This is a genomic window from Thiofaba sp. EF100, assembly GCF_039822285.1.
In the GTDB taxonomy this organism is placed as follows: Bacteria; Pseudomonadota; Gammaproteobacteria; order Halothiobacillales; family Halothiobacillaceae; genus Thiofaba.
Genome location: NZ_JBAJEY010000005.1, coordinates 1 through 55,002, shown reverse-complemented (window position 1 = coordinate 55,002; position 55,002 = coordinate 1). Strand labels below are relative to the sequence as shown.

The window sequence follows — 55,002 nt, the reverse complement described above, 5'->3', positions numbered from 1 at the left end:
TTCCTCATGCTATTCGTCCTGCTGAACAAGGCCTTCTGCGGCTGGATCTGCCCGCTCGGCTTCTTCCAGGAGGTGACCCACCTGCTGGGGCAGAAGCTCGGGTTCAGGCAGGTGGAATCGCTGTCCGACAAGGCGGTGGACCGCCTCCGGCCCTGGAAGTGGGCGCTGCTCGGCGGCCTCGTGTTCGGCCTGCCGGTGCTGGCGGGGATGGGGGTGGTGGCGCACGAGCTGGGCAACCCGTTCTGCGACATCTGCCCGAGCCGCATCCTCACCACCCTGGCCACCGGCGACACCGGGCAACTGGTTGTCGACACGACCAGCACCACCACCGTCGTCCTGTCCATGCTCGGAACCTTCCTCTTCGGCCTGATGGTGGCCCTGGGCATGACCCTGCGCCAGCCCTTTTGCCGCATCTGCCCCATGCTTGCCCTGCATGCGGTGTTCCGCAAGATCGGTCTTGCCCGGCTGGTGAAGCACGCCACCCCGCGCTGCGACCGCTGCGGCCTGTGCGCAAAGGCCTGCCCGATGGACATCCGCGAGATCCACACCGACATGACGCGCAAGGACGTCACTTTCGCGGACTGCACGCTGTGCGGGCGCTGCGTGGAATTCTGCCCGGACAAGGACGTGCTGCAGATCCGTTACCTCGGCCTGCCGCTGTTCCGCTCGAGCCCAGCCTACTTCAAGGCGCGCAAGAAGGCCCAGACCGAGTGGGAGGCGGTGCGACTTCACGCCTTCAAGGGCATCCCCATCGTCCCGGCACGGGATGAGACCACCACGGGTGAGGAGCGTCCATGAATGAGTTGGCGCCGCTGGGGTTCCTGTCCGCCCTCCTGCTCGGGCTCTCCTACGGGGCGACGGCATGCAGCATCGCCTGCGTGCCGCTGGTCGGCCCGGCCCTGCTTGGACGCGGGGGCGGTGCGCGCGAGTCGTGGTGGATGGTGGCCGCCTTCTCGCTGGGAAGGGTCAGCGGCTACATGGGCATGGCCTCGGCCTCCGCCCTGCTGGGGCACTGGATGGCGGGGCTGGACGTGCAGTGGGTCATGCGGCTGTTCGTCGGCGGCGGCACGATGGTGCTGGGCGCGCTCGTGATCCTGCGCGCGGGGCGGGGGAGGACCTGTGGGGCGAGCCGGCCTGCCGCGAGGGGCGATGTGCCTCTTCCCATGCCTGCGACGCGTCCCAAGACCACGCGCCGGGGCCTGCATCTGCTCGGGGCCTACGCCACGGGCCTCGGCATGGCCTTCAGCCCCTGCGCGCCGCTGGCGACGATCCTGCTCGCTGCCGCCGCCGCGGGCAGCCTCGCCGGGGGCATGTTGCTGGGCGCGGGTTTTGGCCTGGGCGCAGCCCTGCTTCCGGCCCTGCTGCTTGGTTTCGGTGCCTCCATGCTGGCGCACGAGCTGCGCCTGCGGGTGGGGCGCTGGCGGGGCATGCTGGAGCGCGGGGCAGGAGGCTTCCTGCTGCTGCTCGGGGCCATGGTCGCCCTCGGCCGGGTGGCGCTGTAGGGACGGTCAGCCCTGGCGTTTCCGGATCAGGCCGCGCAGGGCGAGACCGGCCAGTCCCAGGCCGGCCAACAGCCACAGCGGCCACTCGCCCCAGCGCACGAAGGGGGTGGCCCCCTGCATGGGCGTGATCTCGCCGCGCAGCACGGCCTGCTCAAACTGGGGTGTGCGCGCCACCACCCGGCCGTGAGGGTCGATCAGGGCAGAGATACCGGTGTTGGTGGCGCGGGCCATCCAACGGCCGCTCTCCAGGCTGCGCATCGCGGCGATTTGCAGGTGCTGATGCGGTGCGAGCGAGTCGCCGAACCAGGCGTCGTTGCTGGCGTTAATGAGGAAGCTCGCTTGCGGCAGGGCGAGGCGGATCTCGCGCGAGAGCGCGGCCTCGTAGCAGATCGAGGCGCCCGCAGGGTGGCCGGCCAGCTGGAGGAGGGGCTGCTCATCCGCCCCGGAGGTGAGGTCGGACATCGGCACCTGGATGAAGGCCTTGAAGGGCTCGATCAAAAAGCGCAGCGGCAGGAACTCGCCAAAGGCGACCAGGTGGCGCTTGTGGTAGCGCCCTCCGTCCACGGGCAGGGTGATCAGGGCGTTGTAGTAGTGGCCGAAGCGGTCTTCGTCGAACACCCCGGCGACGATCTGGACACCGTGCTCGCGGGCCCTGTCCTGCATCTCGATCAGGAAGGGGGCGGCCTGTGACACAAGGTCCGGCACCGCCGTCTCCGGCCACAGGATCAGCCTGGCATCCTTGTTCGCCTCGGTGAGCGAGCGGTAGGTCGCCAGGGTGGCCTCGAAGCGCTCGGGGTCGAACTTGCGCGCCTGTTCCACATTGCCCTGCACGATCGCCACCGACACCGGCTCGCCGGCAGGCTGAACCCAGGCGATCTGTCCAAGCGCGAATCCCAGGCCCCACACCCCGGTCAGCAGCGGCAGGGCGATGCGGGCCGTGCGGCGCTTAAGCAAGCCGACGAGTGCGGCCGCGCTCAGCACCACGGCAAGGCCCATGCTGTACTCGCCCAGCAGCGGGCCGTAGCCTGCGAGGGGCGTGGCCAGCATGCTCGCGCCGAGGTTCAGCCAGGGGAAGCCGCCGAGGAAGATGCCGCGCACAAGCTCCAGCAGCACCCAGGCCAGCGGCAGGGCGAGGAACAGGCGCCTGGCCGTGCCGGGCGCGCTCAGCCGTGCGGCGAGCTCGCCCGCAAGGGCCGGGAAGGCCGCCGCCACGGCGACGAAGAGGAAGGTGATGAGGCCCGCGACCGGGGCGATGGCGTCGCCGAACAGGTGGAGGCTGTTGTAGACCCAGCTCACCCCCACGCCGAACTGACCGAGGCCGAAGGCGTAGCCCATCCAGCGCGCCTCGCGTGGCGTGGCCCCCTGCCAGAGCCAGAGCAGTCCTGCGGAGGCGAGGATGGCGATAGGCCACAGATCGAAGGGGGAGAAGGCCAGCGGCAGGACTGCGCCGAGCAGGAGGGCGAGGAGGCGGGCGGTCCAGGGGGAGAGGCGTGGCATGATGGGAGATGGGGTGAGGTGGCCGGGGGCTCAATGATTCGGGGGGATCACAGCGGCACGTGGGCTTTCAGTAGGAGGCCCGCCCTCGGGCCGATGGGCCTTTCGGCCCTTCATCGCGGCGAGGGCGCCGCTCCCACGGGGATGCGATGGGGCTGTAGGAGCCGCGTGTCGCGGAGATGATTTTGGCGCATCAACGCAACTCAGCGCCTTATCCCTCTTCCTGCCCCTCCGCGGGCTGGATGCGCGTCACCCGCAGGCGGTGCAGGCGGCGGCTGTCGGCGCTGACCACGCGGAACTCGAAGCCGTCCAACTCGATGCGTTCGTCCTTCTGCGGCAGATGACCGAGGGTGTGGGTGACCAGCCCGCCGACGGTGTCGAAGTCCGTATCGGGCAGGTGGGCGCCCACGGTCTCGTTGAACTCCTCGATCGGGGTGAGGGCATGGATGATGTAACGGTCTTGCCCCGCGGCGCGGATGTGGACATCCTCCTCCACGTCGTATTCGTCTTCGATGTTGCCGACGATCTGCTCGAGGATGTCCTCGATGGTGATCAGGCCGGCCACGCCGCCGTACTCGTCAATGACCACGGTCATATGGTTGCGTGAGGCCCGAAGCTCGGCCAGCAGGGCATCCACGCGCTTGCTCTCCGGCACGAAAAGCACCGGGCGCAGGTGAGGCGTGATGTCGAAGGGGGCGTCATGCTCGGCTTCATCCTGACCGTTGCCCTTCAGCGGGAGAGCGCGTAGCAGGTCCTTGACCAGCAGGATGCCGACGACCTCGTCACGGTCTTCGCCGATCACCGGATAACGGGAGTGGCCCGAAGCCAGGACCTGGCGCAGGATGTCCTCGAAGGGGGCGTCCAGCTCGATCACGTCCATCTGGCCGCGGGGGATCATGATGTCGCGCGCACGCAGATCGTGCAGTTCGAGCACGCCCTCCATCATGGCCAGGGCGGTCGAATCGAATAGGCCGCGCTCCTGCGCGGTCTCGAGGGTTTCGATCAGGTCTTCCCGATTGCGGGGTTCGCCGCCAAGCAGCTGGGCAATCCGGTCAAGCCAACTTCGAGGTTGGCCTGCGTTTTCACTGGGTGAGGAATCGTCCATTAGTCGTCAATGGGTTGGTAGGGGTCGGGGTAGCCGAGTCTGGCGAGGATGTGTGTCTCCAGCGTTTCCATCTCCACCGCCTCCTCCTCGGTCTCATGATCGTAGCCCAAGAGATGCAGCACGCCATGCACGGTAAGGTGGGCGTAATGGGCCTCCAGCGGCTTGCCCTGCTCCGCGGCCTCGCGCGCGACCACCTCGGGGCAGATCACGATGTCGCCGATGTACGGGATGCCGCTCTCCAGCGGGAATTCGAGCGGGAAGGACAGCACGTTGGTGGCGTAAGCCTTGCCGCAGTACTGCTGGTTCAGGGCGGCCATTTCGGAGGCATCGGTCAGGCGCAGGGTCAGGCCGGTGGCGCGCTCGCCCAGGGCCTCGCGCACCCAGCGGGTGAAGGTGGTCTCGTCGGGCAGGCCGGCGGGGCCGGTCTCGGGGTACTGGATTTCGAGATCAAGCATGGATGTCAGCCTTCTCATAAGCCGCGACGATGCGCTTGACCAAGGGGTGACGGACCACGTCGCGGGCCTGGAAGAAGGTGAAGCTCACCCCGTCCACGTCCTTGAGGATCTCGATCACGTGACGCAGGCCGGAGGTCTGTGCGCGCGGCAGGTCGATCTGGGTCACATCCCCGGTCACCACCGCACGCGAGCCGAAGCCGATGCGGGTGAGGAACATCTTCATCTGCTCGACCGTGGTGTTCTGCGCCTCGTCGAGGATGATGAACGCCTCGTTCAGGGTGCGGCCGCGCATGAAGGCCAGCGGCGCGACCTCGATCACGTTGCGCTCGATGTATTTCGCCACGCGTTCGAAACCAAACATCTCGTACAGGGCGTCGTACATCGGCCGCAGGTAGGGGTCGATCTTCTGTGCCATGTCGCCGGGCAGAAAGCCCAGCCGCTCGCCGGCCTCGACTGCCGGGCGCACCAGCACGATGCGGCGCACCTCTTCCTTCTCCAGCGCCTCGACTGCGGAGGCCACCGCAAGATAGGTCTTGCCGGTGCCGGCGGGGCCGATGCCGAAGGACAGGTCGTGGGTGCGGATGTCGCGCAGGTAGCGCACCTGGTTGGCGCCGCGCCCGCGGATAAGGCTGCGCGGGGTGCGGATGGAAAACTCCTCGGGCAGGGCCTCCTCCGGCGCGCTCTCGGCCTCATCACCAAACCCGCTCTCGACCAGGGCGAGATGCACGGCGCTGCTGTTGAGCACGGCGTGCTCGGTCTGGGTGTACAGGTCGTGCAGGAGCTTGACGGCCGTGGCAGCGGCATCCTCCGGGCCGATGACCTGGAACTGGAAGCCGCGGTTGTTGATCTCGACGCCCAGGCGGCGTTCGATCATGCGCAGGTGACCATCGAGCTGGCCGCAGAGGTTGGCAAGGCGGGTGTTGTCCTCGGGGGTGAGGAGAAAGGCGCGGGTTTGCAGCAAGGGGCTCAAATTCGGCGTGACATGGAAGGGATGGTCACGATCATGGGCTGGGGAAGGGGAAATTTCAACCGGGGGCTGGGGTCGGAGACCATCCAGCCGATGTAACACTTGATCACCTTGAATCAGGCACCTTCCCTCCCCCTGGCGGGGGAGGGTTAGGGAGAGGGGGATTGGCTACGCCTCATCCCCCCCCTCCCCCTGCGAGGGGGAGGGGGGGGATTTCAGATGACTTCCCCGCGCAGCGAGTTGGGCAGCACCTCGGTAATGCGCACGTCGACGAACTGGCCGATCAGCCGCGCGCCGCCCTTGAAGTTCACCACACGGTTGTTCTCGGTACGACCCATCAGCTCCTGCTCGTCCTTGCGCGAGGGGCCTTCGACCAGGATGCGCTGGGTGGTGCCGAGCATGGCCTCGCTGATCGCGCGGGCCTGGCTGTTGATCAGCTCCTGCAGGCGGTAGAGGCGCTCCTTCTTCACTTCGAGCGGGGTGTCGTCCGGCAGGCTCGCCGCCGGGGTGCCGGGGCGGGCGCTGTAAATGAAGCTGAAGGACTGGTCGAAGCCGACCTCGCGGATCAGTTTCATCGTCGCCTCGAAGTCGGCCTCCGTCTCGCCGGGGAAGCCGACGATGAAGTCGGAAGAAATGCTGATCCCCGGCCGGGCCTCCTTGAGGCGGCGGATCTTGGCCTTGTATTCGAGCGCGGTGTGGCCGCGCTTCATCGCCGCGAGGATGCGGTCGGAGCCGGACTGCACCGGCAGGTGCAGGAAGCTCGCAAGCTTGGGCACGGTGCGGTAGGCCTCGATCAGCCGGTCGGTGAACTCCACCGGGTGCGAGGTGGTGAAGCGGATGCGCTCGATGCCATCGATGGCGGCCACGTATTCGATCAAAAGGGCCAGGTCGGCGACGCCGCCGTCGTGCATCGTGCCGCGGTAGGCGTTGACGTTCTGGCCCAGCAGGTTGATCTCACGCACACCCTGGGCGGCGAGCTGGGCACATTCGGCCAGCACGTCGTCGAACGGACGGGAGACCTCCTCGCCACGGGTGTAGGGCACCACGCAGAAGGTGCAGTACTTGGAGCAGCCCTCCATGATCGAGACAAAGGCGGTCGGCCCCTCCGCGCGCGGCTCGGGCAGGCGGTCGAACTTCTCGATCTCGGGGAAGGAGATGTCCACCACCGGCTGGCCGGAGGTTCTCACCTCGCGGATCATCTCCGGCAGGCGGTGCAGGGTCTGCGGGCCGAACACCACATCCACGAACGGCGCGCGCTCACGCAGCGCCTCGCCCTCCTGGCTGGCTACACAGCCGCCCACGCCGATCACGAGCTCCGGCCTGGCGCGCTTGAGCTCCTTCCACTGGCCGAGCTGGGAGAACACCTTCTCCTGCGCCTTCTCACGGATGGAGCAGGTGTTGAGCAGGATCACGTCCGCCTCGTCCGGGGTCTGCGCCAGCTCCATGCCCTCGCAGGCATGCAGCACATCGCCCATCTTCTGGCTGTCGTACTCGTTCATCTGGCAGCCCCAGGTCTTGATGTAGACCTTCTTGGGCGCGGCGGGGGAGGCGGTTTGGTCGCGATTCATGGAGGTTAACCAGTCGCAGTGGATGAAGGGGCGGCATTCTAAGCCCTTGATCCCGCGAAGGCTATGGGGCAGGGCCATCGCATGAACGTGCGCCATCGGTCTGGGGGGCTGCGTAGCAGCGGCGCCCTCGCCGCGACTTGGCCATTGAGCATGGGTTTATCGGCCCGCGGGCGGGCCTCCTACAGCCCAAGGCAGATCCGCAGTCCGGATTCCGCCGCGCAAGAACCTTAGTTCAAATGGGCAGGGCGAGGCCTGTGTCCTCGTAGATGTCCTCCAGCGAAAGGGCGGCCTGGATGGGGGGGCAGTCGATGATCAGCACCTCGCCGCCCTCGAGCATGGCCACCTGCCAGCCGCCATCCTCCGCGCGGCTGTACACCTCCACCTCCGCCTGGTCCGAGTTCACCACCAGGTAGTACTTGAGGGAAGACATGTCGCGGTAGGTGCGCCATTTCTCCCGCCGGTCGATGGTGGCAGTCGAGGGCGAGAGCACCTCGACGATCAGGCAGGGGCGCTCCTTGTAGTAGGGATGGTCGTCGCTCGGGTCGCAGACCAGCATCACGTCCGGGTAGTAGAAGATATTGGAGCTGCGCTCGCGCACCTTCATGTCGGCCATGAACACGCCGCAGGGCTTGCCGCGCGTGACACTGCGAAGATGAAAGGCAATGTTGAGGGTGATGCGGTTATGCCGCTCACTCGCCCCGGCCATGGCATAGATGCGGCCATCGAGGTACTCGTGCTTGACCTTGGCGAGCTCTTCTTCGCGCAGGTACTCGTCGGGGCTAAGGCGTTCGACGCGGAGTGGATGACCCATGAGGTGCCTCCTTCAAATGCGATGAGCCAACCATACCATGCCAAAGGGCGGCCGGAGCCGCCCTCGCATGAGCCTCCCTTGCTAGGTTATCGCTTGGCCGGCGTCGTGGGTGTGGCCGCAGCGGCCGGGGCCTTGACCGTGACCATGGGCTTGAGCTTTTCCACCATCTTCGGGCCGATGCCGTCGACCTTCTCCAGGTCCTCGACCTTCTGGAAGGGGCCGTGCTTGGTGCGGTAGTCGATGATGGCCTGCGCCTTGGCGGGGCCGATGCCATTGAGGCTCTCCAGCTGGGCGGCGGTGGCGTTATTGATATCGAGCGGGTCGGCAGCCAAGGCGGTCAGGGGGCTGAGGGCCAAGGCGAGGACAAAGGGACGAAAAAGCGACTTGATCATCCTGAAGCTCCTTGTGCGTTGCATGGCTGGGCGAGATTGCCGAGCCATGCTCCTTATTAGCGCATGCCAAGCGGTTGATCTATAGGAAAAATCCAAGAAAACGCATTTTTGTCGCTCGCAAGGGGATCGCTTATTTGGCGATGCCCAGAAACACGGCCAAGGCGCGTTCGACTTCGATCATCGTGCCTTCATCAATACTTCCGAAGGGGGCGTCAACCTTGGTTCGGGCCAGTGTGAACGGCTTGTCGACCATCACCTGCGAGGGCTTGTGGAGTCCATTGCCATCGGAGGGGGGCAGGTTGATTCTGAAGAGCGGGGTGTCGCGCAGTTCGCTGGTGATGGGGAGAACCACCACCGAAGGGTGTAGGCTGAATAGATCGGACTGGATGAGCAAGGCCGGCCGCGGTTTACCGTAATCCCCTGGGAGTGACACGGTGACCAGGTCGCCACGTTTCATGTCCAGCCTTCCGTGTCCGTGCCCAACTCGATCCAGCCGAGGATGTCCGATTCATTGGAGTCGCCATGCAGCATGCGCGACTGACGGAGGCACTCTTCAGCAAAGCCCGGCCGGCGCGTATCGGGCACCCAAATCTGAATGGGGCGCAATCCCGCCTGGCGAAGGATCTGGCGGCGCTTCTGTACGCGTTCGTTGACGGGGATGGCCATGAGTGACTCCAGAAGGGTTGCATGTAACGCACAATCTAGCAGAGGGAGAGTAACATGCAACGTCTGGGGTATGACTCTTACTCCACCGTCACCGACTTGGCCAGGTTGCGCGGCTTGTCCACATCCGTGCCGCGCAGCACGGCCACGTGGTAGGCGAGCAGCTGGAGCGGGATGTTGAAGATGATCGGTGCGCTGATGCGTCCGACATTGGAGGTGACCGGCACCACGTGGATGCCCTCCGAGGGCTCCACGTCCGCCGTCTCGTCCTCGAACACGAACAGCTCGCCGCCGCGCGCGCGCACCTCCTCGAGGTTGGACTTGAGCTTGGCCAGAAGGTCGTCCTTCGGGGCGATGGCGATCACCGGCATGGACTCGTCCACCAGCGCCAGCGGGCCATGCTTGAGCTCTCCTGCGGGGTAGGCCTCGGCGTGGATGTAGGAGATTTCTTTGAGCTTGAGCGCCCCCTCCATGGCGATGGGGTACATGGCCCCGCGGCCAAGGAACAGGGCGTGCTGCTTGTGTACCAGCCGCTCCGCAAGGGCGAGGATGCGTCCCTCCTGCGCCAGGGCCTCGGCGATCTTGCCCGGGATGCGGGAGAGCCCCTGCACGATGCGTGCCTCCTGGGGCTCGCCCAGCCGCCCCTGCGCCTTGCCGATGGACACCAGCAACAACGCCAGGGCAATCAGCTGGGTGGTGAAGGCCTTGGTCGAGGCCACGCCGATCTCCGGCCCGGCCTGGGTCATGAACACCAGACCGGATTCACGGACCAGCGAAGATTCAGGCACATTGCAGATCGTCAACGTGGCCATGTCAGGGCGACGTGCCTTGACGTTCATCAACGCGGCCAGGGTGTCGGCCGTCTCGCCGGACTGCGAGAGCGTCACGAAGAGCGAATCGTCCTCGAGCACCGGATTGCGGTAACGAAACTCGCTTGCCACCTCCACATGACAGGGCAGGCCAAGGATGTCCTCGAACCAGTAGCGAGCCGTGAGTCCGGCATGGAAGCTCGTGCCGCAGGCGATGATCTGCACGCGCCGAATCCGCTGGAAGATGGCCGTCGAACCGGCGCCAAAAATGCCCTCGAGCACACGCTCCCCGGCAATCCGCCCCTCAAGGGTGTCGGCCACCGCACGCGGCTGCTCGAAGATCTCCTTCTGCATGAAATGCCGGTAGGGCCCCTTCTCGGCGGCATCGGGGCTTTGGCTGGAGAGTTTCACCGGGCGCTCGACCCGTTGGCCCTGCGCATCGAAGATCGTAACCGCGCCGCGGTGCAACTCGGCCACATCCCCATCTTCGAGAAAGATGAAACGTTGGGTCACCGGCAGCAAGGCCGCCACGTCCGAGGCAATGAAGTTCTCGCCAATGCCGAGGCCGATCACCAGCGGGCTGCCCTTGCGCGCGGCGATCAGGCGGTCCGGTTCATCCACAGCGATCACCCCCAGGGCATAGGCTCCCTCGAAGTCCGCCACGGCCTGCTGCACGGCTTCAAGCAGATCGCCCGTCTCGCGCAGGCGATGCTCGATCCAGTGCGCCGCCACTTCGGTGTCAGTCTCGGAGGTGAAGGTGTAACCGAGCTCCGTTAGCTTTGCACGCAGCTTCGCATGGTTCTCGATGATGCCGTTGTGGACGATGGCCACCCGGTCGCAGGAGATATGCGGGTGGGCATTGCGCTCCGCCGGCGCCCCGTGGGTAGCCCAGCGGGTGTGGGCGATGCCGAGGGGGCCGCTGACGGGCCGCTGGTCGATGCCGGCCGCCAGGTGCTCCACCTTGCCGAGTGCCCGTCGCCGATCGAGGCGGCCGTTGCTTCCGAGTACCACCAGACCCGCCGAGTCATAGCCGCGGTACTCCAGTCGCCGCAGCCCCTCCAGCAGGATGGGGGTGACATTACGTTCCGCGATGGCGCCGACAATTCCGCACATGATGGGCAATCAGGAGAGATTAAAGGGACATGATAGCTGAATGCGAAGAGGGGGATGTCTCGAGACGCCCTCGACGTTTAGCTGAAGACTTCGGCTTCCATCAGTGAAATCCCCAATCGGTCTTTAGCCGAAAGAAGGGGCGGGGCGTCCAGCGGCCACTCGATGCCGATGGTCGGATCATCCCAGGCGATGCAGCGTTCGTGTTCGGGAGCGTAGTAGTCGGTGGTCTTGTAGAGGAAGTCGGCGTTCTCGCTCAGGACGAGAAAGCCATGCGCAAACCCCGCCGGTATCCAAAGCTGACGGTGGTTGTCTTCGGAGAGCTCGATCCCAACCCACCGGCCGAAGGTCGGGGAGGACTTGCGTACATCGACGGCCACGTCAAAAACCATGCCGCGCACGACGCGCACGAGCTTCCCCTGCGGTTGCTGTAGCTGGTAGTGCAGTCCGCGCAGTACGCCTTTGACGGAGCGCGAGTGGTTGTCCTGAACGAACTGGATATCAAGGCCTGTCGCCTCGCCGAAGGTCCTTGCGTTGTAGCTCTCCATGAAGAAACCGCGAGAGTCGCCGAAGACCTTCGGCTCCAGGATGAGCACCTCGGGGATGGCGGTTGGAATCACCTTCATCAGAATACCCGCTCGGTCAAAAGGCGCAGCAGGTACTGGCCGTAACCACTTTTAGCCAGCGGCTGGGCCAGCTGCTCCAGGTCCTCATCGGTAATCCACTTATGCCGCCAGGCGATCTCTTCCGGGCAAGCGATCTTGAGCCCTTGCCGTTTCTCCAAGGTCTGGATGAACAGGCTAGCCTCAAGGAGCGAGTCATGGGTGCCGGTGTCGAGCCAGGCATCCCCGCGCCCCATGAGCTGCACATCTAGCCGGCCCTGCTCGAGGTAGAGGCGATTGATGTCGGTGATCTCGAGCTCGCCCCGCGGGGAGGGTTTGAGCTCGCGTGCCATGTCAACAACCGCCTGATCGTAGAAGTACAGGCCGGTGACCGCATAGCGGCTCTTCGGCCTCGCGGGTTTTTCCTCGAGGCTGATGGCCCTCCCCTCGGTATCGAATTCCACGACGCCATAGCGCTCCGGGTCGTGCACCGGGTAGGCGAAGACGGTGGCGCCATTGCGATGTTGGTTGGCGGCCTTGAGACGACTCTGAAGATCATGGCCATAAAAGATGTTGTCACCGAGAACCAGCGTCGAGGGCGCACTGCCGAGGAAATCTGCGCCGATGACGAAGGCCTGGGCCAGGCCGTCCGGCGACGGCTGGACGGCGTACTCGAGATGGATGCCCCACTGGCTGCCATCGCCGAGCAGCTGCGCGAAGCGCGGTGTGTCCTGCGGAGTGGAGATGATCAGGATGTCGCGGATACCGGCAAGCAGCAGGGTGCTCAGCGGGTAGTAGATCATGGGTTTATCGTACACCGGCATGAGTTGCTTGCTCACCGCGAGGGTGACGGGATGCAGGCGGGTGCCGGAGCCGCCGGCAAGGATGATGCCTTTCCTTTGGGTCATGTCAGGGTTCCAGGATTTCATGCAGCATGCGTTCCACGCCGACCGTCCAGTGGGGCAGGGTCAGGTCGAAGGTGGCGGTTAGCTTGGACGTGTCCAGACGGGAGTTGTGTGGCCGTGTCGCCGGGGTAGGGTAGTCTCGGGTCAGAATCGGGTTGATTTCCCCTACCTTGAGTGACTGCCCGAGGGCGCGTGCCTGCTCGATCACGTAGGTGGCGTAGCCGTGCCAAGTCGTCTCCCCTCTGGCGGCCAGATGGTAGAGGCCCTCAAGCTCAGGTCGCATGAGCGTGGCACGGAGGGCATGGGCGGTGACATCCGCGATCAGTTCCGCCCCAGTCGGGGCACCATGCTGGTCGTCGATCACCGTCAGACGCTCGCGCTCGGCTGCAAGGCGCAGCATGGTTCGGGCGAAATTATGGCCGCGCGCGGCGTACACCCAACTGGTGCGGAAGACCAGGTGCCGGCAACCACTTGCAAGGATCGCTTGTTCGCCCTCGAGCTTGGTCCGTCCGTAGACGGAGAGCGGGGCAGGGGTGTCGTATTCACGCCATGGCCTGCTGCCCGAGCCGTCGAAGACATAGTCGGTGGAGTAGTGCACAAGCAGGGCATTGATTTTGAAGGCCTCGGTTGCCAACACGCCAACTGTCTTTGCGTTAATTAGTCGTGCCCGCTCTGCATCGTTTTCGGCCCTGTCTACTGCGGTGTAAGCGGCCGCATTGACGATCACATCAGGGGCCAGTTCCCGCACCGTAAGGGCAAGATCATCTGGCCGGCTCAGATCACCGCATCGTCCGTCTGCGCCCTCGCGGCCCAGCGGGATGAGCTCGCCGAGCGGTGCCAGCGCGCGCTGGAGTTCCCAGCCGACCTGGCCGTTCTTGCCCAAAAGCAGGATTTTCATGCGCCGTACTGCATCAACGCCCAGTCACGGTAGGTGCCGCTGGTGATGTGCCGCACCCATTCCTGATGCTCAAGGTACCAGCGCACGGTCTTGCGGATGCCGGTCTCGAAGGTCTCAGCCGGCCTCCAGCCGAGCTCGCGCTCAATCTTCCGGGCGTCGATGGCATAGCGGCGGTCATGACCGGGGCGATCCCGCACGAAGGTAATCTGCTCAGTATACGAGCGGCCATCGGCACGGGGCTGCTCCTCATCCAGGATGACGCACAGGGTTTTCACCACATCCAGGTTGGTTTGCTCGTTCCAGCCGCCGATGTTGTAGACCTCCCCCACCGTGCCAGCCTCCAGTACACGGCGGATGGCGCTGCAGTGATCCTTCACATACAGCCAATCGCGGATCTGCTGCCCATCCCCATAGATGGGCAGAGGCTTGCCGGCCAGCGCGTTGTGGATGCAGAGCGGGATGAGCTTCTCCGGGAACTGGTAGGGGCCGTAATTGTTGGAGCAGTTGGTGGTCAGCACCGGCAGACCGTAGGTATGGTGGTAGGCCCGCACCAGGTGATCAGATGCCGCCTTGCTCGCCGAATACGGGCTATTGGGCGCGTAACGGCTCGCCTCAGTGAAAGGGGGATCATCCTTCTCAAGTGAGCCATACACCTCGTCCGTAGAGACGTGAAGAAAGCGGAACGCGGCCTTGTCCTCGTCGGCAAGCCCACTCCAGTAATGACGCGCGGCCTCCAGCAAGCGGAAGGTACCGACGATGTTGGTCTGGATGAAGTCCTCCGGTCCCGTAATGGAGCGGTCGACATGGCTCTCGGCTGCAAAGTTCACAATCGCGCGCGGGCAGTGCTCGGCCAGCAGCTGACTCACCAGGCCCTGGTCACCGATGTCCCCCTGCACGAAGTGATGGCGTGGGTCTTCCATCACCTCCTGCAGGGTTTCGAGATTGCCCGCGTAGGTCAGGCGGTCGAGGTTCACCACGGGCTCATCGCCAAGCGCAAGCAAGTCGAGCACATAGTTGCCGCCAATGAAGCCGGCTCCGCCGGTCACAAGGATGGACATGAGAGGCTGTGTTCTATCGAATGAATCAGGAAAGCCATCCTATGGCGTCAGGCACGGCATCACAAATGTGGAGTACGCCGTGGCTCAATAGGCATTTTTGTGCATGAAGCCCTTAATGATCGTGAGGGCGATGATCCGAAGGTCAAGCAGAAGCGACCAGTGCTCGATGTAATAAAGATCGTATTCAACCCGCTTCTGCATCTTCTCGAGGGTATCCGTTTCCCCACGGTAACCGTTGACCTGCGCCCAACCCGTGATGCCCGGCTTCACCTTATGGCGTTTCATGTAGTCGTCCACTAGATCCTTGAACTGCTCATTGTGCTCAATGGCATGAGGCCGGGGTCCAACGATCGACATGCGCCCCTGCAGGACATTGATGAACTGAGGTAGTTCGTCGAGGCTGGTGCGGCGCAGAAAGGCCCCGATCCGGGTGATGCGTGGATCATCCTTGCGCGCCTGGGTGAGCTGCCCCTGGGGCTCTTGATGGACGATCATGGTGCGGAATTTGTAAATGGTGATCTCCTGCCCATCCCAACCGTGACGCCGTTGCTTGAACAGCACCGGGCCGGGGGAGGATAGCTTCACCGTAAGGGCAATGGCGAGCATCAGGGGGCTGATCAGCAGGAGGATGATCAGTGCGAGCAGCCGATCCTCGATGGCCTTGACCAGCCGATTCATGCCCGTCATGGGGGTGGCCGACAGATCCAACATGGGCATGCCGACGATCTCGCTCACCCCGTGGTTGAGGAGGCGGAAGGTGAACATTCCCGGTACATAGCGGATATTGACCGTGCTGTGGCGAAGCCTGAACAGGAGCTCACGCACGCGATCTTCGTCCTTCAAAGGGAGCGTGATCCAGACCTCGTCAACACGATGGGCCTCCAAGTAAGGCTCGAGAGCTCCCATGTCGTGAAGAAATTGCAAACCTTCATAGGCGGGCACACCGGAAGCCCGGTCATCGAACAGGGCGATGGCATGGAAACCGGTCCAACTCGCGGACCGCACGCGCCGAATCAACTCCTGGGCAACCTCGGACTGCCCCACGAGCACCACGCGCTTGTGGTTTCTGCCATGCAGGCGCATCCAGCGCAGCACGAGGTACAGGGCCAGGCGTGCAATCAAGAGAAGCACGGACGTGGAGGCCGCCCAGGCCATGAGCCAGCTCCGGGAGAAGCTGTCCGATGCCTTCAGCAAGAAAAGCAGGCTCAACAGGGTCAGGAGAGTGATTGTCCAGCCCATCAACACCCGGCTGAACATCGATGCAAGATTGCCTCCACGCCAAGAGCGGTACACGCCGAGTCCGCTTAGGATGAAGATCAATAGCAGGGCGCCCGTGCTCATCAGCATCGAGTAGCCGGGGGGAGGGGGGAAGCCCTCTGTGCCAAAGCGCCACCCATAAGCAAGCCCTCCCCCGAGGAGAACCATCAAGAGATCCCCACCCTTGATGATTAATGAGAGGCTATCATGAGAAATTTTAAGGGTATGGCTAGGCATGGATGATGCACATGGCAATGAAGGTAAATTCCCGGGCATCCTGGGAGATCAGGATGCCCGTTTCCCGTTCGCACTAACACCCCGCCTGGTTTGCTGCTTCTGAGCTAGGCGGTCGCTCATCATAATCAGCAGTGCTATCCGTCAGCATCCCTAACACAAGCGCCATGCAGAACACGCCAAGACCTCGAACCCGCCGCATTGCCATTGTGCATGACTGGCTGATCACCTACGGAGGTGCGGAGCGTACGCTGAAGTCCATGCTGGAGTGTCTGCCAGAGGCAGACATTTTCACCATGGCTGACTTCCTGCCACCCCAGGATCGCGGTTTTCTCTCCGGGCGGAAAATCATCACCTCCCCCTTGCAGAACATGCCGGGGGCCAGGCGTCACTATCGGGCTTACCTGCCTCTGATGCCGCTTTGGGTCGAACAGTTCGACCTGTCTGGTTATGACCTGGTGATATCCAGCAGCCACGCTGTTGCGAAGGGGGTGTTGACCGGTCCGGATCAACTCCATCTCTGCTACATCTACTCCCCCATGCGCTATGCCTGGGATCTTCAGCATCAATACCTGCGAGAAACAGGCAAGGGGCGTGGGCTCAGGGGCTGGGTGGTCCGCTACATGCTTCATCGGCTGCGGCTTTGGGATGCTCGAACCGCAGCGGGTGTGGACCGTTTTGTTGCCATTTCGCATTTTGTGGGACGGAGGGTCGCCAAGGCCTACCGGCGAGAGAGCGAAGTGATCTATCCACCGGTGGATGTCGAGGCGTTCCGTCTGTGGGAAGGCAAGGAGGACTTCTACCTCACGGCCTCCCGGATGGTGCCCTACAAGCGCATCGACCTCATCGTCGATGCCTTCCGCCAGTTGCCGGATAAACGTCTGGTCGTCATCGGCGATGGTCCTGAAATGAAAAAAATTCGGGCCCTGGCGGGACCGAATGTGACGCTCTTGGGGTATCAACCGAGCCATGTATTGGTTGACTACCTGCAGCGGGCCAAGGCCTTCATCTTTGCTGCCGAGGAAGATTTTGGCATTGCCCCTCTGGAGGCGCAGGCCAGCGGCACGCCTGTCATCGCCTATGGCAAAGGGGGGGCGCTGGAAACCATCCACGGGCAAGGCGATGCACAGCCTACAGGGGTGTTTTTCCAAGAGCAGAGCGTGGAGAGCCTTCGCTCGGCCATTCGCTATTTTGAGACGCTGGAGATCCGTCCCGGCGCATGCCGGGAAAACGCGCTTCGTTTTAATGAGGATCGCTTCAAAGCGGAGTTTCTGGCACTTGTCGAACGTGAGTGGAGTGCCTTTCACGCGGGTTGGTGATGCTCATACCGGCCCTGACGTGCAGTCGTAATCTAACTGGCCACCTTCCGGTAAACACTCAAGGTTTGGCTGGCGCACCGCTCCCAGGTGAACGTCTTGGCCCGTTCAAATCCCCGCTGGGCCAAACTGCGAGCCATCGAGGCATCTTCGGCGATGCGTTCCATGGCATCGGCGATATCGTCGGCCGACGCGGGGTCAACGAGCAGGGCGGCATCACCAGCGACTTCAGGAATAGCGGTGGTATTGGAACTGATGACAGGGATGTTTGAGGCAAAGCCCTCGAGCACAGGAAGCCCAAAGCCTTCATAGAGTGACGGATAAACTAGCGCAGTGGCCGATTGCAGCAAGGGCCGCAGATCGGTATCCGGGACATCCTGGAGCCAGAGGCCACGACCATCGTCCCTGAGCTTGGAGAGCTCTTGACGAAGCGCTTCATCACCCCAGCCGTATTTCCCAATGACCAGCAACGGGTGTTCCTCCCGAATGGAAGGAGGAAGGCTCCGGTGTGCCTCGATGATGCGGCGCACGTTCTTTCTTGGCTGAAGCGTGCCGACAAAAACAAAGCTTCCACGTCTTGTCTCGTATTTCTGAAGAGTCTGGGTGATGTGATCGTCAGACGCGCGCTCGAAGAAGGTTTGATCTACCCCTAGCGGAATGGCCTCAATCCGTTCAGGAGGGATGCCAAAGTGTTCGGCGATGTCGTGTTTGCTGTATTCGGAAATAGTGATAATCCGCTCGCACCAACGCGCTGAGCGCTTGAACGCAAAGTTCTTCAAACCTCTCAGATGGCTGGAGGCCCACTCGGGATGGGCGATCGGAATGGCGTCCATGATGGTCCCAATCACCGGAGTCCGCCGCAACTTGGGAATATGGTGATCCGTCGCGTGGAACAAGTCGATTGAGCTCTCAAAGTTGCCGGTATTGAAAAAGGGCCGCCCGGTGACGGAAGAGAAGGCGGCCTGGACTTTGAAGTTGGACCGCAAGCAGGTATGGCGTGGTGGTAATTCCAGGCTTCCTTGCGCGCAATTGCCGAACCGCAGTCCTTGAAGATCACACCCTAATGCCTCCAAGCTGCGCCACAGGTTGCGTGTATAAACGCCTATGCCATCCAAGTGGCGCCGATTCAGGCCTTGAGCCCATGCGGTGATGCCGAAGCCAATCCGCATGCCTATGCAGCCGCCTCGTACATCTTCGCAAGGGTCGTGTTCAGCGGTGTTTGCGGCGCGCAGTGGATGAGCGTTCGCAACAAGCGGTTATCTCCGCGCAGTGTCGGAATTTCATTGGCCCGTACAAAGGCGGGGTTGACCCTCACCTCGATCTCATAGCCTGCAATCTTGCCCATCATGGCCATCACCTCGCGCAGCGAGGTTGCGTGACCCGAGCATACGTTGACTGTGATGGCTGTGGCCTCAGACTCGAGCAGGGCCGCATAGGCGGCCACCACATCGGCCACATCCGAGAAGTCACGGCTCACCTCGAGGTTCCCAAGCTCGATGACACGCTCACCCCGCTTGAAATGGCCCACGATCTTGGGAATCAGAAACCGTTCATCCTGCCCCGGCCCTGTGTAGTTGAACGGACGGGTGATGATGATGGGCAGGCGACCGAACCAGGTGCGCACCATGTGCTCCATCGCTAGTTTGCTGCAGGCGTAATGGTTCACCGGGGTGGGGCATACGGACTCATCGATGACCTCGACAGCTGGTGTGCCATAGACATTGGCAGAGCTTGCAATCAGGACCTTCTGCGGGGCAGGGTGCTGGGTTCCAAGGGCCTCGAGCAGATTCAGGGTGCCGAGCACATTGACCCGGTAGAAGCCCTCCGTATCCCCGTGGCCCACAAAGGACAAGGCCGCAAGGTGAACCACATAGTCCGCCTTGGCCGCCGCCACCGCCTCGCGCACCGCGGCGGCATCGGTCAGATCACAGGAAATCGTGACATCCGCTGGGGCAGGAGCGTTTCCGATGCCAACGACGCGATACCCGCGTTCCTTGAGCGCGGCGATCAAGTGGCGTCCGGTGAAGCCGGAGGCCCCGGTCACCAGGACGGTCATCACGTTGGGACTGCCGTTCATCAGAAGGAAAAGCCGCGCTCGTTCCGGCGCAGGTCGGCCTCCACCATCATGCGGCAAAGCTCCTCCAACGTGGTCTTCGGCTCCCAACCCAGCTCCTGCTTGGCCTTGGCCGGATTACCGATGAGAAGGTCGACCTCGGCCGGACGGTAGAACTTCGGGTTGATGGCCACGATGGTCTTGCCCGTCGCAGCGTCGATGCCGCGCTCCTGCTCGTGCGAACCTTCCCAGACGATGTCGATGTCGGCCGCCTTGCAGGCCATGTTCACAAAGTCACGCACGGTTTCGGTGCGGTTGGTGGCCAGCACATAGGTCTCCGGCCTGTCCGCCTGAAGCATGCGCCACATGCCCTCGACATACTCCTTGGCATAGCCCCAGTCGCGTTTCGCATCCAGGTTGCCCAGCTCCAGCAGGTCCAGCTTGCCGAGCTTGATCTTGGCGATGCTGTCGGTGATCTTGCGGGTCACGAACTCGCGGCCGCGCAGGGGGGACTCGTGATTAAAGAGGATGCCGCTGCTGGCGAAGATGTCGTAGCTCTCGCGATAATTCACCGTGATCCAGTGCGCATACAGCTTGGCCACGCCATACGGGCTGCGGGGATAGAAGGGGGTGCTCTCAACCTGCGGGATCGCCTGCACCTTGCCGAACATCTCGGAGGTGGAGGCCTGGTAGAAGCGAATCTTCGGGTTCACGATGCGAATCGCTTCCAAAAGGTTTAGCGGGCCAATACCGGTGATCTCCGCCGTGGTTACCGGCTGGTCGAACGACACCCCCACAAAGCTCTGGGCCGCAAGGTTGTACACCTCCGTCGCTTCACTCCTCTCAAGCAGGCGGATCGCCGCACTCATGTCGGTCAGGTCGAATTCGACCCGATGGAGATGGGGGTGTTGCTCGATCCCCAGCTCCTCGATGCGCCAGAAATTGACCGAGCTGGTGCGGCGGTACGTGCCGTAAACCGTGTAGCCCTTATCCAAGAGGAGCTGTGCCAGGTAGGCACCGTCCTGGCCGGTGATGCCGGTGATGATTGCAGTTTTTTGAGACATGGATGTGCTATGGACTGATGGCGAATCAACGCTCCCGCATGGCCATGAACATATGGCTCACGAGCGGGCGCAACAGGTACTCGAGCAGGCTGCGCTCGCCGGTCTTGATCACGACATCCACCGGCATCCCAGGATTGATGCGCTCATATTTCAGCTTGAGCATCTCCTCCTGGGGGACGCTGATCCGTGCCGCATAGTAGGGCTGGCCGGTGCTCTTGTCGGTGAGGATATCCGCCGAGACGCCCACGACCTTCCCCTCGACCACGGGGTTGAGATTGTCCAAGGCCACAAAACGCACCAGGGTGGGCAGACCTACGGCCACCTTCTCGATCAGGTGGGGCAGGATGCGTGCCTCGATGATCAGCGGATCGCCCTCGGGAACCAGATCGAGGATGGGCTCACCCGGGCGGATCACCCCGCCGATGGTATGGACGTTGAGCCCCACCACGATCCCATCCGCCGGAGAGCGGATCTCCACCCGGGACAGCTCATCATCCAAGGCGATCAGCCGCTCGCCAAGACTCGCGACCTCACGCTGCACGTCCGCGAGCTGGGTTTCTACCTCCTTGTGGAATTCCTGCTCCAGCTGAAGTTTCTTGAGGCGTAGCTCATTGAGCGAGGACTGCGCCCGGCCGATGTCGGCCATATCGCTGCTGCGGCGGGAGGAGATATCCGCGATGGCGCGCTCGAGCTCGAAGATCCGATTGCGGGGCACATAGCCCTTCTCGAACAGCGTGCGCAGCGAGTCCAGCTCATCCTGCAACAGTTTGGCCTGTTCGGCCTTGCCCTTTTCCAGCGCCTGAAGGCCTTCGATCTGCTGCTGCAGGCCGCGGATAGTGGTGTCCAGGATGGACAGCTGGCCATGGATCGCCTGACGGCGGGTCTTGAAGAGCGCCATCTGGGTCGTGAGGGCCTCGCGCACGACGGGGTCGTCCTTGTCGGCGAGGATGGGGGCATCGAACGAGGGGGCATCGGCCCCTGTCCGCTCCGCAAGCAGCCGGGCCTGGATGGCCGTGGCGCTCACCAACTGGTTGCGCGTGATCAACCGCTGCGCCTCGATCTGCGTACGATCCAGTCGAATCAGGACCTGGTCCTTGCTCACCTTGTCGCCGTCCTTGACCAGGATGTCCTGCACGATACCGCCATTGAGGTGCTGGATGGTCTTGCGCTTGCTTTCCACCACCACGGTACCGGCCGCCGTGACGCCGGCATCCAGGGGGGCGAGGGCGGCCCAGGCCATAAACCCGAGAAACCCAAGAAGAATGACAAGGAGCCCCAGGCGCATGACGGGCAAGGGGTTGGATTTGAGCACGCCCTCGCCTTGCGGGGCCGTTGAAGAAGAATGCTCAGGCTGCGAATTCATGAAATAGCCAGTCTTGAAAAAAGGATGGGAAGCGGCTTAGGCCGGCGCGTTGGGCGCGGGCTGGGGGGGCGCCAGGGCGGCCAGGACCTGATCGCGCGGCCCAAAGGCGGCCACCGTCCCCTCCTTGAGGATGAGGATGGCCTCGGTCGAGGCGAGGATACTTGGGCGATGCGTGATCAGCACGATCGTTGAACCCTGCTGTTTCATACTCAGAATGGCCTGGAGGAGGGCGCGCTCGCCCACGTCATCCAGGTTCGAGTTGGGCTCATCCAGCACGAGGAAGGCCGGATCGCCGTACAGGGCGCGGGCCAGGGCGATGCGCTGCCGTTGTCCCCCGGAGAGCATCTGCCCCCCCACCCCGATGGGGGTATCGTAGCCCTTGGGCAGGCGCAGGATCATCTCATGCACGCCCGCGAGCATGGCGGCCTTGAGCAGCTTGTCATTGTCCACCTCACCAAAGCGGGCGATGTTCTCCGCAATGGTGCCATCGAACAATTCGATGTCCTGAGGCAGGTAGCCGATGTGGGGGCCGAGCTGCTCCTTGTCCCAGTCATGAATGTCCGCGCCATCCAGGCGCACCTTGCCGGCCTGGGCCGGCCAGATGCCCACCAGCAGCCTTGCGAGGGTGGACTTGCCCGAACCGCTGGGGCCGATCAGCCCCAGGGTGTGGCCGGCGGGCAGGGCAAAGCTGACCCCCTTGAGGACCGGTGCCGGCGCCCCGGCGGGCGTGACGAACAGCCCCTCCACCTGGAGGGCCCCCTTGGGGCGGGGCAGCGCCGTCCGCGGCGGCTGTTCGGGGTGGCGCTCCAAAAGCTCGGAAAGCCGACGGTAGGCGCCCTGGGCGGAGATCCACCCCTTCCAGACGGCAATCAGTTGTTCGACCGGCGCCAGGGCCCGGCCCATCAGGATCGAACCGGCGATCATCATGCCCGCCGTCATCTCGTTCTCGATGACCAGCAGGGCCCCCAGCCCGAGGATGAGAGACTGGAGGGCGATGCGCACGAATTTCGTGGCGGCGGAAATGCCTCCCGCCCGCTCGCTGGCCTCCGTCTGCAGGGCAAGCACCTTGTGATTGAGACGGTTCCAGCGCTCGCGCACGGCGCTGAGCATGCCCATGGCCTCGACCACCTCGGCGTTGCGCAGGCTGCCCTGGGCCTGGCCGGAGGCCTGGATGGCCAGCTTGTTGGCCTCGGCCAGCCGATGGCGGGTGAGCCACTCGTTGGCCAGGGCCAGGGCGATGAGGATGACTGCACCCACCAAGGCGAGCACCCCCATCTTCCAGTGGAACAGGAAGATCACCGCAATGTAGATCGGCGCCCACGGGGCATCGAAAAAGGCGAACACTCCCGAGCCGGTGATGAACTGGCGCAGGTTGGCGAGGTCGGACAAGGGCTGTTGCGGACTCGACTTGCCATCCCGCAGCTGCTCCTCGAAGGCGGCCTCGAAGACCCGGGGGGAGAGCTGCTGATCCAGCTGGTTGCCCAAGCGGACCAGGGTCATGCTGCGCACCCACTCCAGCGCCCCCATCAGCAGGTAGAGGCCCAGGGTGATCACGGTCAGCATGATGAGCGTGCTGACGTTCATGCTGGTCAGCACCCGGTCATACACCTGCAGCATGTAGATGGAGGGTACGAGCAGCAGCACATTCACCACGGCGCTGAACATGCCAACGGCATAGAACACACGCCTGTGCTCGAGCAAGGCCTTGCGCAGGGCGTCTTTGGAATTCTTGGGGGTCATTTGTTCAGCCATTGATCCACGGTTTCAAGGTCGGTGCGGCTCAAGGCGCCGACGGCGGCCTTGAGCTTGAGGCGTTGCTGGAGGTAGTTGTAGCGCTGCTGCAACAGGTCCCGGCGGGCGGCAAAGAGCTGCTGCTGCGCATTGAGCACATCCACGCTCGTGCGATACCCCACCTCCAGGCCGATTCGCGCGGCATCCAGGGCCACCTCGCTGGACTTCACCGCCTGTTTGAGGGCACCCACGCGGGCGACGCTGTCATTCACCCCGTGGAAAGACTCCGCCGCAGCCAGTTCCGCATCCGCTATGGCCTTGCGCAGCAGTTCGGCGGCCTGATCCTGGCGGGCCAGGGTCTCACGGGTCACCGATGAGATTCGCCCACCCGCCAGCAGGGGCACAGCCAGCTGCACCCCCACCGAAGACAGGTTATCCGAGGCATAGCCCAGGTCCGTATTGCTCTGCCACTGGTTGCTCCCCACCAGCTTGAGGGTGGGCAGGTGGTTGCTACGCGCCCGCTCCACGTCGAAGCGCGCTACCTCCAAGGCCTTTTCGGCCCCCCGAACCTCCAGCGCATAGCGGCGCGCCTCATCGCGCCAGCGATCGAGGTCGTTGGGCTCCGGCAGGGGCAGGGGGGCGTCCTCGGACAGGGGGGCGATGCGCTCGAGCCACACGCCGGTCAGTTTGTAGAGGGCCTGGCGGCGCACGCGCAGCATATTCTGCGCCTCCAGCGCCTCCGCCACGGCCAGATCAAAGCGGGCCTGGGCCTCCTGGATGTCCGTCACCGTCCCCACCCCGCCGCGATGCATCTGCTCCGCCTGCTCCCGCTGGGCGGCGATGGCGGTCTTCTTCGCCTCCGCAAGGCGCAGCGAGTCCTCGGCAAAGAGCAGCTCGGTGTAAGCCTGGATGACGCGCAGGGCTAAGTCCTGAGCAGCACGCGCGAACTCGAGCTCGGCCTGGGCCACGCGCGCATCGGCCTGATCCAGGGCGAGGAAGGCCTGGCGGTCATACAGCACCTGGCTTAAGGACAGGGCCCCGAGACGGTTGGTGTAGTTCTGGGTAAAGGTCCGCGTGGATTCCAGCTCGCGGTGAGTGCGGTTGAGCCCGGCGCTGGCGCTCAGCTGAGGCAGCAGGGCGGCGCGCGCCTGGGGCACGGCCTCGCTGGCGGCCCGGCGTGCGGCCTCGGCCGCGGCCAGGGCGGGGTCATGCTGAAGGGCAAGATCATAGACCTCGTTCAGCCCCGGCGCAGCCCAACTGGCCTGCATCAAGGAGGCTGCCAAGGCGAGCAGCATGAAACGTCGGAAGATCATGGCGGCATGGTTCGGCCAGAGAAACGCGCATTGTACACATGTGCGCGTGTGTCGTGGTGGTGGCCGAGGTGCGACCGTCAGACAGGCTTCGCGTTCACAGGTTCTGCAAGGGTACCGCACAAAAACTTGCCCACTGAAGCGCGGGTGGAGTTGCCCGGCCAGTGTTCGGTAACACTGGTCAATAGAGGCTGCTTTTGAAGGGGGTTCGATGTCGCCCTCCCCACGTTACTCGTACTGTACGAGTAACACTTGTTCGGTTTAGCGTTGTCTCACCGTGCGAGACGCTTCGTGCGGAGCCTGCCCCGAACCAACGGATGGGCTGGCTGGACGTGATGCACGGGAGACCGGCTCCAACGCACCTGTGGCACCTCACCTCCCAAACTTTTCCCGACCGCTCAGATCTCAGCCTGGGTGTCTTTACAACGCTCCAGCGACCGGTAGAGCGTCGCCCGGGGCACCCCCAGCAGGGCTGGCAACTTCAGGCACGGGACGACCCCCACGCCCTTTCTGGCAGCGATAGCGTTCACCCCCCAAACTGGCCACCCGCGCACCGCACCGCGTATCCTCTGCGGCTTTTGGCTTGGACAGAGGAACTGGGATGGGGATGGTGTTCGTCCTGCTGGCCTTGGCCGTCGGGTTCGTGCTGGGCCGCTTGAGCGTGCGTCACTACCGGCGGGATCGCATTGCGTGGGCACAGAGGCGGTTGCAGCTGCAGGTGCTGTCAATCGAGCTCAAAAGCTTGCGCAGCAAGGTGGTGTCCGCCCACGGACGGCGCACGCCCCCGGCTCAGCGGCGCTTGGTGCGCAAGCGGCCGACGCTGCAGAGGTGGCAGCGGCGGCTGATTGCCCGGCTGCGCCTGTACTTCCCCTGGCTGACGCGGTTCATGCGCTTTACGCCTGGCACCTACATCCGCTGGCTGCAAGCCAAGGCGCGGCGACGGCACGCGATGAAGATTGCCGAGGGCAAGGCGCGTGGTCGGCCACCCACCCCACAGTTCATTGTCGACGCCATCGTGGCGATCAAGCGCGACCACCCACGCTACAGCGCCGGGCACATCGCACGCATGATTTCGGGTGGGGAGTTGAGATTTCGCATCAGCAAAAAGACCGTAGCGCAGATTCTCAAGGCCCACGGCTTCAAGCCCAGCCCGAAGGGCAAGCGCCCGCCGCGAGAAGAGGAACCCGGCTGGGTGGCGACGCTCTACAACCAGCACGTCATGGCCATCGATTTCAAGAGCGCGTCCGACTTGGCTGGCAACACCCTGGCCGTGTTCAACCTGATTGACCACGGACGACGCGTACTGCACTGGTCGCGCGCCACCTACCATCCCACAGCCGAATGGGTCGCCCAGCAGCTGCGCAATGCGTTCATGGATCTCGATGAGCTGCCTGAGGCCATCGTGATGGACAGAGACAGCATCTTCTTGCCCATCGTCAAGCAGACGCTACCAGCCATGGGCATCAAAACCATCCGCATTGGCTACAAGTGCCCCTGGCAAAACGCGGTGGTCGAGCGCTTTCATCGCACGCTACAGGACGAGCTGTTGCGCTACGTGCAACCCGTCAACGACCGGCACCTGAACCGGCTGCTTGCTGAATTCCGCAAGTACTACAACACCGCCCGGCCGCACATGGCCTGCGGCGTGGAGCCGCCGATCCCGCCGGATGTGACGAACAACCCAGCTGCGAACGATCCGGACTTCTTCAAAACGCCAAGAAAGCTCGTGCGCCAGAAATGGCTAGGCGGGCTGCACTCCAGCTACCGCTGGGCGGCCTGATTCCGCACTGACGTTAGAGATCGTTGCCCGGTGATCGGTGCCGACAGCCGAGGCTCGGTCACGCCTGAAATTCGGGGCTTGCAGGCCAGCGAGGGCTGGGGGCGGTCATCGTGCATATGCCGGATGCCGTTTTAGCCTTCTCGGCGGCTCGGGGCAAGGACGGCGAAGGCGGGTTTGCGGGAAGCAAACGACGGGTTTTGTGTCGTTTTGGATTTTTTCACCAGCACAATCGACACCTCCTTGGGGGAATTTTCCGTAAAGACCCTGCACCTTCGCAAGACCCTTATGGAAAAAACCCTGCCCCTCTTGCGAAGGACAGGGTTTAGGAGCTTCCACCTCAAGCACCTACCCGAGGGCGGGTGCTTGTCTCTGGGCAAGGGAAAACCGTGGTCTGTTCCCTGTTATTCGCTTACCCCCACCGCTTCTCGAGCACAGCGCACTGGTTCGCCCAAGTGACGTTGTCCCAGCCACGCCGCCGCGCCTCATCGTCAAACCAGCGGCGGATGCTCTCGGTCAGGTTTTTGGCGTCTTTGTCACCGGTTACCTGCTTGTACAAATCCAATACCGCCTCGCGCTCCAGCAACACGTGCGGCTCGTTGGGCGAGCGGTCTCTGGGGTCGGGCCATTCGTAGCGTCTTGCCATGATGTCGCTTACCTCCTTTCTGTAAAAAACCCCGTCCCTCTTTCGAAGGACAGGGTTTCAATCACTTCAAGCACCTACTGAAAAGCGGGTGCTTGTCTCCGGGGCTTAGAACGTGAAGTTCGCGGCCACCAGACCGGAGGTCACGCCGGTGAGCTGGATGGCCATGTCGGCCGAGGTCAGCGCGGCGTCGCCGTCCACATCCACATACAGCGTAGACGTGGAAGCGTCGAGGACCGTCTCACCGACGGCGCCGGTCAGCGAGGTCAGCACCGCGCCGTAGCCGTTGGCCACGCCAAGGTACGCACCCCAACCACCGGTGACGCCACTCAAATCAATGACATCGCCACCCGTGCCCACCTGGAAGTTGGTGATGACGTCCACCTTGGTACCTTGCGAGTCGGTCGCAAGCGAGTACACGTAGGTGTCCACGCCGGTGCCGCCGGTCATCGTATCCTTGCCGCCGCCGCCGGTGATGGAGTTGGTGCCGTTGCCGGCGTTGATCACATCATCACCTGCGCCACCGGTGATGGTGTCGTCGCCGCTGCCGGTGGTGATGGTGGCAACCTTGGTGTTGTCAGTGATCGAGCTGGCATCGAAGGTGGTGTCGGTGTTGCCGCCGGTCATGGTCACGCTCTTGTTCGTCGCCACGGTGGTTACGGAAACTGCACCCTTGGTCACGCCGCTGGTGTCGATGGTCTCCAAAGCGGTACTACCCGTCAGCGTCAGGGTCGCACCCGCATCGCCCGTGACATTCAAGGTCTTGGCAGCAGCAGCCGTCAGGGTCATGGTGTGGGCAAACGAACCACCAGGCGAAGCAGCCGTGTCGTCAGCATTCAGGTTGATGGTCTCAACGTTCGCGACGGTAACCGTACCCGCTACAACAGCAGCAGAACCTGTCACAACCAGGTTCAGCACATCACTGGTGCCAGTGGCAGCGTCTTTAACGTTGATAGCCGTTGCAGTGCTGGCATCAGTGAAGACAAAGGTGCCGTTGTTGGCGAAGTTGTTGAGGGTCAGTGTATTGCCAGTACCGGCCTCGCTCACGTAATTAATATTGTTGAGCTTGGACATATCAATGGTCTGGCTGGTTGCCGAGCTCAGTGCGATGCGCTCAAAGCTGGTCAACTTGGCTCCCAGAGCCGTGGCCGCAGCAGCAGCATCGGCAGCGGTCAGACCGAGGGTGTCGGTGCCATCACCACCGTCGATGGTGCCACCGGTCCCCAGGTCGCCAGAAGACAGAGTGACATTGACGGTGTCGTCGCCCGCACCCATGGCAATGGCCTTGGTGGTCGCGCCAACCGTCACCGAGTCCTTACCGGCACCGCCTGTAAAGGCAATCGAAGTACCCAAGGAGGACGTGATGGTGACCCCAGCGGTGTTGGTGCTGGTGATGCTGGTCACCGTGGCGCTGTTCGAACCCGTGTCGGTGAGAGCCAGAGAGACAGTCTTGTCGCCAGCAAAGGCGATGCTGGTGGCGGCATCGGTGGTCAGCGTGAAACCGCTGGACGCCGCACCGGAGCCGGTGACGGTCACTGTGGTAGCGCTATCGTCCCGAATGGTGCCGCCCGTCACATTGTTGACGGTCACGCCCAAGGCACGGGTACCGGCGGCGGCGGTGACGGTGACGTTACTCGAAGCATTGGCAACAGACAGGCTAGTCAGCGCGTCAGAGGCCACGGTGGAAGCGGCGGCGAAACCATCCAGAGAGACGGAGGCGAGCGTGTCGGTTGTAGCGGAATCCGTAACACCAATCGCACCAGCGCTGGTCTTAGCAGACACCGACGTGGCATTGCCCTTGGTGGTCAGGGTGACAGCACCACCCGCTTGAGCCACCGTCAAACTCTGAAGACCGCTGTAATTGGAAGCATCCAGCGTGACGGAGTTGTCGGCGTTCACGACCACGTTCTCAACGTTCTTGACCGTGGCGGCTGTTGTTGCGGTGTAAGCGCCCGCCGCAAAGATGTTCAGCGTATCGGTACCCGCGCCGCCGTCGATATTATCGAAAGAAGTGAAAGTTTCTTCGGTAGCGATGCCAGTGGAAACATTGACGGCCAGCGGAGCATTGATGGTGTCGTTACCGGAGGTGCCGGTGACGGTATCCGTACTGAGAGTGAGCGTGAAGGTCTGGCCGGAGGTGCCAACCAAGGTCTGAATCTCATTCAGCGCTTCCGTCACGCTGGCCTGCTCGGCGGTGACCCCGTCAATGACGGCGGCAGCAGCGGCTTCATTGTAGGGCAGGTTGGAGCCGCCCAAGGATGCCGGAAGCTGGGCGTTGACATAGGCTGCAGATACCGTGAGGAGGTTGTCGAAGCGGGCAACGTCCAGATCGTGCTGCGCAACTTCCGTGCCGGTGTACGGGCCGGTGACGGCATTGACGATGGCGGTGATGAAGTCCTGACGGGCGATGGCACCGCTGTTCAGCTGGTTGGTCCAGTAGGTCAGGCCTTCGGTGTCCGGGGCGCGGCCAAGGACGTTGCCGTAGACCACGGTGACGAATTCGGAGACGGTGTAATAAGAGGGGTACTTGGCTTTGGTCTCCGGCTGGTCGAAGAAGCTCTGGGCCACGGTGGTTTGGGTCCAGCCCATGTGATCGATGTTGTTCGCCCAGTAGCGGAGGCCCTCAACGTCCGGGGCGCGACCCAGGATGCTGACGTACAGCTCGGCGACGAGCTTTTCGGTGGCGGTAAAGGTGTAGCTCATTGGATTCTCCTTCCAATTAGTGACTCGGGTCGTTTACTGTGTCTGAATCTCACAGGCGGTATCCAAGATACCGCATGTACAGCGGGCCTTGAAAGGCCCCGGGGCCGTTGGTTGCTCCTTCGCAACAGTTTTAATCCCGCCCTTCTTGGGTTGCAAGTTTTTCCTGTTGTGCCCAAGCGACGATGCGGCGGGTCGCGCGCGACCAGGCGTGGGCGGCGAGCCATTGGGTTTGGCGCTCGGTGCGGGCGGCTTGCTGGGGGAGTGTTTTTTGATGGAGGTATCCATCGATTCCATGAGCGAGGGCCTGCGGTGAGGTGCCCGGGAGGCGGGTGACGGCGTCCTCCAGGTCATCGAAGATGGGCAGGGGGGTGCAGAGCACGGGGCGGCATGAGGCAAGGCCCAGACGGGCCGCCGCGCTGGAGGACTCCTGGGTGTGCTGGTAGGGGAAGACGACCAGCCGCGCGCGGGCCAGGCGCTGGAGGATGACCTGCTCGGGCAGGTGGTCGGTGATGAGTTCGACGGCATCGCTCAGGCCCAGGGCTTGGATGCGCTCCAGCAGCCGCTGGTGTTCGGCGCTGGAGACGGGGGCCGGGTGCAGGCTGTTAAGCATGAGCAGGCGGAGCCGGGGGCCCTTGCGGCGCAGGAGGGCGAGGGCCTCGACCAGTTCGCCCAAGCCCTTGTGGGGCAGGAGGAAGCCGAAGGTGGCGATGAGGTCGTCCTCGATGGGCGGCGGGTCGCTCAGGGGTGGGGTGACGCCGTGCGGCAGGCGGGTGGCCTGGCGGGCGAGGCCCAGGTCCTTGAGGCGGTTGAGGTCGTCGATGCCGTGGACGTAGAGGCGCTCGCAGAGGGCGAGCTCCTCGGCGATGCTGGCAAGGCTGAGGGTCTCTTGGCCTACGGTGACGTCGGCGGTGGAGTGGAGGGTGAGGGCAAGGCGTATGCCGTGCCCGTGCAGGCGGCGGAGGAGCCGGCCCAGGGCAGGGAGGGCAAAGAAGCTGAAGTTGAACTGGAGGATGGCGACTTGGATACCGTCCTCGAGGAGGGCCTGTTCCAGGGCGTCGAGGTCTTCGCCCGCGGCGCGGGTGGTCCAGACGCGGCGCAGGTGGGCGGGGTCCGGGGCGAGCGGTTCGGCGTCGCGGTTGGCGTAGAGGCGCAGGTTGTCGTCCGGCCAGTGTTCGAGCAGGTGGCGGCTGTATTCGGCAATGCCGCAGCGGCTGTTGTAGGTGCTGACCCAGCCCACGCGCGGGGAGGGAGGCAGCGGGGGGCTGGCGCGGAAGGCTGCAATGGCCTGGTGCAGGCGCTGGGCGGTGGTGGCCCAGGTGAAGCGCTGGCGGATGAGGGCCTGGGCGGCCGCGATGCGCGGCTGGCGCTGCTCGGGGGGGGCCTCGTGGACGGCGCGCATCTGGCGGGCGAGGTCGTCAATATCGGGTTCGGCCCAGACGGAGCCGAAGAGGTTGAAGTGGCTGCGCGAGCGGGCGTAGCGGAAGTCGACGAGCCAGGCGGTGGCGTCGTTGCAGAAGTCGAGCTGGCCGCCGTGGGCGGTGGCGACGACCGGCAGGCCGAGGAGCATGGCCTCGGCGATGGGCATGCCGAAGCCTTCGCCGCGGCTGGGGGCGACGAGGGCGTGGCTGTGTTCGTACAGCCAGCGCACCTGGGGTTCGCCAAGGTCGCGGTTGATGAGGACGACGCGCGGGGCCTTGGGGTGGCGGTGCTTCCAGGCGGCCAGTTCGGCCTCGATGTGGTGGTGGGGATTGGGGTGGGTCTTGAGGATGAGGGTGACGTCGTCCTCCACGGTGTAGGCGCGGGCATAGGCCTCGAGCAGGGCGTCCACGCCCTTACGCGGCAGGGCGGAGGAGATGTGGAGGAAGCGGAAGCCGCTGCCGAGGTTGTCTGCCAGCGGTTCGGCAGGGCGGCGCAGGATCTGGTCGACGCCCAGGCCGATGTCGACGATGGGGGCGGTCACGCCGCAGTCGATGAGGGTGCGGGCCACATAGCTGGACATGACGGTGACGAGATCCAGCCTGCGGTTGAAGGCATCCACCCAGGCGGGGGGGAATTCGGACTCTTCCCAGCCGTAGGCGTTCATGCCGCGGATGATGCCTTGCACGTCGTCCACACGCGGGGGGTAGAGGTTGCGCAGGACGACGTCGGCACGGTGCGGGGCGTGGGTGGCGCGCCAGAGGCCCTCGACCTCGGGCCATGCCTCGAGGAAGGCGGGGGCGGGCGGGTAGTCGCCGTGGCCTTCGGTGGAGTGCAGGCCGACCCTCAGGCCCTGGGCGTGGAGGGCAAGGGCGGTCTCGCGGTTGACTTCGGCCAGGCTGAAGCTGGAGTCGAAGGGGCCTTCGATGCGGATGTCGAGGCGGGCCTCCTCGTCCGGCGATGGGGCCTCCGGGTGGCCCAGCTCGTAGCCCAGCTCGGCAAAGAAGGCGATGAGCTGCTGGACAAGGCGGGGGCGGCGGAAGCGTTCGAGGTTGCGGCGCTGGCCCTCGCGCACGGCGACGCGCAGCCTGGGCTCGTCGAGGATGGCCTTGACGGCGGCGGCCATGGCGAGCGGGTCGGCCTCTTGGAAGAGCAGGCCGCCTTCGCCCAGGGTGTTGGGGATGTTGCTGGTGGCGCAGGCGATGACGGGCAGGTCGAAGGCCATGGCTTCGATGAGGGGGATGCCGAAGCCTTCGTGCTCGCTCATGCAGACGAAGGCGTCTGCGGCGCGGTAGTAGGCGTAGAGGGCCTCGGCGCTGACCTTGCCGGGGAGGTGGACGCGCTCGCTCAGGCGGTGGCGCTGGATGAGCTCGCGCAGGTGGTCGTGGTAGGCCTGGGAGGCGGTGCCACCGACGAGGTGGAGGTGGATGGCCTCCGGGATCATGCGTTCGAGTTCGCGCAGCATCTGGATCAGGAGGTGCTGGCGCTTGTTTTCGACGATGCGGCCGACGAAGAGCAGGTGGAGGCCCTCGGGGAGCCGCTGGGGCAGGCCCTTGTCCCAGTCGGCGGCGATGGCACGTTCGAGCTCGAACAGCAGGGGGATGACGTGAACGGGGCGGTAGCCGAGGGCCTGGACTTCCTCAGCGTTGTATTCGGAATCGGCGATGACGCCGATGAAGCGGTCCCGCCAGGCGGCCAGCTGGGTGCGCCCGAGGTCGCAGTAGCGCCGAAGCAGGCTGCCCTCGGGGAAGAACTGGGCGGGGGTGATGTTGTGGTAGGCCATCACCTTCGGTTCGGCGAGGCTGAAGAGGAAGTCCTCGAGGTCGGTGCCGATGGAGTGGTGGTAGATCACCACCTGGTCGGGGCGGCTGACGTAGTCCTTGATCGGGCGCACACGCCCCGCCAGGGCGGGGGGGATGCCGCCGCTGTAGACCTCGGAGGCGATGCCCAGGCTCTGGAGCAGGCGCTGGGTGTAGAAAATCCCGTTGGAGACGCCATCGCCCTCGGCGATGTCGGGGGTGATCTGGTGGATGGCGATGGGGCGAATCATGGCTTCCTCGCGATCAGGGCGTAATCCTGTGGGCCGAAGATCAGGCGCTGGAGGGTGGCCTGGGCCTCATTCTCGGCCTGGGTCGGGTCCCAGAGGGGATAGGGATGGTGGCGCTGGATTTCGACGTGGGTGTAACCCCGCGCCTGGGCCAGGAATTCGAGCAGGGCCGGGGGCAGGGGGTGGCGGTGGGTGGGGTCCATGTAGAAGGTGTGCGCGCCCACCTGGAGGTTTTCCGGGTTGGGGGTCTCCATGAGGAGGAGCCCGCCGGGCTTGAGGACGCGCCAGGCCTCGTCGAACAGGGCGATGAGGGTGTTGAACGGCAGGTGTTCGGCAATGTGGAAGCCGGTGATGGCGCCCAAGGCGTCGTCTTCAAGGCCGCGCAGGTAGGCCAGGGCGTCGGCATGGTGGACGTTCAGGCCCAGCTCGCGGCAGGCGGCCAGCATGCGGTCGTTGCTGTCCACGCCCTGGGCCTCGAGTCCTTCCCGCCGCAGAAGGTCCAGCCATTCGCCGCGCCCGCAGCCGAGGTCGAGCACCGGGTGGGAGGGGGTTCCGGCCTGGGCCTCGCGGATCAGGGGGAGGTATTTGGCCTGGCGTGCCTGGATGGCCTCGAACGCGCCACGGAAGCGGTCTTCGAAGTCGAGGTAGAAGTCGCTGGGCAGGTCGCCTGTGTCGGGGGACGGGGCGGGGGTCTCGACCGTCTCGACCGTCTTGGGGGCGGCAGGGGCGGCGTGCTGGAGGTGGATGACCTCCCGCCGCAGGCGGCGGAGTTCGTCGAGGTCGGCCTTGTCGGCCAGTTTTTCCGCCAGGCGGCGTTCCAGTGCGCTCATGCCCTGCTCAAGGGTGGCGATCGCCTGGCGTTGGAGGGATAGGTGGCTTTGAAGCTGGGCGTTCAGGTCTTCGAGCCTTCCTTGGGTGCGCAGCAGGTCGTCACGCAGCCTGATGACGTGGAGGATCGCCCATCCCCAACGCAGCAGGGGGCCGAGGAGGGGGCGCTCGCGCAGGCGTTCCTTGAGGCGTGCCCCGCGGATTCTGCGTGCGATGTGCCGGAGGCGCGGTCCCACCCAGGGCAGATCGAAGACCTTGCGGATCAGGTGCCATGCGCTGGGCGCAGCGGAGGGGGAGCGGGGCGCCGGATGGATCCGGTACGGACGATGCTGGGCGCGCTCCATGTCATGTGCAAGGCGCTGGCGCAATTTTTCAGCGTCGATTTCTGGGTTGTTGGGCTCGATCACGATGTTCCCGTTTCCGCGGATGGCATGAGGTGGAATTCCGACTCCAATCGGCACAGGCCAGCGAAGGGGGGGCCCAGTATACCGGCCACCTCGAAGCCCAGGAGGTTGTCCTCCCAGTGCAGGCATTCGTGGGTGTGGTCCGGGCCGCGATGGAGGGCAAGGGTGAGGGTGTATTTGCCCGGGGCGATATTGAGCGGCATGCGCCAGCAGGCTCGATAGGTGGCGCCGGCCTCGACCTTCAGGGGGATACCCTGAAGGTGGGTGTTGGTGCCGTGGATGTCCTGGCCCAGGCGGTCGCGGATCATGAAGCCGAGGGTGAGGTTGGGGATGGCCTCGTGCGAACGTAGGGTCACGCACAGTTCGGTCATCTCGCCCGAGGCGACGGTGTTTCCCCCGGATTGGAGGCCGCGGAGGGTGGCCTGAAGGATCTCGGCGCGGCGCGTGCCGTAGCCCGTGTGTGGTGCGGGTGGGTCATCGTCCAGTCGCGCGATGATTCGGTTGTAGACGTTCACCGCCTCTTCAGGCGATGCGTAGGCGGCAACGCGGCCATGGTCGAGCACCAGGACGTCGTCGCAGAGCATTTTCACGGCATTGAGGTCGTGCGAGACGAAGATGAGCGAACCGCCCTGGGCGCGGAATTCGCGGATGCGGCGCATGCATTTCTGCTGGAAGTGCGCATCGCCCACGGAGAGCGCCTCGTCGACGACGAAGCACTGGGGATCGGCATGGATGGCGATGGCGAAGGCGAGGCGCATGGCCATGCCCGAGGAGTAGGTCTTGAGGGGCTCGTCGATGTAGTCGCCGAGTTCGGCGAAGGCGATGATGGCCTCGCGGCGGGCCTCGATCTCCTCGGGGGGCATGCCGAGCAGTAGGCCGTTGTTGAGGATGTTCTGCCTGCCGGTCAGCTCCATGTTGAAGCCGGTGCCTAGTTCGAGCAGGCCGGTGATACGCCCTTGAATGTCGATGCTGCCGGCATCGGGGAGCAGGACGCCGGTCAGGATCTTGAGCAGGGTGGATTTGCCCGCGCCATTGTGCCCGATGATGCCCAGTGCCCGCCCTGGGGCGACCTCGAAGCTCACGTCGTGCAGGGCCTCGTGGACGTGATGATAAGGCCGGCGAAGGATGATCTCCTTGAGCCGGTCGGCAGGGCGGCGGTAGAGGCGGAAGTGTTTGCTGAGGTTGCGGGCGACGATCATGCTAGGGATGCATTGAACAAATGACTCCCCCCTCCCCCTTGAAGGGGGAGGGGTTGGGGGAGAGGGCGATAAGCCGTTGAAAATCCATCCCCCTCTCCCTAACCCTCCCCCACCAGGGGGGAGGGAACGTGCCGTATTCCAGGTTTTTCAGCATTTTCCTAGGGTCCTCTGGGCCAGTGCGAGAATGGCCAGGGTGTAGAGGGCGAGGAGCATGAGCCACACAAGGCCGGGGTGTCTGAGGCTCGCCACCTTGTGCCGGAGGGAAAAACGCAGACCGAGCAGCCCCAGGGTGAGGGCTGAGGCGACCAGGATGAAGCCGATCATAGGAAGTCGCGGATGTCTTTTTCGAGGCGCCGGACGAGCCAGTAGCCGAGCATCAGGATGCCGAAGGCCAGGACGGCGACCCCCATCAGGCTCGGGTAGGGGATCTCGCCATGTCCGGCGAGGATCGCATGCCAGGTTTCGATGAGGGGGAGGACGGGGTTGACCCAGCGCAGGATGTCCACGGTCGGACCAGGGAGGGCCGATGGCACCCAGACGATGGGGGTGAGCCAGAACCAGAGCTGGAGGAAGAGGGCGATAAATTCGCGGATGTCACGCAGGAAGACGTGCAGGGCGGCGAGGATCATGCCCAGTCCGAGGGCGAGGGCCTGTTGGACGAGTAGGACCCACGGCAGGAGGAGGATTTCTTGCTGGATTCCAGAGCCGAAAAGGATAAGGAAGAGCAGGAGCAATGAGGTGGCGAGGCCAAAGGTGATGCTTTCGGAGAGGGCGATGAACAAGGGCAAGGCGGGAAGGGAGAGGCGCACCTTGCCGATGATGGGGGCCTTGTCGACGTAGACGCCGGTGGTGCGGAGCAGGGTGTTGCTGAAGGCCATCCAGGGGATCACGCCAGCGGCAAGGTAGGTGCCATAGGCATGGGTCGCCGATGTGCCCGGCAGACGGGCACCCATGAGTTCGGCGAAGATCACCATGAAGATGAGCAGCATGGCCAAAGGCTGCATGACCACCCAGCTGAGGCCGAGCATGGAGCCTGCGTAGCGGTCGACGAGCTCCTGACGGGTGAAGCTCCAGAGCAGGGCTGGGGTCATCGGAGGAGGCTCTCGATCTCCGCGACTTTGCGTGCAACCGCGGCGGCTTCACCGCGCGTCTCGACATTCAGGCGCAGCAGGGGCTCGGTGTTGGAGCCGCGCAGGTTGAAGCGCCAGTCGGCAAACTCGAGGCTGATGCCGTCGGTGCGATCAATGACGGGATGCAGGGGGGCGTAATGTTGCAGCACGCGCTCGATGGCTGTTTCTATATTTTCGACACGGTAGTTGACTTCCCCGCTGCAGGGGTAGGCGGCCATGCGTTCGTCCACCAACTCGGCCAGGGACTTGCCGGTCTTGCTGATGAGTTCGGCAATCAAGAGCCAGGGGATCATGCCGGAGTCGCAGTAGGCAAAGTCGCGGAAGTAGTGGTGGGCGCTCATCTCTCCACCGTAGATGGCGTCTTCCTGCCGCATCCGCTCCTTGATAAAGGCATGTCCAGTTTTGCTCTGGATCGGGATCCCCCCCGCTTTTCGCACCTGGTCGATGGTGTTCCAGGTCAGGCGGGGGTCGTGGATGATCTTGCCGCCGGGCTCCTTGGCCAGCATGACCTCGGCCAAGAGGCCGACGAGGTAGTAGCCCTCGATAAAGCGGCCGGTGTGGTCGAAGAAGAAGCAGCGGTCAAAGTCGCCGTCCCAGGCGATCCCCAGGTCTGCGCCGTGTTCGACGACGGCCTTGGCGGTTGCAGCGCGCATCTCGGGTAGAAGTGGGTTGGGGACGCCGTTGGGGAAGTTTCCATCCGGTTCGTCCTGGATGAAAACGAACTCGAACGGCAGGTGCTGGGCCAGCAGGTGAACGACGGGCCCTGCGGCGCCATTGCCCGGGTCGGCGACGATCTTCAGGGGCTTGAGGATGTCGCGGTCAATGTATCCGAGCAGGTGCTGGATATAGGGAGTTTTGTCGTGATCTTGGGTGCATGCACCCTCACCCCCAGCCCCTCTCCCGCTTGCGGGAGAGGGGAGTTTTGCGGCGCGGTCGCGGATGGCGAAGAGGCCGCTGTCGCCGCTGATGGGGCGCGCGCCTTCACGTACCAGCTTCATGCCGTTATAGCCCTTGGGGTTGTGGCTGGCGGTGATCATGATGCCGCCACCAACCCCCTGCCCCTGGCGATGGAAGGTGTGGAAATAGACCTCTTCCGTGCCGCACAGGCCGATGTCAATGACATCGACGCCGCCCTCAGTCAGGCCCTGGATGAGGGCCTGACTGAGCATGGGGCTTTCCAGGCGCACGTCGTGGCCGACGATGACCTTTCCAGGCTGGATTTCATCGGCATAGGCGCGGCCGATGCGCCAGGCGATGTCCTCGTTGAGCTCATCAGGGACGCGCCCGCGGATGTCGTAGGCCTTGAAGCATGCGAGGTTCATGGCATCAGCTCCTGCCATAGCTGTCTTCGAAGCGGACGATGTCGTCCTCGCCCAGGTAGTCGCCGCTCTGGACTTCAATCATGACCAAGTCGATGACGCCTGGGTTTTCCAGGCGGTGGACATGTCCAGCGGGGATGAAGGTCGATTCATTGGTGTTCAGCAGAAAGACCCGCTCCCCATTGGTCACTCGCGCCATGCCGTTGACCACGATCCAGTGCTCGCTGCGATGGTGGTGCATTTGCAGGGAGAGCGAGGCACCAGGTTTGACTACGATGCGCTTGATCTTGAACCGCTCGCCCTCCTCCAGCACGGTATAGGTGCCCCAAGGGCGGTGGACGGTCATATGATGCTGGTGGGCGCTGTGCCCGCTTTCCTTGAGCTGGCGTGCAATGTGCCTGACGTCCTGAGCGCGATCCTTGTGGGCGACGAGTAGAGCGTCGGCGGTGTCGATAATGATGAGGTTGTCCAAGCCTACGGCGGCGGTCAGGCGCTCGGGGCTGTGGATGTAGCAGTTTTGGGTGGCATGCAGCAGGGCTTCGCCTTCGATGCGGTTGCCCTCGGCATCTGCGGGCGTGAGCTCGCTTAAGGCATTCCAGGAGCCGATGTCGCTCCAGCCGATATCGCAGGTGACCACGGCGACATGCTCGGATTTTTCCATCAGCGCATAGTCGATGGAGATGTCGGGCACCTGCTCGAAGCTGGCGGGGGCGAGCTCCAAGGTTCGATGTGTGGCGCCCAAGCTTTTGCGTGCGCTCTCCATCGCCCGAGCTACTCTCTGGAGGACATCGGGGGCATGTTGGTTCAATTCTTTGAGCAGGGTTCCGACCTGGAAGCAGAACATTCCCGAGTTCCAGAAATGACGGCCGGAGGCAAGGTATTCGCGGGCCTTGTCGAGGTCGGGTTTTTCAATGAAGCGCCGAACCTTAAAGCCTCCCAATCCCGGAGCGGTGAGGGTCTCGGTGGATGCCTCGATATAGCCAAAACCGGTTTCCGGGTGCTCGGGCTGGATGCCAAAGGTGACCAGGTGGCCTTGACGAGCTAGGTCGGCGGCGATCCGCACGGCGGCCTCGAAGGCTTGGATTTTGGTGATGAGGTGGTCGGCAGCCAGGACAAGCATGAGGGCATCGTCACCATGGGCTGCGCTCAGGTCGAGCGCGGCGGCAGCGATGGCGGCAGCCGTGTTGCGGCCAAAGGGTTCGAGAATGTAGCTCAGTCCAACCCCCGAGTGATTCACGGGGCGGTATTCGTCGGCCGTCTTGAAGTAGAGCTCGCGGTTGGTGACCGTCAGGATTTCTTCGACGCCCGGTAGGGCGCAGGCGCGGAGAAAGGTCTTCTGTAGCAGACTCTCGCCATCGGCTAGGCGCATGAAGGGCTTGGGGTGAGCCTCGCGGGATACCGGCCAGAGGCGGCTGCCGACACCGCCAGAAAGAACGACAGGAATGATCATATTAGAGGCTCGATCGTCCATGCATCAGTCGCTACCGAAAAGGTCGCGAGTATAAACCTTGTCGGTCACATCCCGCAGGGCGTCGGTCATGCGGTTGGCGATGATGAGGTCGGCGAGGCGCTTGAACTCGTCAAGGTCGCGGATGACGCGGGAGTTGAAGAAGTAGTCGTCGCTGAGGACGGGCTCGTACACCACCACCTCGATGCCCTTGGCCTTGAGGCGCTTCATGATGCCCTGGATGGCGGAGGCGCGGAAGTTGTCGGAGCCTTGTTTCATGACCAGGCGATAGATGCCCACGACCTTGTCGATCTTGCCTACCGGGGGGAGGGCGTGGAGGCGGCGGAGGATGTCCTCGGCGATGAAGTCCTTGCGGGTGGTGTTGGCCTCGACGATGGCGTGGATGAGGTTCTGCGGCACGTCGCGGTAGTTGGCCAAGAGCTGCTTGGTGTCCTTGGGCAGGCAGTAGCCGCCGTAGCCGAAGCTTGGGTTGTTGTAGCCCTGACCGATGCGCGGGTCGAGGCAGACGCCGTCGATGATCTGGCGGGTGTCCAGTCCGTGGGTGGCGGCGTAGGTGTCCAGTTCATTGAAGAAGGCCACGCGCATGGCGAGGTAGGTGTTGGCGAACAGCTTGATCGCCTCGGCCTCGGTGGGGTGGGTGAAGAGGACGGGGATATCCTCCTTGCGCGCGCCCTGCAGCAGCAGTTGGGCAAACCGTTCAGCACGCTCAGATTTCTCGCCCACGATGATGCGTGAGGGGTAGAGGTTGTCGTGCAGGGCGCGGCCTTCGCGCAGGAATTCGGGGGAGAAGAGGATGTTGGGCGCTTCACCCTCTCCCCCGGCCCCCGGTCCCTCCTCTCCGACCCTTCCGGCATCCCTGCCGGAAGCCCCTTCGGGGGCCGGCCGTCGAGAGCTCCCCTCAAGGGAGAGGGGGGCGAATGCTTTTTTGATGCGCTCGGTGTAGCCGACCGGGACGGTGGATTTGATGACCATCACCGCGTTCGGGTTGATGGCCAGCACGTCGCGGATGACCGACTCGACTGAGGAGGTGTTGAAGGTGTTGGTATCCGGGTCGTAATCGGTCGGGGTGGCAATGATGACGAACTCGGCGTCCTTGTAGGCCTCCTCCTTGTCGAGCGTGGCGCGAAAGTGGAGGTCGTCGCGCTTGAGGAAGGCCTCGATCTCGGGATCGACGATGGGCGAGCGGCCTGCGTTCAGCATCGTGACCTTCTCCGGCACGATGTCCAGTGCCACCACCTCGTGGTGCTGGGCCAGCAGCAGGGCGTTGGAGAGACCGACGTATCCGGTTCCGGCGACGGCGATTTTCATGATGCGGCGGGATGTGGGGGGAAGAGGTGAGGAGGGATACACACTGCGCTGAAGCGTTGGATGCTGGCGGTCATCATCTTTTCCGTGTTGCGGACTGTGCGATGGACGACGAGTCATGCGGTCGGGATGTGTCCGCGCGACTGCAGGTCATTCAGGATAGCCTCGGCGGTGTCGGTCAGAAGGCCCAGCCTCGCGTGCGCCATCTGCAGCGCGTGGGCGAGGATGGTTGGATCTTCGATGTATTCATGCACCATCTGATTGCGCAGTTGCCTCAGGCCCAGCCACTCATCGACCGAGGCAAGCATGCCAAGGCGTTCGGCGCGATTGAGGTTGTCGATCATGGCGCTAGGGGTTTCCTCGAGCGAGCGCAGCCAGGCGGGGATGAGCTTGTCACCCAGGGTGTCCTGCAGGCGCGCGAACCGGCTGGCATAGGCCTCGATCCGGTCCGAGAGATCCGCATGGGCGGTCAGGTTGCCAAGCATCTCCGGGGTCAGGGGCTCATGGAACAGGCGGGCATCGGTGTCCTTGAGCAGTTCGGTTTCCTTGCGCACGATGCGGGCGAGCGCTTGCAGGCGGAGCCGTTGGGCATCACTCATAGCTCGATTCCTGTTTCATGGGCGATCCGTACGATGGGGCGCGTGTCCTCGGGTTGTTCGATGACGACGTCGATCTTGCGCTCGCCAAGCTGGCGTTCAAGCTGTACCAGGAAATCGATCTTGCGCCTGAGGATGTCGGCATCCCCTGGCCAAGGCGGGGGGGGCTGGATGAGCAGGTCGATGTCACCGCCGCGCTTCGCGTCGTCAACGCGCGAGCCGAACAGCCACACGCGAGCTTGCGGTCCGAAGCTGGTATGGACTGACTGGCGGATGATGTCGGCTTGTTCGGGCGTCAGGCGCATGGCGCTCCACGGCAGATGTGTCGCGATGGCTTAAACATAGTAGCCGCGATACCACGCGACAAACCGCGCCAGCCCCTCCTCGATCGATGTGCTTGGTGCAAAGCCCGTGTCACGCATCAAGTCGTCCACATCGGCATAGGTGGCAGGCACATCCCCCGGTTGCATGGGAAGCAAGACCTTCTCGGCCGTGCGGCCCAGTGCGCCCTCCAGGGCCTCGATGAAGCGGGAGAGCTCGACCGGGCTGTGGTTGCCGATGTTGTAGATGCGGTAGGGGGCGGGGCTGCTTCCGGGGTCGGGGTGGGCGCCATCCCAAGCGGGGTTGGGGGCGGGGATGCGGTCGAGCACGCGGATCACGCCCTCGACGATGTCGTCGATGTAGGTGAAGTCACGCTGCATTTTTCCGTGGTTGTAGACCTCGATCGGCCGGCCTTCGAGGATGGCCTGGGTGAACTTGAAGTAGGCCATGTCCGGCCGACCCCAGGGGCCGTAGACGGTGAAGAAGCGCAGGCCGGTGGTGGGCAGGCGATAGAGGTGCGCATAGCTGTGCGCCATCAGCTCGTTGGCCTTCTTGGTGGCGGCGTACAGGCTGATGGGGTGATCCACGTTGTGGTGCACCGAGTAGGGCATGGCGGTATTCAGGCCATAGACCGAGCTCGAGGAGGCGTAGACCAGGTGCTCCACCGCGTGGTGGCGGCAGCCTTCGAGGATGTTCATGAAGCCGACGAGATTGCTGTCGACATAGGCGTGCGGGTTGTGCAGCGAGTAGCGCACCCCGGCCTGGGCGGCGAGGTGGATCACGCGCCGGGGCTTGAACTGGGCGAACAGCGCCTCCATGCCGGGGCGGTCGGCAAGGTCGAGGCGCAGGAATTCGAAATTCGGCTGCCCCTCAAGCTCGCGCAGGCGGGCGTGCTTGAGGCGTGGATCGTAGTAGTCGTTGAGGTTGTCGATGCCGACCACGCGCTCGCCGCGGGCGAGCAGGGTCTTGGTGACATGGAAGCCGATGAAGCCGGCGGCGCCGGTGACGAGCAGGGTCATGGGGTCGTGTTCGCCGTCAAGCGTTGGGTGCAGAGCCTGCGCACCGCCTCGGGATAGATCTGGTGCTCGATGGCGTGTACGCGCTGTTGCAGGGTTTCCGGGGTGTCGTCCGGCCGCACCGGCACGTGGCCCTGGAGGATGACGGGGCCTTCGTCCACCCCCTCGGTGACGAAGTGCACGGTGGCGCCGTGTTCCGCATCGCCTGCCTCGATGGCGCGGGCGTGGGTGTGCATGCCGGGGTACTTGGGCAGCAGCGAGGGGTGGATATTGATCAGCCGCCCGGCATAGTGCTGCACGAAGGCGGGGGTGAGGATGCGCATGAAACCGGCCAGCACCACGAGGTCGGGCCGGTAGGTGTCGATGCGCGCCATGAGGGCGGCATCGAAGGCCGCGCGCTCGGGAAAGTCCTTGTGGCTGATGACCTCGGTCGGGATGCCGGCCTGGCGCGCGCGCTCCAGGCCGAAGGCGTCGGCGCGGTTGCTGAACACGGCCACGAGCTGGCCCCCGCCCAGTTCACCCCGCCGCTCGGCGTCGATCAGGGCCTGCAGGTTGCTGCCGTGGCCCGAGATGAGGACGACGATGCGGCACATCAGCGCAGGATCACCCCTTCGCCCGTGCGCTTGACCATCCGGCCCATCACCCACGGGGCTTCGCCGGCGGCCTTCAGGCGGGCGATGATCGCGTCCGCTTTCGCGGCCTCGACCATCAGCACCATGCCGACGCCGTTGTTAAAGGTGCGGTACATCTCGCTGGCTGCAACATTGCCGCCCTCGCGGATCCACTGGAACACCGGAGCCGGGGTCCAGGAGGCGGTATCGACCTCGGCGGCGAGGTCCTCGCTGTACACGCGCGGCAGGTTCTCGGTCAGGCCTCCGCCGGTGATGTGGCACAGGCCGTGCACGCCGGAATCCTGGTCGCGCAGCAGCGGCAGCAGGCTCTTGACGTAGATGCGGGTGGGGGCGAGCAGGGCGTCGGCCAGCGTCGTCTCGCCGCAGGGCTGGTTCAGGTCGGCGCCGGTGACGGCCAGCACCTTGCGGATCAGCGAGTAGCCGTTGGAGTGCGGGCCGGAGGAGGGCAGGCCGATGAGCACATCGCCCTCGCGCACCCGGCTGCCGTCCAGCATCTGCTCCTTCTCGACGATGCCGACCGCAAAGCCTGCGAGGTCGTAGTCGCCCTCCTCGTACATGCCGGGCATCTCGGCGGTCTCGCCGCCCACCAGGGCGCAGCCGGCAAGCGCGCAGCCCTCGGCAATCCCAGTGACCACCCGCGCGGCCACGTCCACCGAGAGCTTGCCGGTGGCGTAGTAGTCGAGGAAGAACAGGGGTTCCGCGCCCTGCACCAGGATGTCGTTGACGCACATGGCGACCAGGTCGATGCCGATGTGGTCGTGTCGATCCAGGTCGATGGCGAGCCGAAGCTTGGTGCCGACGCCGTCGGTGCCCGAGACCAGCACAGGATGCTTGTAGCCTTGCGGCAGCTCGAACAGGGCGCCGAAGCCGCCCAGACCGCCGAGGACTTCGGGGCGGCGGGTGCGGGCCACGGCGGGCTTGATGCGGTCGACCAGGGCATTGCCTGCGTCGATGTCCACGCCGGCGTCACGGTAGGAGAGGGAGGTGGGCTGGCTCATGAGGGTTCAGCGGCGGCAAAAAGGGGTGTGCTATTGTACATGCCATCCTTGATTGATGCTTAAGGCATGCTCAAGCACATCCCCAACCTCATCACCGCGGCGCGCATGCTGCTGATCCCCTGGATCGCGCTGGCCCTGTTCGATGCGCGCTATGCTGAGGCGGCCGTGCTGTTCGCGGTGGCGGTGGTGAGCGACGGGGTGGACGGTTTTCTGGCGCGGCGCTTCGGCTGGCAGACCCGCCTCGGGGCCATCCTCGATCCGCTGGCGGACAAGGCGATGATCCTGGCGGCGATGGTTGCGCTGGTGGCGGCGGGCCTCCTGCCCCTGTGGCTGCTGGCCCTGCTGCTGGTGCGGGATCTCGGTATCGTCGCCGGGGCGACCCACTACAACTTCTTTGTCCACGACGGCTTCGTCCCGCGCCCACTGTTGATTGGCAAGCTGCATGTCTTTCTGGTGGCGATGCTGATCCTGGTGGTCATCGCCTCCGCCTGGCAGGGGTGGGTGCTCGATGGGTTGCGTGATGCGCTCATGGTCCTGGTCGCCCTGACCACCGTGCTCAGCGCCTACGGTTATTACCGCCAATGGAGCGCGTTGCCGCGCAAGGGGGCTGCGGTATGAGTGAGCAGCCAAGCGCCCATCGCACCGAGGCCGCATGGCCTCGCTGGCTGGTGGCCGTCCTTGCCCTGGTGCTGATCATGGGGCTGCTCGCCGCCCTGCGTCCCATCCTCACGCCCTTCCTGGTGGCCGCGCTGCTGGCCTACCTCGGTGACCCGCTGGCCGACCGCCTGGAGCGGCGCATGCCGCGCACCGCCGCGGTGGCGCTGGTGTTCCTGGGGCTGATCCTGATGCTGGGTCTGCTGGTCTTGATCATCGTGCCACAGGTGGCCCAGCAGGTGATGCAGATGTCCCACAAGTGGCCCCTGGCGGTGGAGTGGGTGCAGCACAACCTGCTGCCGCGCTTTACCGCCTGGACCGGCATGACGGTCGATCTTGAAACCCTCAAGGCCGCCCTGGCGCAGCACTGGGCGCAGGCCGGGGCGATGACCGCCAACGTGGTGGGCTGGCTGTTCGGCTCCGGCATGAGCGCGGTGGCTTGGCTTGCGAACCTGGTAGTGATCCCCGTGGTGACCTTCTACCTGCTGCGCGACTGGGATGCCCTGGTGGCCTGGGTGCGCGACTTCCTGCCGCGCAGCGTGGAGCCGACCGTCAGCCGCCTGGCGCGCGAAGCGGACGAGGTGCTCGGGGCCTTCCTGCGCGGCCAGCTCAGCGTGATGCTGGCGCTCGGCACCGTGTACACCCTCGGCCTGTGGCTTGCGGGGCTGGAACAGGCCCTGCTGTTCGGCATGCTGGCCGGGCTGGTGAGCTTCGTGCCCTATCTTGGCGTGATCGTGGGCGGCCTTGGCGCCGGGCTTGCGATGCTGATTCAGACCCAGGAGCTCATGAGCCTGTTGCCGGTGCTGGCGGTGTTCGCGGTGGGCCAGCTGCTGGAAGGGTTCGTCTTCACCCCCTGGCTGGTGGGCGACCGTGTCGGCCTGCACCCGGTCGCTGTCATCTTCGCCATCATGGCGGGCGGGCAGCTGTTCGGCTTCACCGGTGTGTTGCTGGCCCTCCCGGTGGCCGCCGTGCTGGCGGTGCTGATCCGCCACGTCCATGAGCGCTACAAGGCGAGCAGCTTGTACGGGCCGCAGGAGTCGCCGCCCGAGGGCGAAGCCCGCTGATCATGCTCTTCGCCCAGCAACAGGTCCTCGATTTCGGCCTTGCGCCTTCGCGCACCCTGGAGCAGTTCCTGCCTGGGGCCAACGGTGTGGCCGCCGGGCTCGTCGCCCAGCAGGCCGAGGGCCGGGGCGAGCCGCAGCTCTACCTCTGGGGAGCGAAGGGCAGCGGCAAGACGCATCTGCTCCAGGCAGCCTGTCAGCGTGCGGGCGAGCATGGCCTGACCGCGGCCTACATCGCCCTGCTTGATGCCCCGCACCCGGGGGTGCTCGAGGGGCTCGAGAGGCTGGGCCTGGTGGCCCTCGACGACGTGCAGGCCGTGGTCGGGCAGGCGGTGTGGGAGGAGGCCCTGTTCGACCTGATCAACCGCCTGCGCGAGCACGCCGTGCCCCTGCTCTTGGCCGCGGACCAGCCCCCGTCCGCCTTGCCCGTCGCCTTGCCGGATCTGGCCTCGCGCCTTGGGTGGGGGCCGATCCTGCGGCTCGAGGGGCTGGACGATGCCGCCAAGATCGAGCTGTTGCGCCGCCGCGCCGGGGAGCGGGGGCTCATCCTTCCGGACGAGGTGGGGCGCTACCTTCTGGAGCACTTGCCGCGCGACCTGTCCAGCCTGCTTGAGGGGTTGGAGCGCCTGGATCGCGCGTCGATGGAGCGCCAGCGCAAACCCAGCCTTGCTCTGGCGCGTGAGGTGCTGGGGGAGAGGCGTTGAACCGGCTTTGAAGCCGCCTCAAATGACCTTCGAGAACCGCTGCATGGTCTGCCCGCCGAGATAACGGTCGAACGGCATGCAGATGTTGCGGATCAGCAGGCGGCCGCGCGGCAGGACACGGAGGCCGGCGTCACTCATCTCGATCAGGCCGTCGGCCACCATGGGCCGCAGACGCTCGAGCGCGTGGGCGAAGTAGTCCTGGACATGGATGCCGTGACGGGCGCCGAAGCTCGCGTAGTCCAGGCCGAACTGGCAGATCAGTTCCATGATCAGATCGCGGCGGATGTGGTCGTCCTCGGTCATGCACAGGCCGCGCTCGATCGGCAGCCGGCCCTCCTTGAGCGCCGCCTCGTAAGGTTCCATCTCCTTCACGTTCTGGCTGTAGCAGCCGGCCACCTGGCTGATGGAGGAGACGCCGAAGGCCAACAGGTCGCACTCGGCGTGGGTGGTGTAGCCCTGGAAGTTGCGGTGCAGGCTGCCTTCGCGCTGGGCGATGGCGAGACTGTCGTCGGGCAGGGCGAAGTGGTCCATGCCGATGAACACGTAGCCCGCGGCGGTCAGGTGCTCGATGCTGGCCTGGAGGATGGCGAGCTTTTCCGCGGGGGCGGGCAGGTCGGCGTCGTTGATCCGCCGCTGCGGCTTGAAGCGGGTCGGCAGGTGGGCGTAGTTGAACACGGAGAGGCGGTCGGGGCGGGCCTCCAGGACCCGATCCAGCGTTTTCAGGAAGCTGGTCACATTCTGGTGCGGCAGGCCGTAGATCAGGTCGATGCTCACCGAGTGAAAGCCCTCGGCGCGCGCAGCATCAAGCACGGCGAAGGTCTCCTCCGGCGACTGGATGCGGTTGACGGCCTGCTGCACCCGGGGGTCGAAGTCCTGCACGCCGAGGCTCATGCGGTTGAAGCCGAGCTCGCGCAGGAGTTTGACGGTCTCGGCATTGGCCTCGCGGGGGTCGATCTCGATCGAGTATTCGCCTTGGTCATCGTCGCGTAGCCGGAAGCGCGCGCGGGTGGCGGCCATCAGGCGGCGCATTTCGTCGCCAGAAAGGAAGGTCGGGGTGCCGCCGCCCCAGTGCAGTTGGTCGACCACGCGGGAGGTGTCCACGTCGCGGGCGATGAGGTCCATCTCTTTCTCGAGCAGGGTGAGGTACGGCGCGGAGCGGGCGCGGTCCTTGGTGGCGATCTTGTTGCAGGCGCAGTAGAAGCAGACCGTGTCGCAGAACGGGATGTGGAAGTACAGCGACAGCGGGCCGCCGAGGGCATTGCTGCGCGCGAGGGCCTCGCGGTGCTCGGCCTCGCCGAAGCCTTCGTGGAACTGCACGGCGGTCGGGTAGGAGGTGTAGCGCGGGCCGGCGGTGTCGTAGCGCTGAATGAGGTCGGCGTCGAAGATGAGGTCTTGGTTCATGTGCGGCTACAATGCGCCGCATCTTTAGCGGTGCGGCGTGATGGACGAGTTATTGAAGGCCCTAGACTACTTTGGCGTTGTGGTTTTTGCCATCAGTGGCGGGCTGACGGCCGCGCGCAAGGGCATGGACCTGGTGGGTTTTGCCCTGATCGGCACGGTGACCGGCATCGGCGGCGGCACCTTGCGGGACCTTTTGCTCGACAAGCCGGTCTACTGGCTGACCGAATGGGAGTACGTGCTCTTGACGGTGCTGGCCGCCTGGAGCGTGTTCCTGTTCGCCCGCGCCTTCACCACGCGCACCGCGGCCGCGTGGCTGAACTGGGCGGACGCCGTGGGGCTCGCGGCGTTCAGCCTGATCGGCGCCCAGGCGGCGCTGGCGGTGGGCACGTCGCCCTTCATCGCGGTGGTGATGGGCATGATGACCGCAAGCTTTGGCGGCCTGATCCGCGACATGCTGTGCAATGAGCCGCCGATGATCCTGCACCGCGAGGTGTATGCCTCGGCCGCCGTCCTTGGGGCGATCGTGTTCGTCGTGCTGCACGAGCTGGCCGCGCCGGCCCTGCTGACGCTGACGGCCGGGTTCTTCACCGCCCTGATCGTGCGTGGCCTGGGTATCGTCTACGGACTGCACCTGCCGGCCTTCCCGAGGAGCGAAGCCTGATGCACGCGCTTGAAATCCGTGGCCTGACCAAGACCTACCGCAGTGGCACGCAGGCCCTCGCCGGCATCGACCTGGTCGTCCCCGCCGGGGATTTCTTCGCCCTGCTCGGACCGAATGGGGCAGGCAAGACCACGACCATCGGCGTGCTGTCCTCGCTGGTCACACCGACCTCGGGCGAGGTGCGGGTGTTCGGTCATGACCTTGCGCGCGAGCGGGCGAGGGTCAAGTCGCTGATCGGGCTGGTGCCGCAGGAGTTCAACTTCAACGGTTTCGAGCCGGTGGAGGAGATCGTCCGCCACCAGGCCGGTTTCTATGGCGTGGCGCGCGGCGAGGCGCGCCGCCGCACGGCCTGGCTGCTGCAGGAGCTGGGGCTTGCCGACAAGGCGCGCAGCCAGGCGCGCCAGCTCTCCGGGGGCATGAAGCGTCGTCTCATGATCGCCCGCGCCCTGGCCCATCGTCCGCGCCTGCTCATCCTCGACGAGCCGACCGCCGGGGTGGATGTCGAGCTGCGGCGAGGGATGTGGGACTTCCTCACCCGTCTCAACCGCGAGGAGGGGGTGACCATCCTGCTGACGACCCACTACCTGGAGGAGGCCGAGGCCCTGTGCCGCCATGTCGCCATCATCGACGGCGGGCGGATCGTGGTGAGCAGCCCGCTGCGCGAACTGCTCGAGCAGCTGCCGGAGGAGAGCTTCGTGCTCGATCTGGTGGAGCCCATCGCCCAGGCGCCGCTGATCCCAGGTGTGCGCCTGCATCGGGTCAACCCCGGCACCCTGGAGCTGGAAGTCCGCCGCGGTCAGCCGCTGGATCAGGTCTTCGCCGCCCTGCACGCAGCTGGGGTGAGGGTGATGAGCCTGCGCAACAAGAGCAACCGCCTGGAGGCCCTGTTCATGAAGCTCACCGGCCATGGCGTGGAGGATGAGGCATGAATCTTGTCCTCGAATGGCGCGCCCTGTGGACCCTGCTCGAGCGCGAGACCCTGCGCTTCGTGCGCATCTGGCCGCAGACCATCATCCCGCCGATGGTGACGACCGCGCTCTACTTCATCATCTTCGGCGGCCTGATCGGCGCGCGCGTGGGCGAGGTCGGCGGGGTGCGCTACATGGACTTCATCGCCCCGGGGCTCATCCTCATGGCGGTGATCAGCAACAGCTACGCCAACGTCGTGTCCTCCTTCTTCAGCGCCAAGATGCACCGCCACATCGAGGAGCTGATGGTCGCGCCGATGAGCAATTTCAGTCTCATCCTCGGCTTCATGGCCGGCGGCATCGCGCGCGGCCTGGCCGTCGGCCTCGCCGTCACCGCCGTCACCCTGCTGTTCACCGACCTTGCGGTGCACGACTGGGGGCTCGCCATTCTGGTCATGCTGCTGACCTCGGCGGTGTTCTCGCTCGCCGGGATGCTCAACGCCATCTTCGCCAAGACCTTCGACGATATCTCCATCATCCCGACCTTCGTCCTCACCCCGCTGACCTACCTTGGCGGGGTGTTCTTCAGCATCGATCTGCTGCCGCAACCGTGGCGCGAGATCGCCCTGTTCAACCCCCAGCTGCACATGATCAACGCCTTCCGCCAGGCCGTGCTCGGGGTGTCGGATGTGCCCGCGGGGCTCGCCCTGGCGCTGCTGGCCGGCCTGCTCGTCGTGCTGCTCGGGGCGTGCGTGTTCATCCTGCGCAAGGGCTGGGGGCTGCGCGGGTGATCCCGATGTGGGAGCGACGCCCTCGTCGCGATCATAGGTAGAGACCATCGGCCCGGGGCGGGCCTCCTACTGGGCCATGAGAGGGCTTGCATTGGCAGGCCCCAGCCCCTACAGTGCGCCCCGAGTCGGCCAGACCATCGCTGTGTCCCTTGCGGGCATGGAGGAAAGTCCGGGCTCCACAGGGCAGGGCGCCAGGTAACGCCTGGGGGGCGCGAGCCCACGGAAAGTGCCACAGAAAACATACCGCCTACGTCCGCAAGGACCGGTAAGGGTGAAAAGGTGCGGTAAGAGCGCACCGCGAACGCTGGTAACAGCGTCGGCAGGGAAAACCCCGTCCGGAGCAAGACCAAATAGGGGGACATCGATGCGGCCCGCAGAGTCCCCGGGTAGGTTGCTCGAGCCGCGTGGTGACACGCGGCCCAGATGAATGATGGTCCTCGACAGAACCCGGCTTATCGGCTGACTCGACTTCTTCCAGGCGCCCTCCCTCGCGGAGGGCGTTTTCTTTTAAACCCGGATCTCAATACCTGCGCTTAAGTGACTGAATTGCGTGGGTATGTGGGTTGCGTTTTTCGCTTATTAGACGCTGCTAACCCATTGTGAATAAAGAATTTTTTATTGAAATGCGGTTGCGGATGCCGAGGTGGGTGGATATAGTGGTGGCAAGTGGAAATAAGTGGGAAAAGGTGGGGCTTCCGCCATGTTCCGTGGGATCAGCAACCTCAGCCTCGATGCCAAAGGGCGTTTCGCGGTGCCGACGCGCTACCGCGAGCCCTTGGCTGCGCAATGCAATGGCGAGCTGATCATCACCATCGATACCGAGGAGCGCTGCCTGGTCCTCTATCCCATGCCGGTCTGGCTCGAGATCGAGCGACAGATCGACGCCCTCTCCGGCCTCAACCGCAAGGTCAGCCGCATCAAGCGCATGTTGATCGGTCACGCCACCGAAGTCTCCCTGGATGCCAACGGCCGCCTGCTGGTGCCGCCCGAGTTGCGTGATCACGCTGGCCTGACCAAGGGGGCGGTGCTGGTGGGGCAGGGCAAGAAGTTCGAGCTGTGGGACGAGGACACTTGGCGCGCGGCGCGCGAGGCCTGGCTGGCGGACGACGAGGACGAGGGCGAGGGGCCCGCGGCGCTGGAGCAGATTGCGCTATGACGGTTCCCGCAGCTCATCTCCCGGTCATGCTGGACGAGGTGCTCGAGGCGCTCGGGCTTCGGCCTGATGGCATCTATGTGGACGGCACCTTCGGGCGCGGCGGGCACAGCGGGGCCATTCTTGAGCGCCTCGGGCCGGTCGGCCGCCTGATCGCGCTGGATCGCGACCCTGACGCGGTGGCCGAGGCGCGTCGTCGCTTCGGCGCGGATGCGCGCTTCACCATCGTCCATGCCCCGTTCTCCCGCCTGCGCGAGGCGCTTGAGCCGCTGGGCGTGTGGGGGCGGGTGGATGGGCTCCTGCTCGACCTGGGTGTGTCCTCGCCTCAGTTGGATACGGCCGAGCGCGGCTTCAGCTTCATGCGTGATGGCCCGCTCGACATGCGCATGGACCCCTCGCACGGCGAGAGCGCCGCCGATCTTCTGGCGCGCATCGACGAGGGCGAGCTTGCCGATATCCTCTGGCGCCTCGGTGAGGAGCGCTTCTCGCGCCGCATCGCCCGTGCCATCGTCCAGGCTCGGGGCGAGACCCCGATCACCCGTACCGCCCAGCTGGCCGAGATCATCGCCTCTGCCGTGCCCCGGCGCGAGCCCGGCAAACATCCGGCCACGCGCAGCTTCCAGGCCCTGCGCCTGTGGATCAACCAGGAACTGGCGGAACTCGAGGCCGTGCTGCCCCAGGCGCGCGAGGCGCTCGCCATCGGCGGCCGTCTGGCGGTGATCAGCTTCCACTCGCTGGAAGACCGCATGGTCAAGAACTTCCTGCGCGGCGAGCGTGCCCCCGAGCTGCCGCGCGAGATCCCCTTGATGGCCGCGCCGGCGCCTGCGGTCTGGCGCACGCTCGGGCGGGCGCAAAAGGCCTCCGCTGCCGAGGTGAAGGCCAATCCGCGTGCCCGCAGCGCGGTGCTGCGCGTGGCGGAGAAGCTGGCATGAAGCTGGTGGCGCTGCTGCTGTGGGCCGGTTGCCTGCTGTCCGCCATCGGCGTGGTGCAGGCCGAGCACCGCGAGCGCAAGTATGTGCTCGCGCAGGAGAAGGCCGTCCAGCATCGCGACGAACTCGAGATCGAATGGGAGCGCCTGCAGCTGGAGGAGGCGGCCCTGGCTGCCCACGGGCGGGTGGATGCCCTCGCTCGCGAGCGCCTGCACATGGGGCCTCCGGGGCGTGATGCCGTGTCGATGGTGGTTCGATGACCGGGCTTCGCGCACTCATGCGGGCGTTGGGGAGGGGCGGCTGGCGCTACGGCACGGTCGTCGTGCTGTTCTTCGCGCTGGCCAACGTCATGCTTTGGCGCGCGGTCTATCTCAAGATCACCGAGCGCGATTTCCTCGAGCAGCAGGGCGGCATGCGCTACGAGCGCGTGCAGGAGATCTCCGCGCACCGCGGGCAGGTACTCGACCGCAACGGCGAGCCGCTGGCGGTGAGTACGCCGATGGAGACGGTATGGGTCAATCCGCGCGAGCTCATGCCTGCGATCGACCGCGTGCCCGAGCTGGCGCATGCCCTCGGGCTCGATGCCAGCCGTTTGCGCACCCAGGTGCAGCAGAACGCCGAGCGCCGCTTCCTCTACATCAAACGCCAGATCACTCCCGAGGAAGGCGCGCAGGTCAAGGCGCTGCGCATTCCCGGGGTCAATACCCGCCGGGAATACCGGCGTTTCTACCCGACCGGTGAGGTGACCGCGCACATCCTCGGCTTCACCAATATCGACGATCAGGCGCTGGAAGGCATCGAGCGCACCTACGACCACTGGCTGCGCGGCGAACCCGGTGCGCGGCGCGTCATCCAGGACCTCCATGGCGGCGTGGTCGAGCAGCGTGAACTGATCCGTGAGGCCCGTCCCGGTAACGACCTGGTGCTGTCGCTCGATCGCCGTCTGCAGTATCTCGCCTACCGCGAGCTCAAGGCCGCGGTGCAGGCGAACAAGGCGAAGGGCGGGACTGCAGTGCTGCTCGATGTGCGCACCGGCGAGATCCTCGCCATGGTCAACCAGCCCTCCTTCAACCCGAACGACCGCACCAGCATCCGTCCGGACCTGACCCGCAACCGTGCGGTGATCGATGCCTTCGAGCCGGGCTCGACCATGAAGCCGTTCTCGGTGGCGGTGGGGCTGGAGAGCGGCAAGTTCAGACCGGACACGCCGATTGACACCCATCCGGGGTTCATGAAGGTCGACCGCTTCACCATCCGCGACCACCACAACTACGGCCTGCTGGACGTGACCGGGGTGATCCGCAAGTCGAGCAACATCGGCGTGACCAAGATCGCCATGGCGGTCGGCCCGGAGGCGCTGTGGAGTTTCTACGATGCCTTGGGCCTTGGGCGGGTATCCGGCACCGGCTTTCCCGGTGAGTCGAGCGGCCGCCTGCGCCATTTCCGTGACTGGAACGCCTCGGACATTGCCACCCATGCCTACGGCTACGGCATGAGCGTGACCGCCCTGCAACTGGTGCGCGCCTACGGCGCGATCGCCCATGACGGGGTGCTGATGCCCGTCTCCTTCCTCAAGGTGGAGCAGCCTCCCGAGGGCAAGCGGGTGATGGATGCGCGTGTGGCCCAAGCCTTGCGCGTCATGATGGAGGAGGTGGTCAAGGCCGGCGGCACGGGGACCAAGGCCCAGGTGTCGGGCTACCGCGTGGCGGGCAAGACCGGTACCGCGCACAAGTCGGAGGCCGGCGGCTATGCGGAGGACAAGTACGTGTCCGTGTTCGCGGGGCTTGCGCCGGCCTCCAATCCCCGCCTCGCGTTGGCGATCATGATCGACGAGCCCGGCACCGGGGTGTACTACGGTGGCCAGGTGGCCGGCCCGGTGTTCTCCGCGATCATGGAGGAGGCCCTGCGCATCCTCAATGTCGCGCCTGATGCCATGGGGCCCGCTACCGTGGTGAGCGCCCCCAGCAAGGGAGGGCAAGGCTAATGACCATGATGCTCTCCGAACTTTTGGCGGGGCTGGTCCCGGTCACAGCCGAGGATGACCGACCGATTGCCGGCCTGTGCACCGACAGCCGTCGCGTCCAGCCGGGGGAACTGTTCATCGCCCGCCGGGGCGGACGCTTCCACGCCCTGGATCATGCGCCGGAGGCCGTGGGCCGTGGGGCGGTCGCCATCCTGTCCGCCGAGGGCGATGCCGACGGTCTGCGCGCCGCCCTTGGCGTGCCGGTGTTCGTACTGGAGGACCTCATCCCGGCGCTCGGCCAGCTGGCC

52 protein-coding genes and 1 other RNA gene (1 of these 53 only partly in view) are annotated in these 55,002 nt (G+C 64.8%); 16 read left to right on the top strand and 37 right to left on the bottom strand.

All coding sequences use genetic code 11. From position 1 onward, the window contains the following. Nucleotides 1–798 carry the 3' portion of a 4Fe-4S binding protein gene (locus tag V6D91_RS09235; RefSeq protein ID WP_347319833.1) on the top strand. 276 nt of this gene lie to the left of the window's left edge, so 798 of the gene's 1,074 nt are visible here — the last part of the coding sequence; the start codon falls outside the window, past its left edge; its stop codon occupies nt 796–798. Then, complete coding sequence (locus V6D91_RS09230; RefSeq protein ID WP_347319831.1) at nt 795–1,502, top strand: sulfite exporter TauE/SafE family protein; 708 nt, start codon at nt 795–797, stop codon at nt 1,500–1,502. The genes V6D91_RS09235 and V6D91_RS09230 overlap by 4 nt, the downstream gene beginning before the upstream one ends. A gap of 6 nt (nt 1,503–1,508) precedes the next feature. On the opposite strand, the gene lnt is transcribed toward V6D91_RS09230, so the two are convergent. From lnt to V6D91_RS09155, 15 genes are all read right to left on the bottom strand, one after another. After that, nucleotides 1,509–2,999, bottom strand: a complete 1,491-nt coding sequence (gene lnt, locus V6D91_RS09225; RefSeq protein WP_347319830.1) for an apolipoprotein N-acyltransferase — start codon at nt 2,997–2,999, stop codon at nt 1,509–1,511. A gap of 208 nt (nt 3,000–3,207) precedes the next feature. Continuing rightward, the gene (locus tag V6D91_RS09220) at nt 3,208–4,101 is read right to left on the bottom strand and encodes a transporter associated domain-containing protein (RefSeq protein WP_347319828.1); all 894 of its coding nucleotides are present in this window, start codon (nt 4,099–4,101) and stop codon (nt 3,208–3,210) included. Further along, a complete protein-coding gene (gene ybeY / locus V6D91_RS09215; RefSeq protein ID WP_347319827.1) occupies nt 4,101–4,556 on the bottom strand; it encodes an rRNA maturation RNase YbeY in 456 nt (151 codons plus the stop codon). The genes V6D91_RS09220 and ybeY overlap by 1 nt, the downstream gene beginning before the upstream one ends. Continuing rightward, on the bottom strand, nt 4,549–5,517 hold the full coding sequence (locus tag V6D91_RS09210; protein ID WP_347319825.1) for a PhoH family protein: 969 nt from the start codon (nt 5,515–5,517) through the stop codon (nt 4,549–4,551). Before V6D91_RS09210 ends, ybeY begins: the two co-directional genes overlap by 8 nt. A gap of 221 nt (nt 5,518–5,738) precedes the next feature. Then, nucleotides 5,739–7,091 (bottom strand): tRNA (N6-isopentenyl adenosine(37)-C2)-methylthiotransferase MiaB, encoded by a 1,353-nt coding sequence (gene miaB, locus V6D91_RS09205; protein ID WP_347319823.1) that lies wholly within the window; start codon nt 7,089–7,091, stop codon nt 5,739–5,741. Between the two features lie 232 nt (nt 7,092–7,323). After that, a complete protein-coding gene (locus tag V6D91_RS09200; protein WP_347319821.1) occupies nt 7,324–7,902 on the bottom strand; it encodes a Uma2 family endonuclease in 579 nt (192 codons plus the stop codon). A gap of 86 nt (nt 7,903–7,988) precedes the next feature. Beyond that, nucleotides 7,989–8,294: a ComEA family DNA-binding protein gene (locus tag V6D91_RS09195; protein WP_347319819.1), complete on the bottom strand. Its 306-nt coding sequence runs from the start codon at nt 8,292–8,294 to the stop codon at nt 7,989–7,991. A 130-nt stretch (nt 8,295–8,424) separates the two neighbouring features. Further along, nucleotides 8,425–8,751 carry a type II toxin-antitoxin system PemK/MazF family toxin gene (locus V6D91_RS09190; RefSeq protein WP_347319817.1) on the bottom strand — a complete coding sequence of 109 codons (327 nt, stop codon included), beginning with the start codon at nt 8,749–8,751 and terminating at the stop codon, nt 8,425–8,427. After that, nucleotides 8,748–8,960, bottom strand: coding sequence for an antitoxin MazE family protein (locus tag V6D91_RS09185; protein WP_347319816.1), 213 nt, complete (start codon nt 8,958–8,960; stop codon nt 8,748–8,750). The genes V6D91_RS09190 and V6D91_RS09185 overlap by 4 nt, the downstream gene beginning before the upstream one ends. 77 nt (nt 8,961–9,037) lie before the next feature. Continuing rightward, nucleotides 9,038–10,879, bottom strand: coding sequence for a glutamine--fructose-6-phosphate transaminase (isomerizing) (gene glmS, locus V6D91_RS09180; protein WP_347319814.1), 1,842 nt, complete (start codon nt 10,877–10,879; stop codon nt 9,038–9,040). Between the two features lie 77 nt (nt 10,880–10,956). After that, on the bottom strand, nt 10,957–11,502 hold the full coding sequence (gene rfbC / locus V6D91_RS09175; protein WP_347319812.1) for a dTDP-4-dehydrorhamnose 3,5-epimerase: 546 nt from the start codon (nt 11,500–11,502) through the stop codon (nt 10,957–10,959). Further along, nucleotides 11,502–12,386: a glucose-1-phosphate thymidylyltransferase RfbA gene (gene rfbA / locus V6D91_RS09170; protein WP_347319810.1), complete on the bottom strand. Its 885-nt coding sequence runs from the start codon at nt 12,384–12,386 to the stop codon at nt 11,502–11,504. Before rfbA ends, rfbC begins: the two co-directional genes overlap by 1 nt. A gap of 1 nt (nt 12,387) precedes the next feature. After that, entirely contained in the window at nt 12,388–13,281 is an 894-nt protein-coding gene (gene rfbD / locus V6D91_RS09165; RefSeq protein ID WP_347319808.1) for a dTDP-4-dehydrorhamnose reductase, read from the bottom strand. Beyond that, a complete protein-coding gene (gene rfbB, locus V6D91_RS09160; protein ID WP_347319806.1) occupies nt 13,278–14,339 on the bottom strand; it encodes a dTDP-glucose 4,6-dehydratase in 1,062 nt (353 codons plus the stop codon). Before rfbB ends, rfbD begins: the two co-directional genes overlap by 4 nt. Nucleotides 14,340–14,423: 84 nt before the next feature. Continuing rightward, nucleotides 14,424–15,833, bottom strand: coding sequence for an undecaprenyl-phosphate glucose phosphotransferase (locus V6D91_RS09155; RefSeq protein WP_347319804.1), 1,410 nt, complete (start codon nt 15,831–15,833; stop codon nt 14,424–14,426). A 164-nt stretch (nt 15,834–15,997) separates the two neighbouring features. On the opposite strand from V6D91_RS09155, the gene V6D91_RS09150 reads away from it, so the two are divergent. After that, on the top strand, nt 15,998–17,149 hold the full coding sequence (locus tag V6D91_RS09150; RefSeq protein WP_347319802.1) for a glycosyltransferase family 4 protein: 1,152 nt from the start codon (nt 15,998–16,000) through the stop codon (nt 17,147–17,149). Between the two features lie 32 nt (nt 17,150–17,181). On the opposite strand, the gene V6D91_RS09145 is transcribed toward V6D91_RS09150, so the two are convergent. Genes V6D91_RS09145 through V6D91_RS09120 form a run of 6 tightly spaced genes read right to left on the bottom strand, consistent with a single transcriptional unit; the run spans nt 17,182 to nt 24,670 of the window. Further along, nucleotides 17,182–18,315: a glycosyltransferase family 1 protein gene (locus V6D91_RS09145; protein WP_347319800.1), complete on the bottom strand. Its 1,134-nt coding sequence runs from the start codon at nt 18,313–18,315 to the stop codon at nt 17,182–17,184. A gap of 2 nt (nt 18,316–18,317) precedes the next feature. Continuing rightward, a complete protein-coding gene (locus V6D91_RS09140; protein WP_347319798.1) occupies nt 18,318–19,223 on the bottom strand; it encodes an NAD-dependent epimerase/dehydratase family protein in 906 nt (301 codons plus the stop codon). Then, a complete protein-coding gene (gene gmd, locus V6D91_RS09135) occupies nt 19,223–20,263 on the bottom strand; it encodes a GDP-mannose 4,6-dehydratase (RefSeq protein ID WP_347319796.1) in 1,041 nt (346 codons plus the stop codon). The genes V6D91_RS09140 and gmd overlap by 1 nt, the downstream gene beginning before the upstream one ends. Before the next feature lie 25 nt (nt 20,264–20,288). Next, the gene (locus V6D91_RS09130; protein WP_347319794.1) at nt 20,289–21,626 is read right to left on the bottom strand and encodes an HlyD family type I secretion periplasmic adaptor subunit; all 1,338 of its coding nucleotides are present in this window, start codon (nt 21,624–21,626) and stop codon (nt 20,289–20,291) included. 36 nt (nt 21,627–21,662) lie between these two features. Then, entirely contained in the window at nt 21,663–23,366 is a 1,704-nt protein-coding gene (locus tag V6D91_RS09125; RefSeq protein WP_347319792.1) for a type I secretion system permease/ATPase, read from the bottom strand. Then, the gene (locus V6D91_RS09120) at nt 23,363–24,670 is read right to left on the bottom strand and encodes a TolC family outer membrane protein (protein ID WP_347319790.1); all 1,308 of its coding nucleotides are present in this window, start codon (nt 24,668–24,670) and stop codon (nt 23,363–23,365) included. Before V6D91_RS09120 ends, V6D91_RS09125 begins: the two co-directional genes overlap by 4 nt. Nucleotides 24,671–25,274: 604 nt before the next feature. Here V6D91_RS09120 and V6D91_RS09115 point away from each other — a divergent pair. Further along, nucleotides 25,275–26,447: an integrase core domain-containing protein gene (locus V6D91_RS09115; protein ID WP_347319789.1), complete on the top strand. Its 1,173-nt coding sequence runs from the start codon at nt 25,275–25,277 to the stop codon at nt 26,445–26,447. Between the two features lie 409 nt (nt 26,448–26,856). Here V6D91_RS09115 and V6D91_RS09110 read toward each other — a convergent pair whose 3' ends face one another. The 15 genes from V6D91_RS09110 to purM form a co-directional block, all read right to left on the bottom strand. Continuing rightward, nucleotides 26,857–27,090 carry a hypothetical protein gene (locus tag V6D91_RS09110; protein ID WP_347319787.1) on the bottom strand — a complete coding sequence of 78 codons (234 nt, stop codon included), beginning with the start codon at nt 27,088–27,090 and terminating at the stop codon, nt 26,857–26,859. 105 nt (nt 27,091–27,195) lie between these two features. Then, on the bottom strand, nt 27,196–29,790 hold the full coding sequence (locus V6D91_RS09105) for a DUF4214 domain-containing protein (protein WP_347319785.1): 2,595 nt from the start codon (nt 29,788–29,790) through the stop codon (nt 27,196–27,198). Between the two features lie 130 nt (nt 29,791–29,920). Next, nucleotides 29,921–33,256 (bottom strand): glycosyltransferase, encoded by a 3,336-nt coding sequence (locus V6D91_RS09100; RefSeq protein WP_347319783.1) that lies wholly within the window; start codon nt 33,254–33,256, stop codon nt 29,921–29,923. Beyond that, entirely contained in the window at nt 33,253–34,488 is a 1,236-nt protein-coding gene (locus V6D91_RS09095; RefSeq protein ID WP_347319781.1) for a class I SAM-dependent methyltransferase, read from the bottom strand. Before V6D91_RS09095 ends, V6D91_RS09100 begins: the two co-directional genes overlap by 4 nt. Continuing rightward, nucleotides 34,485–35,684, bottom strand: a complete 1,200-nt coding sequence (locus V6D91_RS09090; protein WP_347319780.1) for an ABC transporter ATP-binding protein — start codon at nt 35,682–35,684, stop codon at nt 34,485–34,487. Before V6D91_RS09090 ends, V6D91_RS09095 begins: the two co-directional genes overlap by 4 nt. 147 nt (nt 35,685–35,831) lie before the next feature. Next, a complete protein-coding gene (locus tag V6D91_RS09085; RefSeq protein ID WP_347319778.1) occupies nt 35,832–36,008 on the bottom strand; it encodes a hypothetical protein in 177 nt (58 codons plus the stop codon). Beyond that, a complete protein-coding gene (locus V6D91_RS09080) occupies nt 36,005–36,775 on the bottom strand; it encodes an ABC transporter permease (protein WP_347319777.1) in 771 nt (256 codons plus the stop codon). The genes V6D91_RS09085 and V6D91_RS09080 overlap by 4 nt, the downstream gene beginning before the upstream one ends. Next, complete coding sequence (locus V6D91_RS09075; protein WP_347319775.1) at nt 36,772–38,136, bottom strand: phosphomannomutase; 1,365 nt, start codon at nt 38,134–38,136, stop codon at nt 36,772–36,774. Before V6D91_RS09075 ends, V6D91_RS09080 begins: the two co-directional genes overlap by 4 nt. Before the next feature lie 4 nt (nt 38,137–38,140). Continuing rightward, the gene (locus tag V6D91_RS09070; protein ID WP_347319773.1) at nt 38,141–39,583 is read right to left on the bottom strand and encodes a mannose-1-phosphate guanylyltransferase/mannose-6-phosphate isomerase; all 1,443 of its coding nucleotides are present in this window, start codon (nt 39,581–39,583) and stop codon (nt 38,141–38,143) included. Between the two features lie 24 nt (nt 39,584–39,607). Then, nucleotides 39,608–40,909, bottom strand: a complete 1,302-nt coding sequence (locus V6D91_RS09065) for a nucleotide sugar dehydrogenase (protein ID WP_347319771.1) — start codon at nt 40,907–40,909, stop codon at nt 39,608–39,610. Between the two features lie 113 nt (nt 40,910–41,022). Further along, entirely contained in the window at nt 41,023–41,505 is a 483-nt protein-coding gene (locus V6D91_RS09060) for a hypothetical protein (RefSeq protein ID WP_347319769.1), read from the bottom strand. Next, nucleotides 41,502–41,807 carry a nucleotidyltransferase domain-containing protein gene (locus tag V6D91_RS09055; RefSeq protein ID WP_347319767.1) on the bottom strand — a complete coding sequence of 102 codons (306 nt, stop codon included), beginning with the start codon at nt 41,805–41,807 and terminating at the stop codon, nt 41,502–41,504. The genes V6D91_RS09060 and V6D91_RS09055 overlap by 4 nt, the downstream gene beginning before the upstream one ends. A 30-nt stretch (nt 41,808–41,837) precedes the next feature. Next, entirely contained in the window at nt 41,838–42,842 is a 1,005-nt protein-coding gene (locus tag V6D91_RS09050; protein ID WP_347319765.1) for an NAD-dependent epimerase, read from the bottom strand. Beyond that, complete coding sequence (gene purN, locus V6D91_RS09045) at nt 42,839–43,432, bottom strand: phosphoribosylglycinamide formyltransferase (RefSeq protein ID WP_347319763.1); 594 nt, start codon at nt 43,430–43,432, stop codon at nt 42,839–42,841. Before purN ends, V6D91_RS09050 begins: the two co-directional genes overlap by 4 nt. Beyond that, complete coding sequence (gene purM / locus V6D91_RS09040) at nt 43,432–44,469, bottom strand: phosphoribosylformylglycinamidine cyclo-ligase (RefSeq protein ID WP_347319762.1); 1,038 nt, start codon at nt 44,467–44,469, stop codon at nt 43,432–43,434. Before purM ends, purN begins: the two co-directional genes overlap by 1 nt. Before the next feature lie 66 nt (nt 44,470–44,535). Between purM and V6D91_RS09035 the strand changes: the two genes are divergently transcribed. Genes V6D91_RS09035 through hda form a run of 3 tightly spaced genes read left to right on the top strand, consistent with a single transcriptional unit; the run spans nt 44,536 to nt 46,888 of the window. Continuing rightward, nucleotides 44,536–45,087 (top strand): CDP-alcohol phosphatidyltransferase family protein, encoded by a 552-nt coding sequence (locus V6D91_RS09035; RefSeq protein WP_347319760.1) that lies wholly within the window; start codon nt 44,536–44,538, stop codon nt 45,085–45,087. Next, nucleotides 45,084–46,187: an AI-2E family transporter gene (locus V6D91_RS09030; RefSeq protein WP_347319758.1), complete on the top strand. Its 1,104-nt coding sequence runs from the start codon at nt 45,084–45,086 to the stop codon at nt 46,185–46,187. The genes V6D91_RS09035 and V6D91_RS09030 overlap by 4 nt, the downstream gene beginning before the upstream one ends. Nucleotides 46,188–46,189: 2 nt before the next feature. Next, nucleotides 46,190–46,888 (top strand): DnaA regulatory inactivator Hda, encoded by a 699-nt coding sequence (gene hda, locus V6D91_RS09025; RefSeq protein WP_347319756.1) that lies wholly within the window; start codon nt 46,190–46,192, stop codon nt 46,886–46,888. 18 nt (nt 46,889–46,906) lie between these two features. On the opposite strand, the gene hemN is transcribed toward hda, so the two are convergent. After that, nucleotides 46,907–48,289 carry an oxygen-independent coproporphyrinogen III oxidase gene (gene hemN / locus V6D91_RS09020; protein ID WP_347319754.1) on the bottom strand — a complete coding sequence of 461 codons (1,383 nt, stop codon included), beginning with the start codon at nt 48,287–48,289 and terminating at the stop codon, nt 46,907–46,909. A gap of 40 nt (nt 48,290–48,329) precedes the next feature. Here hemN and V6D91_RS09015 point away from each other — a divergent pair, with 40 nt between their 5' ends. The 9 genes from V6D91_RS09015 to V6D91_RS08975 form a co-directional block, all read left to right on the top strand. Beyond that, nucleotides 48,330–48,950: a trimeric intracellular cation channel family protein gene (locus V6D91_RS09015; protein WP_347319752.1), complete on the top strand. Its 621-nt coding sequence runs from the start codon at nt 48,330–48,332 to the stop codon at nt 48,948–48,950. Further along, nucleotides 48,947–49,879, top strand: coding sequence for an ABC transporter ATP-binding protein (locus V6D91_RS09010; protein WP_347320128.1), 933 nt, complete (start codon nt 48,947–48,949; stop codon nt 49,877–49,879). Before V6D91_RS09015 ends, V6D91_RS09010 begins: the two co-directional genes overlap by 4 nt. Further along, nucleotides 49,876–50,649, top strand: a complete 774-nt coding sequence (locus V6D91_RS09005) for an ABC transporter permease (RefSeq protein WP_347319750.1) — start codon at nt 49,876–49,878, stop codon at nt 50,647–50,649. Before V6D91_RS09010 ends, V6D91_RS09005 begins: the two co-directional genes overlap by 4 nt. Before the next feature lie 121 nt (nt 50,650–50,770). Then, nucleotides 50,771–51,120: RNase P RNA component class A (rnpB, locus tag V6D91_RS09000), an RNA gene on the top strand. Between the two features lie 229 nt (nt 51,121–51,349). Then, a complete protein-coding gene (gene mraZ, locus V6D91_RS08995) occupies nt 51,350–51,805 on the top strand; it encodes a division/cell wall cluster transcriptional repressor MraZ (protein ID WP_347319748.1) in 456 nt (151 codons plus the stop codon). Continuing rightward, nucleotides 51,802–52,734: a 16S rRNA (cytosine(1402)-N(4))-methyltransferase RsmH gene (gene rsmH, locus V6D91_RS08990; protein WP_347319746.1), complete on the top strand. Its 933-nt coding sequence runs from the start codon at nt 51,802–51,804 to the stop codon at nt 52,732–52,734. Before mraZ ends, rsmH begins: the two co-directional genes overlap by 4 nt. Next, nucleotides 52,731–52,991 carry a cell division protein FtsL gene (gene ftsL / locus V6D91_RS08985; protein ID WP_347319744.1) on the top strand — a complete coding sequence of 87 codons (261 nt, stop codon included), beginning with the start codon at nt 52,731–52,733 and terminating at the stop codon, nt 52,989–52,991. Before rsmH ends, ftsL begins: the two co-directional genes overlap by 4 nt. Then, nucleotides 52,988–54,715 (top strand): penicillin-binding transpeptidase domain-containing protein, encoded by a 1,728-nt coding sequence (locus tag V6D91_RS08980; protein ID WP_347319742.1) that lies wholly within the window; start codon nt 52,988–52,990, stop codon nt 54,713–54,715. Before ftsL ends, V6D91_RS08980 begins: the two co-directional genes overlap by 4 nt. Continuing rightward, a partial coding sequence (locus V6D91_RS08975) for a Mur ligase domain-containing protein (protein ID WP_347319740.1) occupies nt 54,715–55,002 on the top strand: 288 nt, incomplete at its 3' end. The genes V6D91_RS08980 and V6D91_RS08975, both read left to right, overlap by 1 nt.

Excerpts from the sequence above, each read along its gene's own strand:
- V6D91_RS09185 (WP_347319816.1), bottom strand. The coding sequence starts at position 8,960 with ATGGCCATCCCCGTCAACGAACGCGTACAGAAGCGCCGCCAGATCCTT.
- V6D91_RS09150 (WP_347319802.1), top strand. The coding sequence starts at position 15,998 with ATGCAGAACACGCCAAGACCTCGAACCCGCCGCATTGCCATTGTGCAT.
- V6D91_RS09035 (WP_347319760.1), top strand. The coding sequence starts at position 44,536 with ATGCTCAAGCACATCCCCAACCTCATCACCGCGGCGCGCATGCTGCTG.
- V6D91_RS09080 (WP_347319777.1), bottom strand. The coding sequence starts at position 36,775 with ATGACCCCAGCCCTGCTCTGGAGCTTCACCCGTCAGGAGCTCGTCGAC.
- rfbB (WP_347319806.1), bottom strand. The coding sequence starts at position 14,339 with ATGTCCATCCTTGTGACCGGCGGAGCCGGCTTCATTGGCGGCAACTAT.
- mraZ (WP_347319748.1), top strand. The coding sequence starts at position 51,350 with ATGTTCCGTGGGATCAGCAACCTCAGCCTCGATGCCAAAGGGCGTTTC.
- lnt (WP_347319830.1), bottom strand. The coding sequence starts at position 2,999 with ATGCCACGCCTCTCCCCCTGGACCGCCCGCCTCCTCGCCCTCCTGCTC.
- hemN (WP_347319754.1), bottom strand. The coding sequence starts at position 48,289 with ATGAACCAAGACCTCATCTTCGACGCCGACCTCATTCAGCGCTACGAC.
- V6D91_RS09190 (WP_347319817.1), bottom strand. The coding sequence starts at position 8,751 with ATGAAACGTGGCGACCTGGTCACCGTGTCACTCCCAGGGGATTACGGT.
- V6D91_RS08980 (WP_347319742.1), top strand. The coding sequence starts at position 52,988 with ATGACCGGGCTTCGCGCACTCATGCGGGCGTTGGGGAGGGGCGGCTGG.
- V6D91_RS09200 (WP_347319821.1), bottom strand. The coding sequence starts at position 7,902 with ATGGGTCATCCACTCCGCGTCGAACGCCTTAGCCCCGACGAGTACCTG.
- rfbA (WP_347319810.1), bottom strand. The coding sequence starts at position 12,386 with ATGACCCAAAGGAAAGGCATCATCCTTGCCGGCGGCTCCGGCACCCGC.
- V6D91_RS09120 (WP_347319790.1), bottom strand. The coding sequence starts at position 24,670 with ATGATCTTCCGACGTTTCATGCTGCTCGCCTTGGCAGCCTCCTTGATG.
- V6D91_RS09110 (WP_347319787.1), bottom strand. The coding sequence starts at position 27,090 with ATGGCAAGACGCTACGAATGGCCCGACCCCAGAGACCGCTCGCCCAAC.
- V6D91_RS09050 (WP_347319765.1), bottom strand. The coding sequence starts at position 42,842 with ATGACCCTGCTCGTCACCGGCGCCGCCGGCTTCATCGGCTTCCATGTC.
- V6D91_RS09140 (WP_347319798.1), bottom strand. The coding sequence starts at position 19,223 with ATGAACGGCAGTCCCAACGTGATGACCGTCCTGGTGACCGGGGCCTCC.
- V6D91_RS09065 (WP_347319771.1), bottom strand. The coding sequence starts at position 40,909 with ATGAAAATCGCCGTCGCCGGAACCGGATACGTCGGTCTCTCCAACGCC.
- V6D91_RS09125 (WP_347319792.1), bottom strand. The coding sequence starts at position 23,366 with ATGACCCCCAAGAATTCCAAAGACGCCCTGCGCAAGGCCTTGCTCGAG.
- ybeY (WP_347319827.1), bottom strand. The coding sequence starts at position 4,556 with ATGCTTGATCTCGAAATCCAGTACCCCGAGACCGGCCCCGCCGGCCTG.
- V6D91_RS09105 (WP_347319785.1), bottom strand. The coding sequence starts at position 29,790 with ATGAGCTACACCTTTACCGCCACCGAAAAGCTCGTCGCCGAGCTGTAC.
- V6D91_RS09005 (WP_347319750.1), top strand. The coding sequence starts at position 49,876 with ATGAATCTTGTCCTCGAATGGCGCGCCCTGTGGACCCTGCTCGAGCGC.
- rfbC (WP_347319812.1), bottom strand. The coding sequence starts at position 11,502 with ATGAAGGTGATTCCAACCGCCATCCCCGAGGTGCTCATCCTGGAGCCG.
- rfbD (WP_347319808.1), bottom strand. The coding sequence starts at position 13,281 with ATGAAAATCCTGCTTTTGGGCAAGAACGGCCAGGTCGGCTGGGAACTC.
- V6D91_RS09090 (WP_347319780.1), bottom strand. The coding sequence starts at position 35,684 with ATGATCGTCGCCCGCAACCTCAGCAAACACTTCCGCCTCTACCGCCGC.
- gmd (WP_347319796.1), bottom strand. The coding sequence starts at position 20,263 with ATGTCTCAAAAAACTGCAATCATCACCGGCATCACCGGCCAGGACGGT.
- V6D91_RS09060 (WP_347319769.1), bottom strand. The coding sequence starts at position 41,505 with ATGAGTGATGCCCAACGGCTCCGCCTGCAAGCGCTCGCCCGCATCGTG.
- V6D91_RS09220 (WP_347319828.1), bottom strand. The coding sequence starts at position 4,101 with ATGGACGATTCCTCACCCAGTGAAAACGCAGGCCAACCTCGAAGTTGG.
- V6D91_RS09195 (WP_347319819.1), bottom strand. The coding sequence starts at position 8,294 with ATGATCAAGTCGCTTTTTCGTCCCTTTGTCCTCGCCTTGGCCCTCAGC.
- hda (WP_347319756.1), top strand. The coding sequence starts at position 46,190 with ATGCTCTTCGCCCAGCAACAGGTCCTCGATTTCGGCCTTGCGCCTTCG.
- purM (WP_347319762.1), bottom strand. The coding sequence starts at position 44,469 with ATGAGCCAGCCCACCTCCCTCTCCTACCGTGACGCCGGCGTGGACATC.
- V6D91_RS09230 (WP_347319831.1), top strand. The coding sequence starts at position 795 with ATGAATGAGTTGGCGCCGCTGGGGTTCCTGTCCGCCCTCCTGCTCGGG.
- V6D91_RS09070 (WP_347319773.1), bottom strand. The coding sequence starts at position 39,583 with ATGATCATTCCTGTCGTTCTTTCTGGCGGTGTCGGCAGCCGCCTCTGG.
- rsmH (WP_347319746.1), top strand. The coding sequence starts at position 51,802 with ATGACGGTTCCCGCAGCTCATCTCCCGGTCATGCTGGACGAGGTGCTC.
- V6D91_RS09155 (WP_347319804.1), bottom strand. The coding sequence starts at position 15,833 with ATGCCTAGCCATACCCTTAAAATTTCTCATGATAGCCTCTCATTAATC.
- glmS (WP_347319814.1), bottom strand. The coding sequence starts at position 10,879 with ATGTGCGGAATTGTCGGCGCCATCGCGGAACGTAATGTCACCCCCATC.
- ftsL (WP_347319744.1), top strand. The coding sequence starts at position 52,731 with ATGAAGCTGGTGGCGCTGCTGCTGTGGGCCGGTTGCCTGCTGTCCGCC.
- V6D91_RS09030 (WP_347319758.1), top strand. The coding sequence starts at position 45,084 with ATGAGTGAGCAGCCAAGCGCCCATCGCACCGAGGCCGCATGGCCTCGC.
- V6D91_RS09055 (WP_347319767.1), bottom strand. The coding sequence starts at position 41,807 with ATGCGCCTGACGCCCGAACAAGCCGACATCATCCGCCAGTCAGTCCAT.
- V6D91_RS09015 (WP_347319752.1), top strand. The coding sequence starts at position 48,330 with ATGGACGAGTTATTGAAGGCCCTAGACTACTTTGGCGTTGTGGTTTTT.
- V6D91_RS09075 (WP_347319775.1), bottom strand. The coding sequence starts at position 38,136 with ATGAACCTCGCATGCTTCAAGGCCTACGACATCCGCGGGCGCGTCCCT.
- miaB (WP_347319823.1), bottom strand. The coding sequence starts at position 7,091 with ATGAATCGCGACCAAACCGCCTCCCCCGCCGCGCCCAAGAAGGTCTAC.
- purN (WP_347319763.1), bottom strand. The coding sequence starts at position 43,432 with ATGTGCCGCATCGTCGTCCTCATCTCGGGCCACGGCAGCAACCTGCAG.
- V6D91_RS09115 (WP_347319789.1), top strand. The coding sequence starts at position 25,275 with ATGGTGTTCGTCCTGCTGGCCTTGGCCGTCGGGTTCGTGCTGGGCCGC.
- V6D91_RS09085 (WP_347319778.1), bottom strand. The coding sequence starts at position 36,008 with ATGATCGGCTTCATCCTGGTCGCCTCAGCCCTCACCCTGGGGCTGCTC.
- V6D91_RS09145 (WP_347319800.1), bottom strand. The coding sequence starts at position 18,315 with ATGCGGATTGGCTTCGGCATCACCGCATGGGCTCAAGGCCTGAATCGG.
- V6D91_RS09100 (WP_347319783.1), bottom strand. The coding sequence starts at position 33,256 with ATGATTCGCCCCATCGCCATCCACCAGATCACCCCCGACATCGCCGAG.
- V6D91_RS09130 (WP_347319794.1), bottom strand. The coding sequence starts at position 21,626 with ATGAATTCGCAGCCTGAGCATTCTTCTTCAACGGCCCCGCAAGGCGAG.